The following is a 50,876-nucleotide window of genomic DNA, read 5'->3' on the forward strand; positions in this document are numbered from 1 at the left end:
AGAAGCCGATAAGTTAGGCGTGAAAGTAAAAGGAAGTGAAATAGTAGGATTAGTGCCTTTACAAGCTATCCTTCAAGCCGGCAGATTTTATACTAATTGTAAAGAAGAAAATGAAAATCTATTAATAAATGCTGCAATAGAAAACTTGGGTTTAAACAGCCTTCATGAGTTCAAACCCGAAGAAAAAATTATAGAATATATGATTTAGTAATTAAGTTAGCTTAACAATAGGAACTTACAACATAATAAAGGGAATATATGAATCACATGAAAACAATTGATGATTATCTGAAAGAACTGTCGTCCAGCTCACCAACGCCAGGGGGTGGAAATGTATCCGCTTTCTGCGGCGCATTAGCTTCAAGTCTTGCACTAATGGTTTGCAACCTAACAATAGGCAAAAAAAAATATGCCGAAGTTGAAAATACAATGCAAGAATTAAAACTAAAATTTGAGACCTACCAAAAAAAGTTTATAGAACTATCCGAAAAGGATAATGAAGCTTTCAACTCTGTAATGGAAGCATACAAACTACCAAAAGATACTGATGAGCAAAAAGAAACTCGGTCAAAAAAAATTGAAGAGGCAACTTTTAATTCTGCAGAAATTCCTTCTGAGGTAATTAAAACTTGCTATGAAATGATGCCTCTTATTAAAGATATATCAGAAAAAGGAAATGTAAATTCTATTTCTGACGCTGGTGTTGCTGCATTATTGATTTCTTTAGCTGCAGAAGGTGCTTATTTAAATGTTTTAATTAACTGCAATGCACTTACAAATCAAACCTTAGCAAATGAATTAAGAAAACAAGTTGGCATCCTTTTACAAGAAGTTACTTCAAATGCTCGTTTAATAAATCAAACAATTATTTCTAAATTAAGCTCAAAAGCTAATTAGCAAATACATGAAAAGATTAGTGTTGTACTTGTTTTTTGTCCCATTACTTTTTTTAAATGGCAAAGTACTATTAGGAATTGATGTACTGCAAAAAAGTAATTTCTCCTTATTGAAAGGTAAACGGGTAGGCTTAATTACAAATCAAACAGGTTATAACAGCAAATTAAAATCTACTATTGAAATTTTTACATCCCAAAAAGAATTTAAGTTAGTAGCCCTTTTTTCCCCTGAGCATGGGATTGATGGTATATTTTCTGCCGGACAACCATATAATAATCATATTGATAAAAAAACAGGCTTAATGGTTTATTCATTATACGGTAATTTTAAAAAACCAGAAAAATATATGCTGAAAGGAATAGATGTACTTGTCTACGATATCCAAGATACAGGCATAAGAGCATACACTTACATCACTACACTTGGCTTGTGCATGGAAGCCGCTGCAGAAAATAATATTGAATTTGTTGTATTAGATCGACCTAATCCACTTGGCGGTGTAAGGGTGGAAGGAAACATTGTTGAAGATAATTTTATTTCTTTTGTCTCACCTTATAAAATTCCTTATGTATACGGATTAACATGTGGAGAATTGGCTAGATTGATTAATGATGAGGGAATGTTATCAAGTAAAGTTAAATGTAAATTAACAGTAGTACCCATGCGAGGATGGCAAAGGAAAATGCAGTTTAACGATACAGGCTTAATTTGGCTGCCAACTTCTACTCATGTGCCCTATCCATTTACCCCATATTATCAAGTTGCAACTGGAATTGTTGGCGAGTTACAAACAATGTCGATAGGTATTGGAAATACACTGCCATTTCAAACTTTTGGAGCTACTTGGATTAACGGAGATTCTTTAGCAACAGCTATGAATAAACTTGGCTTGCCGGGATTACTATTCACGCCAATTTCTTATATCCCATATTATGGTACCTTTAAAGACTCAGTTATTTCTGGTGTATTGATTCATATCACTGATATAAATCGCGTAAACTTGATGAAAATACAATTTTATTTATTGGAAATTATACATAAAATGTACCCTGCTAAAGATATTTTTAAGCAAGCTAAAGATTCAAGAATAAAAATGTTCGATAATGTGTTAGGTACTGATAAGTTAAGGAAAATATTTACTAATAGATGGCGTACATCTGATATAAGCTCACTTCTTATACAAGATATAGAAAATTTTAAAAAGCTTTCAAAAAAATATTACCTATACGAATGATGCCTTTCCTAATAACTACTCAAAAGCTAATAGTTTTTACCCCAACTATTCATTAGAAAATTATATACTCGCACTTACTTGTCACTTTCCTACATGATATCCATATTTACCCCTATTATTCACAGATTATCCTTCTTACTTTATTCTTGTCCCTTTTATTTTGATTATAATTGCTTTTAATATCTCTTAGATTAATTATCATTTCATAAGGTAATAAGGTTAATTTAATCTTGTTAGTGCTTTGTTATTAAGGTTTACTTCAGCTATTAGCATACCCTCTTTCTAAGCTTATGCAATGTTTTTACCCTGCTAAATCATATTAATAAAATATCTTCGTTCATAAAAACATTAGTCAGTTTTCCCTAACCTTAGTAACATGTCTTCAATCTCAAGAACTTAAACTTATTACCTTATTTTTTAAGAACTCATTTTTATAAGCTAATAAGGTTAATCTCAATTAGGAAATGCTTTGTTACTAAGGTTATCTTTGTTAACAACTTAATTTTCTTTTAAGGTTATGCAATGTTTTTTTCACTTACTCATTCTTAGCAAAATATTTCTTTTCATAAAAATCTTAGTTCTTTTCCCTAACCTTAGTAACATACCCTATGCTTCACAGGAGCTCAACCTTTGAGAATTTACCACATTGTGGATTACCTTATTACCCAAACTTCTTTCTATACATTAGCTAATAATATTAACCCACTTTGGTTACGGCTTATCGGCCCGAAGGGCAAATCACGAAGTGATGGATTCCCATTTTCCTAACCTGTTAGAAGCTGTTGGAAAATTTGGGGTTAATTTTAAAGAGCGTGCTTTGAGAGTAAAAAATTGTTATTAAAAAAACAGCAAATAAATATATGGATTTTTACTGTATCACCACATCACCAATTGGCCACCGTGCTCGTACGTTTAACGTATCAGCATAGTAGCTAAATTTTTCTGATGGTTCAAATGGATAAACTTTTCCATTATCGTATTTCCCATTATTATTTTTATCAATAAAATACCATAATAAATATTTACCGGGTAAAATCTTATTAAATTCAAACGCTCCGTTTGCCTGCACCTTACTTTTATATTTAATTCCTTCGCTGCCAGTATTATCCAGTACTGCATAAGCATCAACTCCAACTGATAAATTTTTTATCGAACCAGTTACAGCTGAATAGTCTAATTCACTATCAGTAACAAAATTCAATGTAATAACAGTATCAAGCTTATTACCGGAAATATCGGTCAACTCACTCATGTCAACTTTCAATTGATAATTAGTATTTGGTTTTAATTTTTTGTCGATTTCAATTAGAAAATTAGCGTCATCTATTCGGTTTATTTTAATTGGGTAACTTTCATTTTTAGAGCCAAAAAATGAAAGCGCCTTTAAGAAGCTGGCGGAATCTATTGCATCGTTAAACACCAAATTTACAATTGGTTTGGTAAAAGATAGTTTTTCTTTAATTGGTATTCCTTCCTTTTTGATTAATCTTACAGGCATTGTATCCGGTTTTGTTACAACATAAACTTGCAGGGAATCTAATTTAGAATGATTATTTTGTAGGTCAGGTATATTTCTCGAGAACAAAAACACCCTATCATTCTCACTAAAATCATTTTCGAAAGCAATTGAGTATTGATTTTTTCTGGCTTGTCCCTTAAAAAAATATTTAGGTATAATTTTTAAATTAATTGTTGAGTCGAACAAATAAAAATTACTTGCACGTGTATTAACGCTATCAATACTTTTATTAAATTCAACGAGGATATGATTTTTGTCGGTCATTCTTGCAAAAGTAATTTTTGGCAATGTGGTATCAGTCATAGAAAGTTGAAAATCAATCCCTGTTTTTTGATTGTCTTTTTCATTTAGGAGAATATCTGAGGAGTAACATCCGAACATATCATCTTGCGGGTTATATTTTAAGTCGCGGTATTTATCCAAAATTGCAAAAACACGATAAACACCGTCGGAAATTCCTACCAATTTATAGAAGCCGTTATTTCCAACTTGCGAAATAAAATCTGGTTTTTGCACTAAAGGATTTACAGATGAATCTTTCAATATTTTGTATGCAAAAATCATAGTTCCCGAAATATTGTTGCCATAGACTTTACCAGAAATAGTGCCGTTATAGATTTTATCGCCAGTCGAAAATGCAAATGTTACAGCTTCTGCCATTTTATTTCCATTATTAATATCTTTTACATCAGTACCAATTGTTATGGTGTAAGTAGTATTTTTCTTTAGTGAATCTCGGAAACTTACTCTTAAAGTTCTGCCGCTCCAATCATATTCTTTTTGTCCTTCAACTGAAGGTGAAATAAAAATAGATTCTATCACAGATCTTTTGTCTACATATTCAGAAAAAGTAATTTCGAAGTAATTTTCATGATAATTTATAGTGCCGTCTGCAGGGAAAATTTCTATTATTTTAGGAGGGGTTTTGTCAATTGGTCCTCCGCCTGGCGGCAATTGATTAGCACATTTAAGCATAACAATAGAGCAGATAATTGCAAAAATTATTTTGAAGTTTGCAGCTTTCGCCATTCTCTGTATTTTCTCACATTAATGAGATGTTCTTTTTCATTTTTAGCAAAAAGATGGCCCCCATTGCCGTCGGCCACAAAATAGTAATAATTATGTTTCTCAGGGTACAACGCTGCATAAATAGCATCTTTGCCGGGATTATTAATTGGTGACGGAGGCAAACCGTTATAAAGATAAGTATTGTATTTAGAATCAATAAGTAAATTTTTGTAGTAGATTTTGTTTTTATGTTTATCTCTAATTAAATATTGAATTGTTGGGTCTGCTTGTAAAAGCATCCCCTTTTTCAATCTATTGTGGTAAACGCCAGATATACGTCTAAATTCAGAAACTTTATTTGATTCAGCATCAATTATCGATGCTAAAGTGAGAACTTGATTCATGGTCATGTTCAGTTCTTTCATCCGCTCTTTTATCGTGTCTGTAAAAATTCTATACATTGCATTTTTTAGTCTCAATATTACATCAACAGCAGTCGAATTCCTAAAAAAATAATAAGTATCAGGCAAAAGATACCCCTCTAACTTTTCTGAATGCACCCCGATTTGGTTTAAGAAATTTTTATCATTACTTAACCTCATAAATTCAGTTGAGTCAATTCCAAGCGAATCTTTAAGCAGTTTTGCGAGATTGTTTTGCCAAATTCCCTCTGGGATTGTAATTCGAATTTCTTTTTCGGGCTCACCTTTTAGTAAAAGTTCAATCAGTTGAAGATAGCTAAGCCCATTTGGAATTTGATATCGTCCTGCTTTAATTTTTCTTTCAGCACCATACAAAACAGCAGCTATCTTCATGTTAGTTTTATTTGGTATAACATTTTTTTTATATAAAGAATCAACAACTTGAGATAAAGTTAACCCTTTTGGAATATCAACAGAAACTGGTTCTTTTTCATTATAATAGTTAGGAGAAAAAAACGTAAATAGAAGTAACCCTAACACAAAACCAAAGAAAATAGAAACTAAGTATATATCGTTGTTACTTAAAAGCGATTTTGAATTTGAGAAATAAAATTTCATTTGAATTGCAGAATGATTTTAAATAATCTAAAGTTCGGGTACAATTAATTTATTTTCTTTCAAGCTTGGATAGGCATTATACTCATAATTAAACTTTCTGCCTGCTAAATGCAATCTCCATGCCCGATAAGCAATCATAGCCCCATTATCGCCACAGAATTCCAGACTGGGAACAACAAACTTAATTCCGTATTTCTTTGTAAGCTCTGCAAGTTCATCTCTTAAAAATTTATTTGCAGCTACACCACCGACAAGAGCAAATGAATCTACCTTATAATTCGATAAAGCTTTCTCTACATTTTTAGTAAGTGCTTTTACTACCGCATTTTGAAAAGAGGCAGCAATTTTTGGTTTATCTTCCTCTTTTATTTTTTCTCTGCTACCATATTCTTTCAATACATATCTTAATACGGCAGTTTTTAAACCACTAAAAGAAAAGTCATAATCATTTTGAGTTTTCGATACAGGAAAACTTATTAAATTTGATTCAGTGTAATTATAAGCTAAACTTTGTATTTTTGGTCCACCAGGATAACCGAGACCAATCATTTTAGCCACCTTATCAAAAGCTTCACCAGCAGCGTCATCAACTGTAGTTCCCAATTTAATAATTTCAAGGTCGCTTTTAACAAGCAGTAATAAAGTATGACCTCCAGATACAACTAAACATAAATATGGGAAATTTGGTTTGATTAGTTCTGAATTCCCATATTGTAAAAATGCCGAAAATATATGTCCCTCTATATGATCTACAGGAACAAAAGGTTTATTTAGCGAAAAAGCCAATCCTTTAGCAAAAGTTAAACCGACCAATAATGCACCTATTAAACCGGGACCTGCAGTAGCTGAAATTAAGTCTATTTCTTCTATGCTTAACTTAAGTTTTTCTAATGCTTGTCTTAACAGCGGGATAATAATTTGAAGATGGGCTCTACTGGAAAGCTCAGGTACAACCCCGCCATAATTAATGTGAAAATCCTGTGACGAGACTAAATTAACTTTTACTTCATCATTGACTAAAATTGCAACTGATGTCTCATCACATGACGTCTCTATACCAAGTATGTTCATCAAGCATCCTGAAAAAATTAGTGACGAAGGATTTAATTCAAAGAGAAAATACTTTTTGTAATTTCCCAAGCTAAATGAGGATTCTCCTTTAGCCTACGAACTGAATAAGCATACCAATGCTTACCGAAAGGAACATAGATTCTAATTTTGTAGCCATCAGAATTAATCTTATCCCTTAAATTTTCTTTAACACCATACAACATTTGGAATTCAAATTTATCCTTTGGTATATTTTTTTCTTTTATCATCTTATATGCTTGCTCTATCAAATAATCATCATGGGTTGCAATGCCAACATAGTTGCCATCATCAAGCATTTTATTTAAGAGTAATAAATAATTGTCACGAATTTTCTGCTTATCTTTATAAGCAATTTTTTCTGACTCAATGTAAATACCTTTGCATAAGCGATAGTTAGCTTTAGAAGGATTTAATTTTTCTACATCATTAATAGTTCTTTTTAAATAAGCTTGAACTACAATGCCAACATTATCATACTTCTCTCTCAAACGATTATACAATTCTATAGTAGCATCTGTAACAGTTGAGTCCTCCATATCAATCCTTACAAAATTATTATACTTTTTTGCTCGTTCTAATAATTCGGAGACTTGTTGAAAACAAAAATCCTTGTCTATTGATAATCCTAATTGAGTGGGTTTAATAGAGAGGTTGGCATTTAACTTATTCATTTCAATTGCATCTAAAACTTTAAGGCATTCATTTTTAGCCTCTTGAGATTCACTTTTGTTCTTAACCGATTCACCAAGTACGTCTATCGTTGCTAAAATCCCTTTTTTGTTTAATTCTTTCACAACTTTAATAGCATCTTCTAATTCTTCTCCAGCAATATACTTCTTCGCAAAAATGTGAATGGTAGACTTTGGCAAAATTTGTACAATTGACACAATAAGATTATTAATGAGTTCCAAAACACCACCTTTAATCAATAATAGGTTGTTTCAAAATTAGCTCAAGCTATGCTATTTATCAAGAAATGTAAAAACAGTATTTGTCTTGATAAATATCTAATGTTTTAGATTGGCTCTTAGATAAGTTTAACCCAAATTTCCCACCAGCCTGCTAACAGGTTATAAAATGGATTAAACAAGTTTAATAAATAATAACTACTTTGATGACACACCACAAAGTGGTGAATTCTCATGATTTTTTTGGGTTTAAGTTAAGGTGAAAAAATATCTAAACGAGTGATAAATTAATTTTACTAAATTATTTAATCATTTTCTCAAGAAACAAAAAACTATTGCAAGCTTTTAATGATGTTCAAAAGCATATCAACTTTTAGCCTAAGCTCTTCAAGTGTAGAGTTATTTTCAATAACAAAATCAGCTTTTTTTTTCTTTTGCTCATCTGGTATTTGAAACTTCATTCTTTGCTTAACTTGTTTTACATCCATTTTATTTTTGGATGTAACTCGTTTAATTCTTTCTTCTTTATTAGTGTAAATTAACACAACATAACTAAACATATCACTAAAATTTGCCTCATAGATTAAAGCAGATTCAACAAATACGAGAGAGAATTTTTTAAACAATTTGACAGCTTCTTGTTCAATTTTTGTAAGTGTAGGTGGATGAACTATAGAGTTGATTTCTTCCAATTTATTAGAATTGTTAAAGACAGTATTTGCAAGGTAAATGGTATTGGGTTTATTATTAATGTAAGCTTCTTCGCCAAATTTACTTATTATTTTCTTTTTTACAACTGGGTCACTGGTTAACAAGCTTTTCGCAATATCATCTGCTCTTAATACCGGATAACCTTTAGATTCAATATAATCACTAACATAAGATTTACCGGCTCCAATACCGCCTGTTATTCCAATAAGCAATTTTTTTTTATTCATAATAAAAAAGCTGCCAGTTAAAAAGTTATTTTTTTAAGACATAGCAAAAAACTTTCTGGCAGCACTAAAAATGCAAATAAAACTTTATTTAGCGTAAGCTATTTTTCTTACTTCTCTAATTACTGTTACTTTTATTTGTCCAGGATATTCCATTTCTTCTTGTATTTTTTGGGCAATATCTGCAGCGAGTCTATCTGAAAATTCGTCATCTACCTTATCTGGTTCAACTATAACTCTAACTTCTCTGCCGGCTTGAATAGCATAAGTTTTTGCAACTCCTTCAAAGGTTTTAGCAATTGCCTCTAAATTTTCCAGGCGTTTAACGTAACTTTCGAGTGGTTCTCTGCGTGCACCAGGTCTTGCCCCGCTAATTGCATCAGCAGCTTGTACTAAGGCTGCAATCGGGTGCTCCATTTCAATATCTTCATGATGACTTCCAATTGCATTAATAACAATTGGATGTTCATTATATTTTTTCGCCAGGTCATAACCTAATAATGCATGTGGACCTTCGGTGCTCTTGTCAATAGTTTTACCAATGTCGTGCAAAAGTCCAGCACGTTTAGCAAGATTAGCATCCAAGCGCAGTTCCGCTGCCATTATACCAGTTAAATAAGCCACCTCAATGCTGTGCTGCAATAAATTTTGTCCATAGCTCGAACGATATTTCATTTTGCCCACATGCTTAATCAGTTCCGGATGCATACCATGAATACCGAGTTGAATAACAGTACTTTCACCTTCCTTTTGGATTTCTTCATCCAACTCTTGTTCAACTTTAGCAACAACTTCCTCAATTCTTGCTGGGTGAATTCTGCCATCAGCAATAAGTCTCTCCAACGAAATTCTAGCTATTTCTCTACGATATTGGTCAAATGCAGAAAGGATAACGGCTTCGGGTGTGTCATCAACAATAACGTCAACACCAGTTACTGCCTCAAAAGAGCGAATATTTCTGCCCTCACGACCAATAATTCTGCCTTTCATCTCATCGTTTTGGATTTGAACAACTGAGACAGTAGATTCTACTGAATGGTCTACTGCTGTTCGTTGGATTGCTTGTACAATAATCTTTTGTGCTTCTTTTTTTGCATCTATTTTTGCCTGTTCGCGAATTTCTTTAATTGCTTGAGCTGCATCTGATTTTGCCTTATTAATCATATTTTCCATGAGCATTTTTTTAGCTTCTTCAGCAGTTAACGCAGCCGTTTTTTCTAAGCGTAAGTTTTGTTCGGCAATTAATTGGTCAAGTTCTAACTTTTTCTTCTCTAACTCAACTTTTAATGAATCTACGTATTTTTCTTTTTCCTTTACTTCTTTTTCTTTTTGAAGTACAACATCAAATTTTTTCTCAAGGTTTTCTTCGCGTGTTTCAAGTTGTTTTTCATGATTCTGCAGCTTTTGGCGTTTAGTATTTACTTCGTTATCAAATTCTTGCTTTTTCCTAAGCCATTCATCTTTAACTTCGAGTAATTTCTCTCGTTTAATTTGTTTTGCTTCTTTTTCTGCATCTTCAAGAATTTTTTTTGCTTCTTCTTTTGCGACAAAAATACTGTTTTTACCAAATTTAGAATTTATATACCAGCCTAGAAAAAACGACAGGGCTATAATTACAATAGCACTAAGAGCAATAAGATATACTTCAAGGAACATGTATCCTCCATAAAATACAATAAGAAATAAAATAATGCGCGCCTGTCGATTTTATGTGTAGAAGAACCCTTCTTACACAATGCGGGAAATTGCCCGACGCTTTTTACTTCCACTGTCCTGCCGAAGCAGAATCCCCAAAAAATTGGGGTGAGGCCTGTAATACACGCCGCGAGTCAATAACCCTGTTAGTTTTACTATAGTTCTTCATATATATAAGTCGACAGGGCGCAAAAATTATGATGGGGTTGAAATTAACCTGGAGTCGTTAAGAAGAAGCTTAATCTTTTTTATTTTATCAGTAGCTTGTATGCTGAATTCACGATACTTATTTTTCTCTACAAACAATTCATATGCTATGTTTAATGCAGCAATAATTGCAATAGTATCTTTTGGCTGATCCGGCAATTCTTCTTTTGTTTCTTCCATTATATTATTCACATACTGAGCCAATTCAGCAGCTATTTCTTGATTTTCTACTAAAAGTGAGTATTCTTTATCAAATATTTTTACTTTAAGCTTCTTTTTTTCCATGTTAATTCCTGCCCATCTACATTTTTTTAAGAACGTAAATGAAAATCTAAACGGGCAATTAATTCATCAATCTTTTTTTTTAGTTTTTCTTTCCCCTCCGCTTTAACAAATTCATCTCCTAATGAGCTTGATTCGTCAAAAAAAGGTTTACTTAATTTCTCTTCTATTTCATTTAATTTCTTTTTTAAACTGGTATTTTCAGCTTCAAGTTTAGCAATTTTTTTTTCTAAGGCCTCATTGAACTCTGAAAGCTCTATCCCCTTTTGAATAAAGTAATATACCTGCTTTTCTAAGGCATTTAGTTCTTCTAAAAATAAATCGTACTTAGAGTTTTCTGACAAGTTATTTGCCTCGTAATTTCCCATTCAATTTTTTCTCTACAGCTTTAATTGCTTCCCAAAAATCTTTGTCTACTTCTTCTTCTGTTAAAGTTCTGTTTTCACTGTAATACTCTAACTGAAAAGCCAAGCTTTTTTTACCTTTACCTAAACTGTCACTTTGAAAGATATCAAATAACTTTATATTATGCAACAAGTTAGAACTAGATTCTTTTATAACTTTCACTACTTCCTCAAACGTTACAGTTCTGTCTAATATAAAAGCAAAATCTCTATATACTTTCGGGAATTTTAATAATTCTTTAAATTTGCGACTGCTTGCTTCTATTTTTCTTAATTTATCTAAATCTGCAACAAAAGAAAATACATTTTGAGTTATATCAAAAAGCTTTGCAAATTCTTTATTCAACTTGCCGCCATAACCAATAGTCTCTCCATTCAACTCATACTCAAATCGGTAGTTAAATAAATCGTCTTTCTTACAAAAGTTTATTCTCCCATTAGAGTTAGGAAATAATTTGGTGAAAAATTCTGTGGCAAATCCTTTCAAATCATAGAAATCAAACTCTCTGTCTTTTTCATACCACTCTGTGTTTATTGCTTTCCCAGTTATTGTTATAATTAATTGCTCAGTTTCCTCGAAATCTTCAAACGTTCTAATTTCCTTAGCAATCTGATTGAAAACCTTTCCTATCTCAAAAAACATTAAATCATTTTCTTTTACTTTTATATTCTTGCTTATTGTTAAAAGCGTTCCGGGAATTAAGGAAGTTCTTAAATGCGTCATTTCACTGCTTTGTGGATTTAATATTCTAATCGGAACTCCAAATCTTTCAGCAATTTCTCCTTTTAATAAAGAATTAGTAATTATTTCATAGAATCCAAGTCCGGTTAAAATATCACGTATCTTATTGGCAAATTCGGATTGGTCAATTTTTTTATCTAATGTTACATTAATTTTAGAGACTTCTGGAATTTTATCATAGCCATATATTCTTGCTACTTCTTCAATTAAGTCAATTTCTCTTTCTACATCGTGTCTTCTTAAAGGAACTTTAACTGTGATTTTATCATTGTTTCTAAAAATGATTTCGAAGCCTAGTTTCTCTAAAATTTTATTAACAGTGCTAATATCTATCTTATAGCCCAAAATCTTCTCAAGTCGAAAATAACGCAGCTCTAAAATTTTATTAGGCATTTTGTTGGGATAAACATCAATCTCACCTTTGGAAATTTTGCCGCCTGCAGTTTCCAAAATTAACTGTGCTGCTCTTCTTGCTGCCCATAAAGTTATATCTGGATCAGTTCCTCTTTCAAAACGATAGGATGCTTCAGTTGACAATCCAAGACGCTTAGATGTTTTTCTTATTGAAGATGGGTTAAAAAAGGCGCTCTCAATTAATATGTTTTTAGTATCAAAGGTTACTTCAGAATTTTCACCGCCCATAATGCCGGCAATAGCAACACTTTTTTCTCCATCGCAAATCATTAAGTCGTCTTTACTCAGCTGACGTTCTTTAGAATCAAGCGTGACAAACTTTTCTCGTTCATTTGCAGTCTTAACAATAATTTTCTTTCCAGCTAATTTATTAAGGTCGAATGCATGCAGCGGCTGCCCAATTTCATATAACACAAAGTTAGTTACATCTACAACATTATTGATTGGTCTTAATCCAATATTTTTTAATAATGTTTTCAGCCATTCTGGAGATTCTTTAATTGTCACACCTGTAACAACTTTACCAACGTAACGAGGACATTTAACCGAGTCAATAACTTCTATAGAAACAAGCTTATCCGAGCTCTCGCCCTCTTCGTTAATTTTAATTTCAGGCAATATTAATTCCCTATCGAAAATAGCTGCTAAATCTCTGGCAATACCGATATGACTCAAAGCATCTTGTCTATTTGGGGTAATTGCAACTTCCAAAATTATATCATTCATGCCAAGTGCAATGGATAAAGGCATTCCTACTTCTAAATTAGAATTAAGAACCATAATACCTTCGTGGTTATCACTTAGTCCAAGTTCTTTTTCAGAACAAATCATACCATAAGAAACTTCGCCTCTAATTTTTACTTTTGATAGGACTTGACCGCTATCGGGTATTACGGCACCAATTTTAGCAAAAGCTACTTTTTGATTTACGGCTACATTTGGAGCACCGCAAATTACGTTAAAGTCAGATTTACCATCAGAAACCACGCACAATTTTAGTTTGTCTGCATTCGGATGTTTCTTAACATCTTTAACAAATCCAACTACAATATTTTTAAAAATTTCAGATTGATTATAAACCTCTTCAACTTCTAAACCTGCAAGAGTAAGCTTATCAATAATTTCTTGAAGTGGAATACCTGAAAGATCAACATAATTTTTCAGCCAATTAATAGAAACTTTCACTTTTTAGTCTCCAAGCTAAAACGAGTTAATACACATGAAATAATTAAAATTGGATTAGAAATCTTTTATCGTTATCGAAGAAAATTCTAATATCATCTATACCATATTTAAGTAAGGTCATTCTTTCAACGCCCATACCAAAAGCATAACCTGTATAATGTTCAGGGTCAATTCCAACATTAGTTAAAACATTAGGGTCGACCATGCCGCAGCCAAGAATTTCAAGCCATCTACCTTCTTTTCCAGTTGGCTGCCACCAAATATCCATTTCAGCGCTAGGCTCTGTAAAAGGGAAAAAGCTTGCTCTAAATCTATATTTTAAATTGTCCCCAAAGAGTTGTTTGGCGAAGGAAACCAGAGTTCCTTTTAGTTCGCTGAAAGTAACATCTGTATCTACATACAATCCTTCAACTTGATGGAATAAGCAGTAACTTTTAGCACTTATAGCCTCGTTTCGATAGACTTTACCCGGAACTATCACTCTTATTGGCGGCTTTAATTGTTGCATAACACGAATTTGAACTGGAGAGGTATGAGTTCTCAATAAAAAAGAATTGTTAATAAAAAAAGTATCCTGCATATCTCTGGCTGGGTGGTCAGAAGGAAAATTTAATGCTTCAAAATTATTATAATCTGATTCTAACTCTGGGCCTTCGTAAACTGAAAAACCAATCGATTTAAAAACTGACTTAATTTCATCTAAAGTCTGGATTAAAATGTGTTTGCTCCCCAGATTTCTTTTTCTTCCAGGTAAAGACCAATCGATAAAATCTTCAACTTTAGTTTCAGTCTGCTCAAGATTAGCCTTAAGTTTCTCGTAATTTTCTTGGAAAAAATTTTTCAGTTCATTTAGCGATTTACCATATTTTTGTTTTTCAGCAGAAGGCAGGTTCTTAAATTCATCAAAAAGCTGGTTTAGTGTTCCCTTACGACTTAAATATTTTATTCGCAATTCTTCAAGTTTAGAGAGGTTATCAATTTTTTTTAACTCATTTTCGAAGCTGTTTTTTGCATCTAAAATTTTATTTTCCATTTTTTCCATCCATAAAGCTGCACTATCAGATTAAAATTCTACACAAAAAAATTTAAAAAAAAACCCTCCGAAAATGTAATAAAGAAAATTCGGAGGGGAAAAATTAGTTCATTACAAATTTTACTACATCAGCAAAAGCTTGGGGATTTTCCACAGCAAGATTAGCTAACAGCTTTCTATTTATAGCAACACCTTTTTCATCCATAGCATGAATTAACTTAGAATAAGTAGTCCCATTTAATCTGGCGGCAGCATTAATACGAACAATCCATAACTGTCTATAAGTTCTCTTTTTTAATTTTCTATCTCTGTAAGCATGTAAAAGTCCTTTTTCAATATGGTGCTTTGCTACTGTCCACACATTTTTGCGTGCACCCCAATATCCTTTTGCAAGACGTAACATTTTTTTTCTTCTTCTGCGAGAAGCTACATTATTTTTTGCTCTTGGCATATTCTCACCTTTTAGTTATTGAATCATTAAAGAGATTCGTTTAGAATCAGCTTTAGAAACTAAAGTAGATTTTCTCAATCTTCTTTTTCTTTTAGTTGATTTAGATGTTAAAATGTGCGATTTATAAGCACGATATCTTTTAATTTTACCGGAGCCGGTTCTTTTGAAAGTTTTTGCGGCTCCACGATTGCTTTTCATTTTAGGCATGGTTTTTCCTTATTCTATTTTTTCTTTTTACTTTTAAGCGGTGTTAAAATTGTATGCATTGTTCTTCCTTCAAATTTTATTTCTTGTTCTACTTTAGCGACCTCAGACATTCTTTCAATAAATTTCTTCAGTAAATTTTCACCCAACTCTGTATAAGCTAATTCCCTTCCTTTAAACAAAACCGATACTTTTACTTTATTGCCTTCTTCAATAAAATTAATTGCATGGCGAACCTTAAAATCGAAATCGTGTGTATCAGTATTTGGATGAAGTCTTATTTCTTTTAATATGCTTACTTGTTGTTTTTTCCTTTGCAGTTTTTCTTTTTTCTGAAGTTCATAAACGAACTTACCATAATCAATAATTTTGCATACAGGCGGATTTGCTTGTGGTGCAATTTCTACTAAATCCAATTCCTGTTCTTGTGCTCTTTTAAGAGCCTCTTTAATACTAACAATACCAACTTGTTCTCCGTTAGAATCAATTAACCTTACCTGCGGTATTTTGATTTCTTGATTAACTCGATAATTAATTTGAGCGATAAACTACCTCTCTAGTTATGATTTATTTTGTTATTTATTTCATATAAAATTTGTTGTAAAAAATTTTCTAAGGGGAAATTCCCTTTATCTCCAACTTTATGCTGTCTTACAGACACAGAATTAGTTTCTTTTTCTTTTTCTCCCACTATTAGCATGTATGGCACCTTTTGTGTTTCCCAGTCGCGTATTTTATAGCCTACTTTTTCACTTCTTAAATCCAGTTCAGCTCTAACATTATTTTCTTTCAGCAGATTATGAACCTTTGAGGCATAATCGAAGAAATTTTGTGAAACAGGAATAACAGCTACTTGTACTGGAGCTAACCATGTAGGGAAATAACCTGCATAGTGTTCAATAAGAACGCCGATAAACCTTTCAAGTGAACCAAAAGGTGCACGATGAATTACAACAGGTCTGTGCTTTTGTCCATCCGAACCAATATATTCTAAATCAAATCGCTCAGGCATAACATAATCGACTTGTACAGTACCCAGCTGCCATTTTCTGCCTAAAGCGTCTTTAACCATAAAATCAATCTTCGGGCCATAAAAAGCTGCCTCACCTTCTGCAACTACATAATTCAGTTTCATTAAATCAGCAGCTTCTTGAATTTCTTTCTGTGCTTTCTCCCACAAAGAAATATCGCCGCCATATTTTTCAACATTATCATCACGAAATGAAAGTTGGGTGGTAAAATCCTTAAAGCCCATAACAGAAAAAACAACTTGAATTAATTCAATTACATTGCATACTTCTTCTTTTAATTGGTCCTGCCTTACAAAAATATGAGAATCGTCAACTGCAAAGCATCTAACTCTTGTCAAGCCATTTAATTCACCGGATTGTTCGTATCTGTAAACCGTGCCAAATTCAGCAATTCTTATGGGTAAATCTCTGTAACTTCTCGGTTTTGAAGCATAAATTTGAAAATGATGTGGACAATTCATTGGTTTTAGTAAATACTCTTCATGCCCATCTTCTAATTTCAATGTAGGGAATTGACTATCTTTATAATAAGGGTAGTGACCACTTGTTTTGTAAAGTTCGATATTTCCAATATGTGGAGTAACAACAGGCAGATAGCCGCGCTTAAGTTGTTCTTCACGTAAGAATTTTTCTAAAGTATCTCTTAAAATTGTACCTTTAGGAAGCCATATTGGCAGCCCTACTCCAACTTTAGGTGATATCATAAACAGCTCTAATTCTTTCCCAAGCTTGCGGTGATCTCGTTTTTTTGCTTCTTCAAGTAATGTTAAATAATCATCGAGCATTTTTTTCTTGGGAAATGAAATACCATAAATTCTTTGCAGTTGTTTATTTTTTTCGTCTCCTCTCCAATATGAACCAGAAACACTTAGTAACTTAATGTACTTAATTTTACTTGTATCCGGAATATGTGGACCGGTACACAAATCAATAAAATCACCTTCTTGATAAATGCTAATTATATCTTTGTCTTCATCAAGTTCACTAATAATTTCTTGTTTGTAAGGGTCACCTTTCTTTTTAAAGAATTCATAAGCCTCTTGCTTTGAAACTTCGGACCTTTTGAATTGATTACCTAACTTTGCGATTTCCAGCATTCGTTGTTCTATTTTAGGAAGGTCTTCCTCGGAAATTTTAGTATCAATATCAACATCATAATAAAAGCCATTTTCTATTGCAGGTCCAACTCCAAATTTTGCTTCGGGATAAATTGATTGAATTGCATGAGCCATCAAATGCGATGTTGAATGCCAATAAGTATGTTGACCTTCAGCATCGTTAAAAGTAAGAATTTGTAAGGAAGCATCATTATTTATTTTTGAATAAAGGTCTTTCAGTTCACCATTAATTTTAGCAACAAGAGCCTCTTCAGCTAAGCGGTCTGAAATTAATTTTGCAACTTCAAAAGCTGTAATACCTTTATCAAATTCTTTTTCAGAGCCGTCAGGAAATTTTATTTTTATTTTATTATTCATATCTCTATTTAAAAAAAAACGGAACTCTTCCGATTTGTGTGGGTTCTATAGGATTCGAACCTATGACCTACTGCACGTCAAGCAGTCGCTCTAACCAAACTGAGCTAAGAACCCGGGTTAAGTATTAAGTACAAAGTAAAAAGTACAAAGTAAAAAGTACAAAGTAAAAAGTAGCACTATACTTTTTCCTTTTACCTTTTTCCTTTTACCTTTTTCCTTTTACCTTTTTCCTTTTATCTTTTTCCTTAAACAAGTACCGAGGGCCGGACTCGAACCGGCACGGGTGTAAACACCCACAGGATTTTAAGTCCTGTGCGTCTACCAATTCCGCCACCCCGGCAAAAAACTAAAACAATCTTAAAAGAACTTACCTAAAATTACATTTTATACTTAAATTGGAAAACAAATATAGTTTTTAATTAGATTTCGTGCAATAATTATGAGTCGGAATCAACTGATTAGCTGTCGAAGTGATCTGTCCAATATATTTTTTATTTCGTCCCTAAATGGACTTAATCTATTTCTTTGTTCTTTATCCTATAAATATTTTGTCCTGAGGGGACAATAAAGCTTTGATTATCCTTAAACCAATCTAATCCCTTTAGGGATTATATAGTTATAGAATAAATAAATATCAAACTAAAGTTAAAAGTCCCGTAGGGACGAGATAGGGATTGATTTACAAGACAAGTAGAATAGTCCAAAAAATCTTGAAGTTTTCTAAATTTATTTGGTAATTCATCCCTTCGGGATTTGACTTCAAAATTATTTTGGACAGCACTGATTCTGACGAGTTTTTAATTCTAGTTTTAGAATGGATACTCAAGACAAAGTAAGAATATTCAAGTGTATGAATAAAAAAATTTTTTTTAACCCACTTGGTTGAAAGTTTATAATGTGTTAAATTTGTGCCGCTTTAAAAATAATTAGGGCCCATAGCTCAGTTGGTTAGAGCAGCTGACTCATAATCAGCGGGTCGGAGGTTCAAGTCCTTCTGGGCCCACAAAAACCCCATTTTTAATCCAAAAATGGGGTTTTTTGTTGTACTAATTTGTGATTCTTGCCAATTCTTTGCATACTTTACACAAATTGTACTTCAGTTCTATGTTATTCTTCCTTACTTAGTCTCCTTCTCAGCTCATCTATCATCGGGTATTTCTTTAACTCCTCGTTCATCTGTTCTATGTCTATCTTGTTGTAAAATCTGTCTGTCGTTGATGTAGCTGTAGAGTGTAATAGAACAGCTTTAACTAACTAAAAAGATCATTAAATGATTAACCATTTAATAAGGAGATTCACAAATGGACTTAAACGAAGAAATATTTGAGCAGTTAAAAGCTGATATATAGAAAATAAAACTCGTGAAGATTTGATGAAAAAAAATGGACTGTACAAACCACGAAATGGTGAATACTCATACAGAACTGGGCAGTTGTTATTTCTCATTTATCTATTATTTTTCAGGAGCAACTAAAAAATGTTCTTTAATCTAAAATTCCATTTACACAAGTTATTTTACAGACTCAGCTAATTACTAAGGGGGTGAGCTCGCAGTGAAAAGTCTTACCTCCCCTATCACTATTAGAACGCCCGATACTGGTAGGCTGTCTTATTAGGATTTAAGCGCTAAGTTTAAGTTTTGACTTTTTCGAGGGCATTAGTTAGGTTACAATTGCATCGGCTCACACCTTCTGCCGACGCTAAACGCCTCGTTTTTATACTTCTTTACTTTTAGCCCCGGTTACCCTCGCCGGGGCTTTTTATTGGCATAAGACAGTAGAAAAATCCATTTGCTGAATAAACGCAATCAGGACAAATATCAAAATTCTATTATTGTAGTTTATTTTAAATTGATGCTTTTTATGGCACAAAACGGTTAAGTGTATAAGTAGTTAGGGGGTTTTCATGCACTTACTTTCACTCTATTGCTGCCGTTTAGTCTATGTATAATTCTTTCATTTTAAGCACCTTACCTGCCATTGGTTATGCACATTGTTGTCGGTTGGATTTTTTATGTTTATCATTTATGCCATATATTTTACTAACGGCGTTGCAACTAAAGCGCCGCCCATAACAGCGATGCTACATTTGCCAACAACTTTTATTTATAAATCAGTTTCGTTATGTAAATCAACTTTGAACAACAAACTTACTCTGAAATACAAAACCCAATAACCACATCAAACGACTGCGTCATAGACGCGGTCGCTTTGAGTTGCAGGTTAGGTGTTTACGAATTACCTATGTCTTCTCTCATTGCTTTTTCTAAATCTAGTTTTATTTTTTGCAACTCTTCATACTTTTTTGTTGAATTCAACATAGAATCAAGACTAAAATTACCGGGGCCCATAAATGCAACTTCGAATGTAAATCCAGCAGTAGCTTCCAAACTTTCTTTTGTAATTTTTTGATAATTTTCAAGAATATCAAATACCTTTTTGCTACTAACTAGTTTAACTGCATTTATTTCATCTAAGAGTTTATTGTTTTCTTTAATCCATTCAACAATCAATTCAAATTGTTCTTTCATCACTTCAGCATATTTATCCAAATTATTCGGATTCGATTTTACTTGTTCAAATACTTCAACAACCTTTTGCCTCATCTTCTCACAGTTCTGGCTTAAGTAAAGTGTTGAATTAATCGTATCCAATTTTGTCAGATATTCTTTATAAACAGAATACCTTTTTTCACGAAGACCTTTTTCATCTTCATATTTATGCTTAATTTTAACAAGTTCTTTATCAGATTTGTCTTTCAAATAATAGAGAACAAGATTTACCAATAAACTAACAGCAGCGATTAAATAGCCAATCATCTTTCTCCTTTATTAAAACACCTAACTATTATTTAACCCGCCAAAATTCCGCATAGTATGCATGCCGGTTCTGCATACTATATTCTTTTCTATTCTTATAAAATTCTTTGTTTTCAAACATTTTCTTCTTAAAATTCCACATAGTCTGCACGCTATTAAAGAATATTATCAAGCGGACTCTTTACTCCCTTAAATTTATTCATAACCTGAGTATAAACCATAGTTTTTCTTATAGATAGATATATGTCCGGACAATTCCTGTTAGTTCTAGTATTATAAAGACTTAATTTAATATAAAAATAATGGTATTTATATATTTTTGTAATAGACTAACCACTTAAACGATGATATATTCATTAGATGAGAGTGGGTAACTCAAAGTGAAGATCAAATTGATCAAAAAGATTTTATAGACCAGCTTAATAGAAAGGTCTCAGAGAGTCAACCGAGTGGGCTCCTTGTTAGAACTGGCTATAATGGAACCCAGGCGTGAGTTTTACGCATAACGTGCTTTTATTCAAGTCTATCTAGAGCGGTCTTTAAGCGCCAGGTTTGCTAAAAACAGCCGAAGAAGATCCTTCCAAACTACTTCAGTTTCTACTTCAGTCGATTTCCCTTTAAACCAAAAAAGCCTTGTAATTTATTGAATTACAAGGCATTATAGTTGTGGGCGCTGAAGGATTCTGCCGCCAGGCATTCCTTCGGAAGAACCTACGACCCTCCCGACTTTAAGTCGGGATGCTCTGAACCAGCTTCACTATCTAACTTTAATTTCCTCAAATATTCAATTGCCTTTTCTACATTTTTCATCTTCTTTAATCTCCTCTCCAATCTCACAGCTTCCGAACGGCTATTAACCTCACAACTAATTATCAATCTCCAACAACCCTTGTTTTTCGTATATGCGGAACGGTTATGAGAATGACGGGATAATCGGTCTTCCAGGTTTGATGTTTGCCCTGTATAACTATAATTCTTATCTGATTTTAATACGTAGACTTGATAGCCCATAAATTAAAAAGACCTCTTTACTTAGCGAGGTCTTATTTGTGGGCGCTGAAGGATTCGAACCTACGACCCCCTGCTTGTAAGGCAGGTGCTCTGAACCAGCTGAGCTAAGCGCCCATTATGGAGTTAACTATTTTTCAAAAAACGGTTACAAGTATAGAGTTTTTAGACATTTATTTCAACAAAAGTGAGAAGATATTTTTTGAGCGGGCGACGGGACTCGAACCCGCGACAACCGGCTTGGGAAGCCGATACTCTACCAACTGAGTTACACCCGCACTCTATACACAAAATTATCCAACCATTTTCTCTAATTCAAGTTTTTGTCTATCTTTTCAAATCATTTTTTGAAAATTCGTATTGAATACAAAACAAAAAAAATATCTCGAACTAGTTATTTTGACTAGTTCAGCTTTAATTTCATTAATTCTTTGGGATACATTTATTCTTTTCCCAATCAAATTGTTTGTCGTGCTTTTACATGAAATTAGCCATGGACTCGCGGCCATTTTAACTGGAGGCACTGTTACTTTACTAAAAATAAACAAAGAACTTGGAGGAATTTGCAGCACAAGTGGTGGTATCGATTTTGTTATTGCTTCTTCTGGTTATTTAGGTAGTTTTATTTTTGGCGCATTAATTTTTTATTCAGGCTATGAAATTAAAGTCGGTTATTGGCTTAATATTCTAATTGCAATAATACTGATATTGTTCGCAGTAAATTTAATTGAAGGTGCCTTAGGTGTTGCTACTGCTTTTATGTATGCCTCAGCCTTAATTTTTCTTCCCATGCTACCATTTAAAAATCTTTACTTTTACATGCTCAAAATTATTGGTTTGCTAAGTTGTATTTATGTATTATTTGATATACGAGAAGACCTTTTTTCTTCAGGTAATTTTGAAAATGATGCACAAGCTTTATCCAACCTTACAAATATTTCCTCTACTGTCTGGGCTTCGCTTTGGTTCATATTTTCTCTAATTGGGATTTACTTACTATTTAGATATAGCTATAAAAAGGGGTACAAAAGTTTAAGATGAAAAATATGTTCTGCTGTACTTATCAGTATCTTTCACAAAAGAAAGCACAAAGAGGCCAGCAATAAAAAACAAACAAATTGTTAGAATTGCTGCTTTTTGGCTGCCTGTTATATAGCTTACATAACCAAAAAACAAAGGACCCACCACCGCAGAACTTTTACCAAAGAAAGAGTAAAAACCGAAAAACTCTGTTTTCTTATCCTCCGGTGTAAGTTTAGACATTAAACTTCTGCTTGTAGCTTGTGTAGCACCCATTACACTTCCTGCTAATAAACCCACAATATAAAAGGCATATTTGCCAATTAATTCTCCGTTAACATTTAAGATATTTGATAAGTACTTCATCCAAGGAAAATTATAATCACTTGTAAGAAAAGCCAGTATAATGGTAAATATCCAAATTAGAATTGAAAACACAAGGGATCTTTTTTGTCCAATTGAATCAGATAAAATGCCAAAAATAGTAGAACCTAATATTGCTGTTGTTTGCACAATAAGAAAGAATAATATTAACTGTTCGATAGAAAAATTTAATGTTGTGCTGGCGTAATTGCCGGAAAAAAATATTACAGTATTAACCCCTTCTATGTAAAAGAAAAAAGACAGCAAAAAAATTGCTAAGTTTTTATAATACTTAAGATGTTTTATCGTAGATAAAACTCTTTCAAAGCCAATTTTTATGTATGAATAATTTGCTTGTTTTTTCTTTCTATTATCCTTAATGAAAATAAAAATAGGTAATGCAAATATTAAGAAAAAAAGAGCAGAGACTGGAAATGTTTCTCGAATTAATTTATGCTGTATAAAAGGATACAAAATGGCTAATGTAGCTAATGAACCAAAATAACCCATAGCAAATCCATAACCACTAACCCTACCATAATTTTTAGATTGAGCAATTTCAGGTAGAAATGCATCATAAAAAACTAATCCAGCTTCAAAACCTATATTAGCAACAATAAAAAGAAATAAACCTGAGAGAACATCACCAGAGCCAACAAAATACAACAAAGATGTAGACGTTATGCAGAGCAAAGTAAAAAAAAGGAGGAATCTTTTTTTGCCTGCAGAGTAATCTGCAATCGCACCTAATACTGGAGAAATTAAAGCAGTAATGACCATAGATACACTTGTACCAATACTCCAGTAAAAATCTCCTATAGGTTTGTTTGAATTAACAACTTGTTTAAAATAAACTGCATATAAAAAAGTAACTACAACAATCGAATAAGAGGTATTGGCAAAATCGAACAAGGACCAGATAAAAACTATAAATTTGTTATTTAGCTTCTCTTTTCGATTTAGTTGGAAGGGATTCTTCAATAAGTCCTCTGCCAGTTTTATTTAATTTGCCGCTATTTTTAAGCTCAGAAAGGATAGCATCTAAAATACCGTTAATAAATTTACTGCTGTTAGATGTAGAATAATCTTTTGCTATCTCTATCACTTCATTGATAGAAACTTTAGGTGGAATATCAGGTGCAAAAAGCAATTCACTAATGCCTATTCTTAACAAAATTCTATCAATTAATGCGATTCGCTCCATCTCCCAGTTATTTACTCTTTCTTTTATTTTATTGTCTAACAATTCTCTATTTGCTATTACATTATTTACCAACTTCGCTGTAAACTCTCTATCAGCTTTTGATTTAACATCTGAAGTTAACCCTTCTACTAAATCAGTTAAGCCTTCTCCATTTAATTCGTATGCGTAAAGTATTTGGAGCGCTTTTTCTCTTAATATCCTTCGATAAAATTTTTTCACTTCTTACTATATTCTTAAAAAAATTAGAGTTGTTAATGTAAAATATCCATTTCAAAAATTAAATTGCAAAGAACCAAAAAAATAATAGTGCTACACTCTCCTTTAGCCTGTAGTTGAACGAATTCTTTTCAGTTAAAATATGTCCCGAGTAAACCGCATCTGCTTGTACATTAAAAAAACTACAAATATCCATAACTCTGCTTAAATGAAATTTATCAGAAATCAACAACAACGATTTAATTTTAAGTTCAGGAATAACCTCACTTTTCAAATATTTAACTTGTTCAATCGTAGTTTTAGTTTTGTTCTCCAGCAAGATTTTGGTTGTATCAATGCCTCTTTTTTTAAGAAACAACAGTGCTGTTTCGGATTCACTTAACTCACCCGGAGCACTTCCGCCAGTAAGTAATATTTTATTAATTCTACCAGACTCTAAAAGTTCCTTTGCTTTTAAGATTCTACCTTCAAAGATGGGACTTGGTTTATCCTTATTCCAGACAGCTGCTCCAAATACAACACCAAGATCATAATTTTTCTCCTTAATATTTTCTCTTTTATCAAGCAATGTATAGCCATAGGCAAAAATCAACATAAGACTAACTGCTACTGGCAGCCCAGCCAACGACCTTAAAAAATAAATTTGTCCTTCTTCTAAAAATGCAATCCAGATTAAAAAGACTAAAAGCAAAAGAAAAGTTTCATGTAAAGCGAACAATATACCAATTAATGCCTTTTTTAACGGAAAATTGATAATAAAGGTATTTTTGAAGGTAAAAAAATTTTCCGTAATCATTAATATAAAAATAAGCGGAACTAAAGCTAATGCATTAAGCAATATTGTGCTTCTAAAAAACTTATTTTCTATTACCTTGTATCTTAAAAGATAGACAATACTGCCTATAATAATTAACAACACTATAATTAAATTAAAAATATTTCCTATGTAGTTTATTCTAATCTCTTTGAATGTTAAGTTATTAATGAAGTACTTTGTAAAAATAAGTGCAGTAAAGTTTATTATCCCTGATAAGAAGATATAACTAAGCCTCTTAATATTTATTTTAGATTTTTTCAAAAAATTGCTTTCTAATAAGGAATGACCTAATAACAGAGAATATATTTTTTTTGAAATTACTAAGTAAATGTAGAAATTTTTTATAAAATAATTAATAACCGATGAAAACTTTGTTTTTGCAATTGGATAAACAAAAAATGAGGGGCCGACTAAAAAGTAAGATTTTTTTAGAAAATAGAACACGGACAACACAGATTCTAACGGATTTTCACAGACTTAATAATTGAAAAATTACTTTTTAGTCAGCCCCACATCATTGAAGTTTAAATACGATTGGTATAGAAACTTGTACTTTTACTGGTTTCCCTCTTTGTTTACCTGGTTTAAATTTAGTTTTCAAGACAGCATCAACAGCAGCTTCATCGCAGCCAGCGCCAATTCCTTTTATTACTTCAGCTTTTACCACGTTGCCATTTTCATCAACGTAAGCTTTAACAAAGACTCTGCCCTGAACGCCTGCCCTTTTAGCAATTTCTGGATAAACAATTTTTTGTTGAATAGCTTCAATACCACCAATTGGTTCAGGTTGCTCTTCAACAGCAACAAAGAATACGGGCTCTTCTTCAGTCTTCTCTTCTTTTGGTGGTGGAGGTGGAGCTGAAACTTGTTGATTAACATCAAGCTCTGTAGTACCAATTTCTATATCTTCAAGAACATTATCAGATGGAGCTTCAATTGGGATTGGTGGTTTTGGTGGTGGAGGTGGTGCACTTTCTTGTTTAGTATGTACAATATCCTCCACATTAACTAATTCTTGTGGAGCTACAATTTTTGCTTCTGTTTTTTTAAACTTTGGGAAATACTTAAACGCTACAATTAGAAAGGCCAAAGCAATAATTAAACTTATCTCAAATACCTTTCTGTACTTCAGCTTTAAATCATATTTTGGATTTTTAGATAAAGCCACTTTTTTCCTCCTAAAATCACTTTCTTGCGGTGTTAACTTAAAAAATGATTTTTGCTTTGTCAATGAATTTTATCTTTTTTACAAATGTTGAGCCTAATGGTTCCATATATTTTTTCATTCATTTTTATTTAATTCATAATTTTTTATAAATAAAAAAACAACTGTTACGCCTAATATTATTCCTATAAAATCAGCTAATAAATCTAATATGTCATAATATCTATTTGGTATAAAAATTTGATGAAGCTCATCAATAACAGCATAAAATAACAAAATGAAAATCGTACTTAATGAGGAATTTTTTGACAGCTTTTCTACTTTGGTCTGAAAGTGTAACATTAAATTAAATAATATTGCTAAGATAAAATAAGCAACTAAATGTTCAATTTTATCACTCAGTTTTAATACTAAAAAAGGTAAATACTCTCCAGGTAAACTAGTAGCAATAAAAAGAACAATCCAGTAAAGGGTTAAAGGAAAATATATTAAGAGAAACTTTTTTTCTTTAATATGATTGTATAAATGAGTTCCTAATAAATTTAATCGCATTGGGGAAATTTTCCATAATATCATTTGGAGTAATACCAAGTTCAGTTTTTTCTTCCAATAATATATCTGCTGATAGACTATGCAAGTAAACAGCAGAAATCAAGGCATCCTCAAGATTATTTGCCTGAGCAAGAAAGCCTGCAATTATGCCTACTAATACATCGCCACTACCAAATTTTGCCATGCCAGGATTACCTGTAGTATTTATCAAAGCATCGCCTTCTGGAGTAAATATTATAGTTGGGGCTCCTTTTAGTACTAAATAGCAACCTGTCTCAATTGCAAAATTTTTACCAATTGACATCTGTTCTTTGTTCAGTTTAGTTAAATCAACTCCTAACATACTTGCGAACTCTTTATGATGAGGAGTTAACACTTTTCCTTTTAAGGATATTTCCTTAAAATTGTTATTACCAAGAGCATAGATAGCATCTGCGTCAATTATAAAAGTTGTGTTTTTGTTTTCCGATAATATTTTTAGCACCGCCTCCTGCGTTTCTTTTTCTCTGCCAAGACCGGGACCAATTGCAGTAACATCAGACCAAATTATTTTTTCTCTAATTTCATCACAATTGTCAATTGACAAATAACCTTTAGAGTTATCGTTGTAAGGCAATACAATTGCACCTTCCAATTTTTCTTGGGCAAGTACTTTAATAGAATTAGGGAATGCTAAAAAACAAGCACCGGCACCAGCTTTTAACGCTGAATTAGCAGTAAAAAAAGAAGCCCCAGGCAAATTTGCAGAGCCTGCAATTACAAAGACTTTGCCCGCAGAGTATTTGTAATCATCTAATTCACGTTGAGGTATTCCAAAATATGCATCCTCAGGTTCTATTAAATATTCCGAAACAGACAATTGTTCAAAATATTTCTTACCAATACCGATACTACCTTTTACAATCTCGCCGGAATGTTTATATCCTTTAGAGTAAAATAAACCATTTTTTAGCTCAGCTAAGGTTATGGTTAAATCAGCGTTAAAAATTGTTTCTCCCCAAGCATATTCTAAATCTAATCCTGTGGGTAAATCTACTGCAATCTTATAACAATCAATCTCATTAACCTTATCAACAATAGATTTGTATGGTTCAGATAATTCACCTCTTGAGCCAGTACCTAACATTGCATCTATAATTAAATCACAAGTATATAAATCTGAAAGGTCTTTAACGCTTTCATAAAAAATAATTTTCGATTCAGGATAGAACGAAATTATGTTAGATAGTATTCTAAAATTAACTAATGCATCTCCCTTTAATTCTTCTTCGGTGCCCAAAGAGACAATAATTACTCTATACCCATTATTTAAGAAATGCCGTGCAGTGGCAAAACCATCACCACCATTATTTCCTTTGCCACAAAGAATACCCACATTCTTAAACTCAATTTTTTCTGATAAATTTAAAATCACATTTTCATAAATACTCCGCGCAGCATTCTCCATTAAAATTATACTAGGCATTCCTAAAGAATTAATGGCAAAATTATCAGCATCTCTAATTTGTTGTGCTGAGTATAATGGTATCATTTCTTACCTCATAGAGATTTACAAAAACAAAGGCAAGATATAAAAGAAAATATCTATTTTAAATTAACTAAAGAGTAATTACCGAAATGATTAAATTAAGCAGCGTATCAGGGAATAAACCAAAAATCAGAACAAGAAGCCCACAAATGGTAATTGTTGTTAGACCAAAGCTATCATAATTAAATTTAATTGTTTCTATAGGTTCACGAAAATACATATAAACTACTATTCTTAAGTAAAAGTAAACGCTAATTATACTCGAAATAACCCCAATTATTGCAAGCCAGGTTAAATTACTCTCGATTGCCCCAATAAAAACGTAATATTTACCAAAAAACCCGGCTAAGGGAGGAATACCAGCTAAAGCAAACATAAACAGAGCCATAAAAGCTGCCAAGACAGGATTTTTATTGCCCAAGCCGGCATATGATTTAATTCCTAATTGTGAATCATTTTCTCCTTCTATCATAGCTACTACTTCAAAAGCACCAACATTCATAAACGTATAAGCTGCTAAATAAAATATTATTCCAGCTTCGCTAGAAACATTGCCAGCTGCTAAACCTATAGACATGTAACCAGCATGAGCAATTGAAGAATAGGCCAACATTCTCTTAATGTTATCTTGTGCAATTGCTACAATGCTTCCATATAACATTGAAAAAGTAGCAATTGCGGCAAAATATGGTCTAAACTTATTAACAATTTGTGCATTAAAAATTGCTGAAAGAACAATAATCAAAACACTAAAAGCTGCGGCCTTTCCTGCTGTAGACATTATTCCAGTTACTGTGGTAGCCGAACCCTGATAAACATCTGGCACCCACATGTGAAACGGGAAAGCAGCAATTTTAAAACTGAAACCTATCAAAAACAGAACAAAGCCAACAATAAATAAAGGATTGTTAATTAATATGCTGAAACTAGAAAGAATATTATCAATTTTTGTTGTACTAGCAGTACCATAAATCAAAGCAATACCATAAACAATAAAACCAGTAGCAAAAGCACCTAAAAGAAAATACTTCATTGATGCTTCATTAGCCGAAGCTTTTTTTCTGTTTATGCCGGCTAAAACATAAAAACAAATTGACATTAGTTCTAATCCCAAAAAAATCATTAAAATATCTTTTGCACCAGCCATCATCATCATGCCTAAGACTGCAGATTGTATAAGGATGTAGTATTCACCATAGTAAGTGCCATACTTTATCAAGTAATTCATCGAACCCAGCACTATTAAAGCAGCAGCCATATTAAATATAAAATTAAATATTGAAGCACTGCCGCCTACTTTCAACATTCCATTAAATAAAGTACTTTGTTGATTAATGTTAATTATAGAAAGAACAGTGGTAACTGCGAACAAAATTATAGAAAACCAAGGAAGTATCAGTTCGCTTTTTTTACTAGAAATCTCGATAACAATTGAAATTAAAATTCCGCCTCCTATAATTAAAAAAGGAAGCAACTGATATAGTTCTGTTGAATTCTGATACATAATTACTCTATGAATAAAATATTGTCGTCAATTTCTTCTATGGTTAATTTATGGTTTTCTTTCAAATGTAATGCTAATTTTTTGTGATTATTTATGTTAAACAAGTCTTTCCCCTTTTCCACCACCACTAATTTTATTGCTTCGTATTTAGTAACAACTTCTTTTAGATTCTTGTAAGCATGGAAATAAATTTCTGTGTAATCTTCTTTAACTGAGTAATTAGCAGAAGCTTTGGGTGTATTAAACTCCATTATTATTTCATCTTCTATAATTGCCTTTAATATTTCAGCAGTAAAAGGTAACAAGACCCTATTACCGTAGTATAGCCCATCTATTTTATTTTCTAATACCTCATCAATTGTCCTCATAAGTCTACCTTAAGCATATAACACATACCAGATTAATAAAAATACTGGCAATAAAATCGGAATTGAATACTTAACCATGTACCCAAAGAAACTTGGCATTTCAATGCCAGCACGTTCAGAAATCGATTTAACCATAAAGTTCGGCCCATTACCTATGTAAGTCATTGCACCAAAGAAAACAGCAGCTATTGATATTGATTGCAAATAAACAGGGTAAAGGTGCTGAAATAATTGAACATCGCTTTTCAGATTTACATTTAGTCCGTACTTGCCAAGTTCGGCACTAAGAAAATTTAAATAAGTTGGTGCATTATCTAATAAAGCAGAAAGAATACCCGTTGCCCAATAAAATGACCCTGGATTTAATTTATCACCTAATATTTTTGCTTCGTAAGCAATTAACTGCAGGGCTGGTATCATTGTAGCAAAAATTCCTGCAAATAAGTAAGCCACCTCTTTAATAGGTTCAAAATCGAATTCATTAGCCATTAATATATTTTTATCAGCATTTTTATAAGATAAATAAACTACAGTGAACATGATTATCTCTCTTACTCCAAACGGTAAAGGTGATAAGTTAGGCACCCAGCTGAAAATGTTTGGATCAATAAATACTGAAATTAATATAACTAGTAAATACAAAAGATTTTTTGTACCCTTAAGTTCAAACTTACCAGTGAAGTAACTTTCTTTATTATTAATGAATATATTTTTTGCATCAATAAAAAAGAAAATAGCTAAAAGTAGCAGAATAGCAGGCAGCCATATATACCATATATGAATTGAAAACCAGAAAAAATCAATTCCACGCAAAAAGCCCAAAAAAAGTGGTGGATCACCAATTGGAGTTAAAGCGCCACCAATGTTGCTTACAATGAAAATAAAAAATATTATATGGTAAGCTTTAATCCTGTTCTTGTTTATTTTTATAAATGGGCGGATTAGCAGCATAGAAGCGCCGGTAGTACCAATTATGTTTGCTAATATTGCACCAATGAACAATATTATTGAATTCAATAAAGGAGTTGATTTACGATCTATTTTTATAAGAATACCGCCTGAGGCAACAAATAAAGAGGATAACAATGCAATAAAAGAAATATATTCAGCTAAAGTGTGTAAAAGGCTATGTGTATCTTTCAAAAAAAATAAATAATAAATAACAGTAATTGAACCGAGTAGGATTGCAATCTTAGGATAATGATGTTCCCAAAAATGTCTATAAAACAAAGGACCAGTAGCAATCATTAATAACAGAAGAAAAAAAGGAATTACCATTAAAGCTTCTGGCAAATTAGAAGTGTTTTCTAAAACAGAACTATCTACGGCAAGTGTAAGTCCACTACTCAACACCAGTAAAATTGCTATATATTTTACTTTCTTTAATAATCTCATGAATTATTTTAATAAGTTAAAAGTAAAAGAGCCGACGCTTTTTAATATTGACTCAGAAGATAATTTTGTTACTTCAAGAAATGTACTAGGATAAATACCAATCCACACAATAAAAATTAGTATCGGTATCAATACAATCAGCTCTCTTGCTGTCATATCATATAATTTATTGTTCAGTTCGGAATTTTTAACTTCGCCAAATACAACTCGTTGATACATCCATAATAAATAGACAGCTGCAAAAATAACCCCACTAGTAGCAAATATAGTAAACCACCAACTGTTTAATACAGTCGATTTAAATGAGCCGAGCAGAATTAGAAATTCACCTACAAAGCCATTCAGTCCCGGCAATCCAATAGAAGAAAGTGAAACAATCATTAAGACGGCAGAATAAATTGGTATTATTTTAGCAATTCCGCCGTAATAAGAAATTTCACGCGAATGGGTTCTTTCATAAATTATTCCGACTAAAAGGAACAATGCCCCAGTTGATAGTCCGTGATTTATCATTTGGATTACAGCGCCTTGGACAGCTTCTTCAGTCATTGCAAAAATACCAAGCACTACGAATCCCAAGTGAGAAACTGAAGAATAAGCCACAAGTTTTTTCATATCAGGCTGTACCATTGCCACTAAAGCTCCGTAAATTATTCCAACAACTGCTAATATAGAAATAAACGGAGCAAAATTAACGGAAGACTGAGGAAAGAGGGGCAAACAAAATCTTAGGATTCCATAAGTGCCCATTTTAAGCAGAACACCTGCTAAAATTACAGAGCCTGCTGTTGGAGCTTGAACGTGAGCATCAGGCAACCACGTATGAAGTGGAAATATCGGGACCTTAATTGCAAAACTTAGCAAGAACGCGAAGAACATCCATTTTTGGATTTGCTGCGGAACATTAGGCCCAACTTTATACAAATCAAGTAAATTTGTTGTAAACGAACCGAGTGAATTTGATGCATAGACTGCCAGCCAAATAATTGCAACTAACATCAGCAAACTGCCAAACATGGTATAAATAAAAAACTTTACCGAGGCATAAATTCTTTGCTCCCCGCCCCAAATTCCAATAATAAAATACATTGGAATCAGCATTGCTTCCCAAAAAACATAGAATAAAAACATATCTAAAGACATAAAGACGCCAACCATGCCCGTCTCTAAAAACAGCATCATGAAACTGAACATCTTCACTTTTCTGTCGATAGCTTTCCAGCTTGAGAGTAGTGTTAAAGGAGTTAAAAAAGTAGTTAACAAAATTAATAACAAAGAAACACCGTCAATGCCAACAAAATAACTAATATTAAGGCTCTTTACCCAAACAATTTTGTCTTGAAACTGGAAACCTGAAACCGATTTGTCAAATTTAGAATAAATCACCAGTGAGATAACAAACGTCAATAACGAGACTGCAAAGGTAAACCAGCGAATTGCTTTAGGTTTTTCTTCTTTTAATAAAAGTACAATTAAACTCCCTGCAACAGGAGTTAAAAGCAAATATGTAAGCAAATGATTTTGTTCCATAAGTGATTTATAAACTAAAAATTATCCACAGTAAAACAGCAGCTATTCCGATCATCATAACGACAGCATAAAACTGGGCAACTCCGGTCTGCATCTTCCTGATTATTTTGGAAGTTTTTTCAACTAATTCAGCTGTGCCGTTTACGATCCCATCAATTAAGAAGGCATCAGTAAATTTCCAAAGTATTTTTTCAGAGCTTTTTTGTATTGGCTGGACTACTGCTGCTTCATAAAATTCGTCAACAAAATATTTATTGAGCAATAAGTTGTAAATGTTCTTAAATTTTCTTTTAACTGTTTCAGCAATAGCAGGCTTTTTAGTGTAAACGTAATAGGCAAAATAAATTCCTGTTAATGCCAAAGCAATAGAGATAATCATTAAAAGAATTTCTTCAGAGGGAGTATGCATACTGTAGAATGAGAGTTTTTCTTCAGCAGGTTTAAATACAGGTTCAAGCCATAGTTCAAATTTATTTCCTCCCTCGCCGGAAAATACAGATGGTATGCCAATGTAACCTCCTATTGCAGATAATATCCCAAGAATTATTAATGGTATGGTCATTACTTTAGGTGACTCATGAGGTAACCGCCCATCATCACCTTTTTCTTCAAGAGAGGAGGTCTTTAAAAATCTTTCTTTGCCTAAAAAGGTTAAAGAAAATAAACGGAATATATAAAATGCTGTTAGTAATGCTGTAATTGCCCCTATTATCCAATAGAAAAAGCTGCCTTGGCTAAAAGAATACCACAAAATTTCATCTTTACTAAAAAAGCCTGAAAAACCTGGGAAGCCTGATATCGCTAAAGCAGCAATTAAGAAAGTAAAGTATGTTATAGGCATATATTTTTTTAGTCCACCATAGTATTGAATATCCTGTTGTTCGTGCATAGCATGAATAATAGAACCAGCTCCAAGAAATAATAATGCTTTAAAAAATGCATGAGTCATAACATGAAATATAGATGCTGAAAACGCGCCAACGCCTGCAGCAAGAAACATGTAGCCTAATTGGCTTATTGTAGAATATGCAAGAATTTTTTTAATATCATTTTGTACCAATCCTATAGTTGCTGCAAATAAAGCGGTCAATAAACCAATGACTGCTACTAATGTCATAACTATGGGTGCCGAAACAAAAATAATCGAAGTTCTTGCAACCATATAAACTCCTGCAGTAACCATCGTAGCAGCATGAATTAATGCAGAAACAGGTGTAGGACCTGCCATTGCATCGGGTAACCAAACATAAAGTGGAATTTGGGCTGATTTACCCGTAGCACCAATGAATAAGAAAAGTGCTATTAAATTAAAAATTGAAGATGGGAATGAAGAATTTTGTGCAATTGAAAATACCTCATTAAAATTAAGGGAGCTGAAGGTAGAATAGATTAAGAACATGCCCAACAAAAAGCCAAAATCTCCAATACGATTTACAATAAAAGCTTTCTTAGCCGCTTGGGCTACTGTTCCCTTTTCAAATTTCTTATCATACCAAAAACCAATTAATAAATAAGAACAAAGACCAACACCTTCCCATCCTAAAAACAATACAACAAAATTATCGGCAAGAACTAAATTCATCATAGCGAAAATGAACAGATTAAGATAAGCAAAGAATCTCCAAAAGCCTTTATCGCCATGCATGTAACCTATAGAATAGACATGAATTAAAAAGCCCACACCAGTAACAATCAAAGACATTACAAGTGAAAGTTGGTCAACTAAATAGCCAAATTTAATATTAAGTCCACCAGCGTTCAGCCAACTAAACAATTCGATTGTATTACTCCTTTGTTCAATTGGCAAGCTTAAGGTCTCAAAAAAAGCAAATAATGAAATTAAAAATGACAATCCTATAGTAGCACTACCAATAGTTCCAATTATCTTTTCATTTTTAATTTTAGGACCGAGCAAGCCATTAATTAAAAAACCTATTAAAGGAAAAATTATAGCTAATGGCATGTAATTAATCATCTTTTAACTACCATTTAAATATGTTTATTTTATCAATATCTACAGTTAATTTATTTCTAAATATTGCAATTATGATTGCCAGTCCAACAGCTGCTTCTGCTGCGGCTACTGTCATAACAAAAAAAACGAAAACCTGTCCAATTGCATTTCCCAAATAAGAAGAAAAAGCAACTAAAGTTAGATTTGCAGAATTAAGCATTAGTTCGATGCACATAAAAACGATAATTGCATTTCTTCTGATTAACACTCCAGCAACTCCCACTGAAAACATAAATCCGCTTAGTATCAGATAGTATTCTATAGGTATTGTTGCCATTTAAGATTTTCCCTATTGATTAATTGAATAAACACTATATTAATTAAATTTCTTTTTTGCCAAAATAATTGCACCTATAGTTGCTGCAAGTAGTAAAAAGCCAGCTGCTTCAAAAGGTATTATATAATTCGTATATAATTCTTTTCCAATATTTTGAATTGTACCTATTTGTGCACTCAAATTTGGGTTACTCTGAATAGAATTTGACGGTTTTGCGAGAAAAATTAAATATGCTATTTGAGCAAACACAAAGATAGTAATTAATATTGCAAAAAATTTTATGAATCTTTTATCAGTTAAGAATTTGTATTCGCTCGAAGTATTTAGCAACATTAATACAAAAAGGAAGAGAACCATTATTGCGCCGGCATAAACGATTACCTGCACTACTGCAATAAATTGAGCATTAAGAAGCAAGTATAAGCCAGCTAAAGCAAAAAAATTTAATATCAAAAAAACAGCACTAATTACAGGGTGAGAGCGAGTTATCATCATTACTGCTGAGAGTGCAGCTACTAAAGCAAAAACAATGAATAAAATTAGTTCAAAGTTCATATTTAGGGTGTATTCCTATATATCATTCTTGGAAAAGGAATTGCTTCTCTTAAATGTTCTAAACCGCAAATCCAGCTTACTGTTCTCTCTAATCCAAGCCCAAATCCTGAATGAGGCACAGAGCCGTAACGCCTTAAATCCAGGTACCATTCAAAATATTCTTGAGGAAGGTTATTTTCTTTAATTCTTGTGATTAAAGTTTCCAAATCATCTTCTCTTTGGCTTCCTCCGATAATCTCACCATAACCTTCAGGTGCCAAGACATCAACAGCAAGTGCCAGCTTTGGATTATTAGGGTCACGCTTCATATAAAAAGCTTTGACTTCTGCTGGGTATCTGTGTACCATGACAGGTTTATCAAATTCTTCTGAGATTAATGTTTCGTCAGTACCTCCAAAATCATTACCCCACTGAAAATCTATACCTTTCTTTTTTAATATTTCAACTGCATCATCATAACTTATCCTTGGAAATGGTCTTTTCACATTTTCTAATTTTGATGTATCTCTTTCAAGTTCTTTTAATTCTTCTCTTCTATCTTCCAACACTGTTTGGACAACATATTCAAGGAACTCTTCTGCGAGGTCCATATTATCATCTAAATCATAAAAAGCCATTTCTGGTTCTACCATCCAAAATTCTGTTAAATGTCGGCGTGTTTTAGATTTTTCTGCTCTAAAGGTTGGTCCAAAAGTATAAATTTTACCAAAAGCCATTGCGCCAGATTCACCGTACAATTGTCCAGATTGTGTAAGATACGCTTTGCCTAAATCGAAATATTCCATTTCAAATAAAGTTGAGGTTCCTTCGCAAGCATTTGGAGTAATAATTGGCGGGTCGAACAGTACAAAACCATGTTCATCAAAAAAATCTCTAATAGCTTTAACTATTCTATGCCGTATTTTAAGAATAGCGACTTGTCTTTTTGATCTAATCCACAAATGTCTATGGTCGATAAGGAATTCAATTCCATGTTCTTTTGGAGTAATTGGATATTCTTTTGCGATGGAAATTATTGATAAATTTTTGACGTCTAACTCGTAGCCCCCAATTGCCCGTGGTTCTTCTTTAACAGTTCCCGTAACTTCAAAAGACGATTCTTGTGTAATCTTATCGGCGTTATCAAAAACCTCGTCAGTAACATTGCCTTTAAAAACAACGCATTGAGTATAACCAGTACCGTCGCGTAAAATTAAAAATTTTATTTTCCCACTTGACCTTTTATTGTAAAGCCATCCTTTTAGTGTAACTTCTTTGCTTACATAATTTTTTAGATCTTTGATATAGACTGTGGGCTTCATTATCAGTATTAAGTTAAAAAAATGACTTTCAAATATAAGCAAGGCTTTCATAATAATGCAAAAAAATGAAATAACAGGTGTTAAATAAAAAATTGCTGTCCAGAGTAATTTTGAAATCAAATTTCGAAGGGATGAATTACCAAATAAATTTTGAAAACTTCATGATTTTGGACTATTCTACTTGTCTTGTAAATCAATCCCTATCTCGTCCATACGGGACTTTTAACTTCAGTTTGATATTTATTTATTCTATAACTATATAATCCCTAAAGGGATTACATTGGTTTAAGCATAATCTAAGCTTTATTGTCCCCTCAGAACAAAATATTTTTAGGATAAAGAACAAAGAAATAGATTAAGTCCATTTAGGGACGAAATAAAAAATATATTGGACAGATATGGAAATAATAGGTGTTAAATAAAGAGCATCATAGAGATGGAAAAAGCCAAATTAAACGCTCAAGGGTTGGACTCGTTTTCAGTACTATTTTCTATATCCATATTGTTATTTTGTTCTTGATTGCGATTGACATTATTAATATTGAGTTTAATATTCAGCATTACCATTGGCGATTCTCTTGTGTATTGTCTATTTAAATAAAAATCGCTGCTCCATGTTGTATTTTTATATTTCGCTGTTTTGAACAAATCCCTCACTTGCAATGTAACACTTAGTAATTTGTTAAATAACTCATGCTTAATAGCAAGGTCGGTTCTGAAATAACCATCTATTTTACCTTGTGAGAAAACCGTTGGACTGTTATAAGAAAAATTGAATTGTAGGTTAGTCCCATCAAAAATTTTAAGTGTATTATTTAATCTTGCGTTCCAGTTAAAACTTTTCCTTTCAAAAGGTTGGCCGAGTATATTCCCATTAATTCTGTAATCATAAAAATTACCCATTAAATCAACGGTCCAATATTTTACAGGAGCCAAATTCATCATTATTTCAGATCCTAAAGAATAATCGGTTCCAACATTATCGAAAGTTGTAAGAGTAACATTTTCTGAATATGCAGACCGGATATCATCAATTTTATTTCTATTAATTCTGTAGTAGAAATCAGTTGAAAAAACAATGTCACCAAAAATATTTTTATAACTTAACTCGTAAGAATCGATTAATTCCGGCAGTAAGGACGGGTTACCCTGTCGAACATTATTTGCATCTATCCACGTTACAAAAGGTTCAAGATGCCATCCGTGTGGTCTATCTATTCTTTTAGTGTAACTTGCCATTATTTTTTGTTCACTTGAGAAGTCAAAAGACATGTGTATTCCTGGGAAATAATCCCAACGGTCAATTTTAAAAGAATTATTATCGTCAACATTAATTAATCTGTAAGTATATTCCGTTCTAAAGCCAAGTTGTAAGCCTAAGTTTCCTAGTTGTTTCGAGAAAATAGAATAAAGCGAATGCTGCGTTGTTTTATAGTCATTAATATGAGAGAATTGATTAAGAAATTCATATTGACCAGTATCAAAATTATAATTTAAAAGATCAGTATAATCTCTCGAATTATTTATTTCGTTCTGATAGCCTGCTTCAAATTTAGTGTTATTATCCAAAGGCAATGTATAATCAATTTTTGTTTCTAAATCATTACTTGGTCCTTTTTCTGTGGTGCGTTTACCATCATTAATTAACCCTTCTGAAAATAATTCGGTCAATGAATATTCATCAGAATTGTGAAAGCGATAATAGAGGTTAAGTGAGATTTCATGTCCTTCTGAATTGAACTTATGATTAAATGTAGTGCCTAGTGCAAGTCCAGGTCCTGACCTACCAGTTGTACTCTTGTTCAAATTAAAAATCATACCTAAGTTTTCTGTTGACCACTGCTGGTGATTTGCATTTGAACTCATTAAAAAATCTCTGTAGTGATATCTAGTATTGAAACTAAGCACATCGTAATTACTTATTTTAAAATCGATATTCCCTCTAAATCCATAATTAGTGAACCCTCTGGTAGAAGTCCCAGAGGTCAACAAATAGTAGGTGGTTCCATTAATTGTAGTACGATTATCTTCTGAACTTGTACCTGGAAAATTAAATTTTCTATAATCAGCTCCAAGATCTATGGTAGCAAGTGAGTTTTTATATTCAAACAATACATTTCCACCCAACTTGTCGTTTAGCCCAGCATTTAAATTTGATAAAACACTAGCACCTACATCCTTTTGCTTTTTCAGAATAATATTTATTATACCAGCTGTTCCTTCTGGATCATATTTTGCTGAAGGGTTTGTAATTATCTCTATACTTTCAATGGAACCAGCGTCAATTTGCTGTAATGCATCCTGTGGTTCAAGAACTGAAGGACGACCATCAATATAAACTGTAAAATTTGTGCTACCTCTTAGACTAACATTGCCGTCAATGTCAACGGTAACTGAGGGAACGTTTTCCAGTATGTCAACTGCAGTGCCTGATAGTGAAGTCCCCATTTTTGAAACATCAATTACTTTCTTATCTATCTGATACGAAATAGCGGATTTGTCACCTTCAACCACTACCTCGTTAAGTTTTATTGAGCTTGATACTAAAGCCAATTCACCTAAATCAAGTTTTGTCCCATTAGTCTTTATTGAAATACTATTTATCCTTTTTGTCTCATAACCAATAAACTTAATTTCAAGGTAATATTGACCATTTGGAACATTCTCTATTGAAAAGTATCCATTTTCATCAGAAGCAGTTCCCCTAATCTGAGAACCATCCGTCTCCGAATACAGTAAAATGTTTGCATATGGTATAGCAACTTTTGCCTTAAAATCATATACTCTTCCCTTTATTACACTATTTGATTTTTGATTTATTTGCTGTGCATTTACACTGAAGGAAAATACCAATAAAATAATAGCCAGAATAATTTTTCTCATCTACCAACCTAAACTAAATTAAAAGATAGATTTATTATTAAGACAACTTGGAATTAAAATAAGTTTAAAGACTAACAAACTTCATGGAAAAAAAGTTATAGATTTGGTAATACTGACGCCAAATTTAGATAAAAAAGACTTGGGTTAAAATAAATTTTTTGTTTTGTTGCATTTTTTCTGCAAGAAGAATTTTTACTTTTATGGTATACTATTATGAATGAGTTATTTTTGATGATTTTAAAAACATTTCTATGGTTGACGGATAATTTATTATAAAGGGAACCCAATATTTAATTGTACCACTGCCGAAAAGCCACCTTGTTCAATAAATTTATTTGTAACTTGACTAACAGGAATTGCAAAAGTTCCATTATCCATCTTATCAATCTGATAGAAAGAATAAGCAGCTGTACCCTCCACACTAATATAGTCTGGCACCAAATGTAAGATAATGCCACCTCCTATATAATAACCAATTTTCGTTTTATCGGTATTAATTTTATAATTTGATTCTGTATTACCATTAATTGAAGTTTCACTAACAAATTCTGGATTAAAGAATGTGATACCTCCTTCTAACAATTTAATATCTAAAATAGTTATAATAGGTATGCCGATATCTAATCCAATTCCCCAGTGATTTAGTGATAATCTATAAGTATTCTTTTCAATTCCGTTAACTGTGCTTTGAGAATAACTGTGTTCTTCTTTAAGAAATTGAAAGTATCCTTTAGCGGAGAAAAAAACACTCGTAAACTTTGCACGGAATATGTTAGCTCCAATTCTATAACCCGTCGCCTGCTCAAATTTTAAATTTTCATCTGAAGAGATTTTACCCACATTTAAAATTTTTAACGAATTGTTCAAGCCATCTGCCTTATAATTATATTGTGCAATACCGCCATAAACTCCACTTAAACCTAAGCAACCGAAGCCAAAAGTTTGAGAGTAATTGTTTGAAGTAAGCGAGAGAAAAAAAAGTAAAGCAAGAATTATTTTTAGTCCCAAAGCTTTCATTGATTTTAAACTATTGTTAAACAGAACTTACAAAAATTATTACAATTAGACCAAAGAAGGCAAATTTATTCTAACAATTAAAGCAGCAAACAATTATTAACATTAAAGAGAAAATTTTTAAGCGCCGCTTTCGAGTCCATGACCAGAAGAGCTCAACTCACTTTTTCGAAGCAAAAATGCAAATAACAATCCAAAGAAACCAAGGGAAGAAAAAATCCACATGCCTGTATTATAGCCTGAAGGATTTTGTGCACTCGCATGAGAAATATCGTTAACAAAGCCAATGATAATATTAAATGCAAAAAGTCCAATATTTTGTATCATTGTCATTAATCCATAAGCAGTGCCTAATTTAGTATTATCAACAATTAAGGCAACAGAAGGCCACATAACAGCAGGTACCAACGAAAAAGCAATTCCCATCATCGACATTGGAATTAAAAGGTAAATTGGAATTGATGCATGGATATCAAAAAAACTAATATTAATATTCACAAAGCTGCTTGCATCCATTACTTCAGGTCTGCCGAACTTATATGCCATCATTAAGTAAACTGGAATAATTAACAAAGAGCCAAACATCATCAGCAAAGACCTTTTCCCAATTTTGTCAGCCAACAATCCAAAAAGAGGTGTAAATATCATTGCAGCCAAAGTAAGCATGCTTGATAAATTTCCGCCGACTTCTCTTGTTGTATTGTGTGCGTCTTGAAAAAATTTTATGGCAAAAGTTTGAAATGGGAACATAGCTGAGTAGAAGGTAACACAAAGAGCTGTTATATACCAAAAAGATTTATGAAATGTAAATACTTCTTTAAGAACAACTTTTTCCTGCTCACCTTCTTTTGGCAGCGAATATTTTTTCGTCCCAATTAAATCAAGAAAGTAGTAAATAAGAATTGTAACCAAAGCAAAAACACCAGCTCCTACTGTAATCCACAATGGCGATTGCCAATAATTATAAAGATTTTTACCCCAAGTTGGAGAGTTTAATGCCAAAAATGAACCTAATCGAGCAACTGTTAAGTTTAGTCCGAATGCAAACGACAATTCTTTCCCTTTAAAATACCTTGCTATTATTGTAGTTATTGCTACAATCATTGACTCTGCACCCAACCCAAAAATCAACCGCCCGGCTGCCATTACATATATTTGTCCAGTTACAGCGGTCACAAGTGAACCAATCATTATTAAGGTAGTAAATATTAAAACTGAGAGTCTTGTACCGATTCTATCAATTATAATTCCGCCAATTAGAACCATTATTATGTTAGGAAAACTATATATGCCTTGCAGCAATCCAATATCTGCATCGGTAAAGTTGAGTTGTTTTACTAATAAATCAGCGAGTGGACTAATGCTATCATAAATATAGTAATTGCCAAACATTGCCAAGCTTACAAAGAGCAAAATACCCCATCTAAAAAGGGCTGATGGCTGAGGCTTAGGACCAAGATTATTTTGCATATTAGTCTTAATTTTTTAAAAAATTTTGCTCTTGACCCGCATAGTTCTAGTTAAATTACTAAGGTCAAGAGCAGTAATAAATTAATTAGCAGGAACACTTTTCAACACGTTTAACAAAAGTTCCCAAAATCTTGCAACTGTACTAATCTGAACTCTCTCATCAGGTGAATGGGCACCAATAATAGTTGGGCCAAAAGAAATCATATCCATTTGAGGATATTTTTCTTTTATAATTCCGCATTCTAATCCAGCATGTATAGCTTTAACCTCGGGCTCTTTTCCATAAAGAGAATTAAATACACTTTTCATTATTCCAAGTATTGGAGAATGAATATCGGGTTTCCAGCCCGGGTAGCCATCACCATGTTTAACTTCTGCTTTTGCCAGTTTAAATATTGTAGCAACCACAGATGAAATATCATTTTTTTCTGAATCCACTGAACTTCTTTGGCTAGTTATAATGTTAACATTTTTACCTTTTGTTTCAACCACAGCTAAGTTTGTTGATGTCTCTACCAGACCAGGAATATCTGCGCTCATTTTAATTACACCATGAGGAACTGCATAAAGAGCAGCTAATAAATTATAAGTTGAAGCTTTATCCATTATTTTGCTGCGAGATTTAATCTGCGATGCAGAAACATTTAATTCAGGTTCAACGGATGACAATTCACTTTGAATAATTTTGTTATAATCTTCCACAAAATTAGTAACGTCATTAAAGAACTTAGAATTAACCCTAATATCAGCGAAGCATTCGCGTGGTATTGCGTTATGTTTACTTCCGCCGTTAATACTAATAAGTCTAATATCAAATTTTTCAAAAAGCTGAATTAACAAACGGGCCATAATTTTTATAGCATTTCCTTTGCCTGCTGAAATATCTAACCCTGAATGCCCACCTTTAAGACCTTTAACACTAATATTAAGCGGAGTTGAGTTTTTGGGCGGTTCTGTCAACTTAGAAACAAATTTTGCAAAAGTGTTTTGACCCCCTGCACAACCGATATACAAAGCACTATCTTCTTCAGAATCCATATTAAGTAAAATTTTTCCCTCAGCAAAACCTGGTTGAAGAGCCTGTGCACCAAACAGGCCAGTCTCTTCATCTAATGTAAATAATGCTTCAATTGGCCCATGTTCAATTTCTTTTGATTCTAATACAGCTAACGCAGCAGCGACGCCAATTCCGTTATCGGCTCCAAGAGTAGTACCTTTTGCTTTTACCCAGTCTCCATCAACATAAGGTTGTATCGGGTCTTTTTCAAAATCATGTTGTACATCGCTGTTTTTTTCAGCCACCATATCAAGATGACACTGGAGCGTAACAGTCTGTAAATTTTCTTTTCCTTCAGTAGCTTTCTTTTTAACAAGAATGTTGCCAAACTTATCTACTTTATACTCAAGATTATTTTTTTTAGCAAATGAAATAATATATTGTGAAATTTTCTCTTCTTTGCGAGAAGGACGCGGAATCTTACAGATTTCTTCAAAATGATTCCATAATATTTGTGGTTGTAAACGACCAAGTTTTTCACCCATCTTGGTTCTCCTTTTTTTGAATTTCTTTGAAAGTTATTAATCTTTGTTCATATAGCTGAGTTATATACTTAGAAATTCTGTATTCTGCTTGATAAAATCCATCACCAAATTTTTCTTTCATTTTTTTAGCAATACTGCCAACAGTAGTAAGACCATCCATATTTAACCAGACAAACGAACCATACTCGTCGAGGTTTAATTTTATATTAGGTGACTTTAATAGAGGCAAAAGATATTTTACAGCTAACTTCCTTTTAAATTTTGGAATTAAAATAGTCACTTGTGACTGAGCATCTGATTCAAAAGAACATAACCTAATTGGAGTAAGTTCTAAAGCATTTTTCCCTTTAAGAATTTTTCTACGCTCGAGAAACTCACTTAGCATAAAAATTTCCTTTTTACATAGAAATATGTGGTGCTGCTGGTTCGTCTGGCTTGCCAGCATGTTTAACAGGGATTCTAATCAAATACCAAGCTATAAAAGCAAAGACGATTAGGCTAATCCAAAATGATGGTTCTTTAAAGAAACTAAAGATTGGAATTTCCCAGAATGCAAAAGCTGCAAACAAAAGTCCAATTAACGCCTCCCCTGCTATTAACCCCGCTGCTAAGAGTATACCGGTATTTTCCACTCTGGTTTTTTGGGCATCATTAAATTGTTTTTTTTCATTAATTATATCCACTACTCCTTTAATTAAACCGCCTACAAAAATTGCGAAAGTTGTGCCAAGAGGTAAATACATGCCAACTGAAACGAGCATAGGACTTTTAACGTTCATCATTATAAAGCCTACACCCATTAACATACCCACCAAGATGAGAATCCATTCCATTTTACCTTCAACAATGCCCTTAGACAAAATTGCCATCAAACTTGCTTGAGGTGCTGGCAATTGTTCCCCGCCAAATCCTGTGCCGCCAGCTTTAATATTTCCTTCATGTAAAATAAATAAAGGGATAAACATTACTGATGCTGATATTAATATGCCAAGTATATCACCTACTTGCATTTTCCATGGTGTACCTCCAAGAATATGACCAGCCTTTAAGTCTTGCAGCATTTCACCTGCTACTGCAGCTGCAACACATACTACCGCAGCCACACCAAGGACAGCTGCAACGCCGTCAATTCCCTTCATACCCAAAGCAACCATTAAAAGTGCTGCTACTACCAAAGTTGAAAGGGTTAAACCACTTACTGGGTTATTGCTAGAACCAATTATTCCAACTAAATAGCCTGAAACTGCGGCAAAGAAAAATCCTGCTATAATCATTACTATCGTAGCAACTAAAGCAGCTGCTATATCGTGAGCAAAATAATTATAGATAAAGAATGTAGCAATCCCCACCAAAAATATCCCAATCATTATCCATTTAAATGGAATATCTTTTTCTGTCCTAATTTCAGTTGATTCCCCCAAAGCAGCTTTTTTAGCGTCGCTTATTGACCTTGCGATTCCTGTAGCTAAACTTTTTCTCATTCGCCATAAGGTATACGCTGCACCTACAAGCATACCGCCAATAGCTATCGGTCTAACATAATCTTTCCACACTTGAACAATGGTTGCCGACATATCCATACCGTTTATTGGTGTGTCACCAAATTTAAAGTAAGCAATGATTGGTGCTAAAAGTCCCCATGCCAATACACCACCGCTGAAATTTAATGCCGCCAACCGTGGTCCAATTATATATCCAACACCCATGTATGCAGGGCTAACGTCAGGTGAACGAAATAGTATACTTCCTTTGGTTAAGGAAATTAATTTATCAGCAGAAGTAGCAAACAATTTGAATTGGCCTAGTGCTTGAATTAGTGCACCAACTCCCATAGCACCAAATAAAAATTTTGAACCTGTACCTCCTCGTTGGCCAGCTTTATGGATTTCTGCTGCTGCCACAGACTCAGGGAAAGGCAGTTCAACATCTTCAACCATAACTCTTCTAAGCAAAGCAACGAACATAATTCCTAAGACGCCACCAGCGAACATTATTGCAGCGGAAATCATATAATTGCCAGGACTAAAGAATGGATTCCATATACCAGCTATAAAAAAAGCAGGAATAGTAAATATAGCTCCTGCTGCTATCGATTCTCCAATTGAACCAACTGTACGAGCAAAATTTTCTTCCAATACACTACCTTTAAATAATTTGATTATAGCCATACCAATTACTGCGGCGGGATATGTTGCAGCAATTGTCATCCCAGCTTTTAATCCTAAATATGCATTTGCTGCACCTAAAATAACTGCTAAAATAAGACCGATAATTAATGCGCGTATGGTAAATTCTGCCATGTTGGTTTCAGATGAAACGAAAGGGACAAATTTCTGTTGTTCGGCCATATGTTTCTCCTTTTAGGTGTGAGAAAGTTAAATTAAGAACTATTTAATAATCGTTTGTGTAATATATGAAGCTATTATTAGCTGAGCAAATATTAAACTCCCTGAAATTATTACTAAGGGAGAAATTGTCATTGTTCATAAAAGTCTATTTTGTATACTTTATTTATTGGCAACAACAGTATTTCAATTATGCTTCGTTTACCAAAAATCTAATTTTCGCATTCCCAAGTGACAAATTGCAAAATCGTATTTTACAGGGTCTTTAGCATCAATTTTTTTTAGATTGTCCGTAATTTCCTCTGCCATTTCCCACGATACTACCTTCTTTTTTGTCAGCTTTAATTTTTTACAAATCTTAGCTACGTGGGTATCAACAGGAATTACAAGTTTGGACTTAGGAATTTCATGCCATAAGCCAAAATCCAATTCATCTTTTCTAACCATCCACCGCAAAAAAAGATTCATTCTTTTGCAAGCACTGCCTTTAAATGGGTCGGGGAACATAAATTTTAATCCAACGCTGAGTTCATTTTCTTTTGAAATTATCTTTAAGAAGTTTTGCGAAAAAAAAGAAATTGTTTCTTTCAAATTTTTTCCTTTTTCAAAATAATATAGAAGGAAAAAGTACTTTAACGAACCATAGCTATTATAAATTTTATTAAGTGTAGAAAATAAAATCAAAATATCTTTAGAAGTGTAAAATCGATGTTTTAACCCATTAAATGGATTATTATTCTTTTTCTCATGAAAATTCATAACAAACTTATAAGGCTCATAATTCATTATGGAATGAATTTTTTCAAGTGTGTTAATTATTTGTTTTACGTTTCCGTAAGCAAACACTGAAGATATTATCCCAGAGATTTCAATATCATGATAATTTTTGTATCGATGTAAAAATTCTAACGGGTCAGGTGAAATTTGTGAGAAATCAAAATATTTATAATGGTAGTCTAATTTTTGCTTGAGGTTTATAATGTAAGGCTCCCTTTTCAATTCATTTTCACCCAATAAGCGGCAAGTTAAAATTAATTTTGGGTTTACTCAAAGTAAAATTTTTTAATTGTATACACAACGTGTTTAATTTGTTCATCGTTTAACTCTGGATAAATAGGCAATGCTAATGAGTGTTCAGCAGCAAAGTTCGCATTAGGAAATTCCCCATCATTATTCTTTAAGTAAGAAAAACACGCTTGGCGATGAAATGGAACTGGATAATAAATTTCACAACCAATGTCATTCTTCTTCAGATATTCAACGAGCTGATCCCTTTTTTCAACACGAATTATGTATTGGTTGTAGATGTGATAATTTAGGATGGATTCTAAATGGCTATAAACAGCCTTTGGCAAAAGGACTTTATTTTTAGAATCAAATTTGAGAACGCCTACTTTTTCAGAAAGACCGCTTTCAATAAAATAGTTATTGTATTTTATTGCATTTTGCCGACGTTTCTCGGACCATGAGTTAAGATGAGGCAATTTCACCCTTAGCACTGCAGCCTGCAAAGTGTCCAATCTAAAATTACCTCCAACAATTTTATGATAATATTTTGGTTCTGCACCATGATTACGCATTATTTTCATAATATGATATAGCTTTTCATTATTTGTAGTAATTAACCCACCATCACCAAACCCACCTAAATTTTTTGTTGGGAAAAAAGAAAAGCAACCTATATCACCAATAGTACCAACGCATCTCCCATCTTTGTACTGAGCACCAATTGCTTGAGCCGCATCTTCAATCACTGCTAAATTATATTTTGAAGCAAGCTCAACAATTTTTCCCATTTCTGCAGATTGACCATACAAATGGACTGGTATAATTGCTTTAGTCCTTGATGAAATTTTCTCTTCAATCAAATCTGCGCTTATATTAAAAGTTACAGGGTCTATATCGACGAAAACGGGTTTTGCATTCAATCTTGCAACCACACCAGCAGTAGCAAAAAAAGAATAAGTAGGAACAATTACTTCATCGCCTGGCTGAATACCTAAAGCCATCAACGAAAGTAGTAAGGCATCAGTTCCAGATGATACTCCAAGTGCAAATTTTACTTTTAAATATTCTGCAATTTCTTCTTCTAATTTGGTTACATCTGACCCCAAAATGAAATACTGTGAATCAACAACCCGTTGAACAGCATCATCAATTTCTTTTTTTAATGACAAATACTGCGGCTTCAAATCAAGTAATGGTACTTTCATAATTTTACCTGTTGATAAATTAAAGGATTAAGAAGACAAACTATTTTTTATTTATAAATTCCATTTTACAAAATGTTTTGTCATATAAAAACTTGTTATAATAGATATGTTAAATTACTTCAAAAAAATTCTTCTTTGCGTATTTCAAAATTAGTTAATCAACTTATTATTAACCATACACAAAAATTATTTCTGTCATTTGATATAATAACTAACTATTTTTTGCCGAAAAAAATTATTCAGTAAAAATTGGAGATCATTTATGAATTTATCTGGCACATTTCAAAAGTTGAAAACTGATTTTCATTCATCTTTTTGGGTCGCAAACTTTATGGAATTATTTGAAAGACTTGCATATTATGGACAAGCTACAATTCTCAGTATTTTTTTGCGTGACCATTTAAAATTTACTGAAGTGCAGGCTGGGCAGTTATCTTCAATATTTGGAGGATTAATTTATTTGCTACCCATTTTTGCAGGTGCCTTAGCCGATAAGTTCGGTTTTAAAAAAGCATTCTCTTTTGCTTTTTTCGTTTTAGCAGTAGGTTATTTTTTTATTGGCTCAACTGGAATGAAATTATTTTCGGGATTATACTCCAATTTTAACATCTATTGGCTGCTCACAATAATTCTTATTTTAACGGCTATTGGCGGTTCATTTATAAAGCCCAGCGTTTTAGGGACAATAGCGCTTTCGTCAACAAATGAATCAAAATCATTTGGTTATGCAATATATTATTGGCTTGTAAACACAGGTGCTGCTATTGGTCCGCTATTGGCATTTTTAGTAAGGGATTCTATAGGAATCGAATTTGTTTACTTAATCTCTTCAATTAGCTGTGCATTAATGTTTATTTCAACGCTTATTTTTTATAAAGAGCCCCCGGCAAAAATCAATGAAAAAAGAGAAGACATTAAAACTGTAATAAAAAATCTTTTCCTCGTTATAAGAAATTTTCGATTTATGGCATTCTTATTAATCTTTGCACTCTATTGGATTTTGTTCTGGCAGTTTTTCATAATTATACCTTTTTATATATCAGATTATATTTCTCCAAACGCTCCAATTGAAATTATCATATCCACAGGAGCATGGACAATAATTTTATTCCAAATTCCTATTAATCGACTTACAAAAAACATATCTACACAAAAAGCAATTTTAATCGGATTCATTTTAGCTGCATTTGCATGGTTAGTATGGTTTATTGTTTTACCTTTAACTCAAAATACCAATATCAATTTATTTGGAAATAAAATAGCATTAGGAATACCACTTATTATGTTAGGAATATTTTTATTTTCTATTGGTGAACAAACACAAGCTCCACGTTTTTATGAATATGTAGCAGATTTAGCTCCAAAAGGACAGGCTGCTTTATTTCAAGGTTTTTCCTTTTTGCCAATTGCAATAGCATGGGGAATTGGCGGCACTTTTGGAGGATGGTTATACCATACTTTTACAAAAGAATTGCATAAACCCGAATTTATTTTTTTAATAATCTTTGTAATAGGAGTTATCTCAACTCTGCTTATGTGGGTGTACAATAAGTTTATTATCAAATAATTTGTGTTTTTTTCCACTAACGTAATATTTTCATGTTTCTTAAAATAATTTTAGAATCATAAATATTTATTCGATATTGAAAATTTCCAGTTACTTAGTTTATTTCTTAATCCAAGAGTTAGCTGGAAATAATCTTCTGCTGAAAAGCATCTTTTTAGCCCAAATCTCCCCAATGGAAAATTTGACTTTAATACAAATATGAGCAACTAAACAATTCTTTATTGGAGATTGCCTCACTTACCTTGAGGCTAAAATAGTAGTAATAAGTAGAAACTGGGATTACCTTGGTCGCTTTGATGAAAAACCAAAAGACTTCCTTGTAATGACAACTATTTTTTATCAAATCATTGATTTCTTTGTCATGCCAAAGGCACGATTACAAAGTTCTGCAACGCAAGCAAAATCCTGTTTTTTATGCATAAGGACACTATTACTTTTTCATATTTTACAC

At 32.6% G+C, this 50,876-nt stretch carries 42 protein-coding genes, 5 tRNA genes and 1 pseudogene (1 of these 48 running past the window's edge); 6 read left to right on the forward strand and 42 right to left on the reverse strand.

The window, feature by feature from the left end; translation table 11 throughout:
• The 3 genes in view from ftcD to ABRY23_03330 are tightly spaced (at most 50 nt apart) and all read left to right on the forward strand, a layout consistent with a single transcriptional unit that may run on beyond the window.
• Positions 1 to 208 carry the final stretch of a glutamate formimidoyltransferase gene (ftcD, locus tag ABRY23_03320; protein ID MFA3782078.1) on the forward strand. The gene continues 809 nt to the left of window position 1, outside the view, so only the last 208 of its 1,017 coding nucleotides appear in the window; its start codon lies beyond the left edge, outside the window; the stop codon is at positions 206 to 208.
• A 50-nt stretch (positions 209 to 258) separates the two neighbouring features.
• Positions 259 to 897: a cyclodeaminase/cyclohydrolase family protein gene (locus ABRY23_03325; protein MFA3782079.1), complete on the forward strand. Its 639-nt coding sequence runs from the start codon at positions 259 to 261 to the stop codon at positions 895 to 897.
• Between the two features lie 7 nt (positions 898 to 904).
• Entirely contained in the window at positions 905 to 2,131 is a 1,227-nt protein-coding gene (locus tag ABRY23_03330; GenBank protein MFA3782080.1) for an exo-beta-N-acetylmuramidase NamZ domain-containing protein, read from the forward strand.
• 868 nt (positions 2,132 to 2,999) lie between these two features.
• Here the strand turns inward: ABRY23_03330 and ABRY23_03335 are convergent.
• The 16 genes from ABRY23_03335 to ABRY23_03410 form a co-directional block, all read right to left on the reverse strand.
• A complete protein-coding gene (locus ABRY23_03335; protein MFA3782081.1) occupies positions 3,000 to 4,679 on the reverse strand; it encodes an Ig-like domain-containing protein in 1,680 nt (559 codons plus the stop codon).
• A complete protein-coding gene (gene mltG, locus ABRY23_03340) occupies positions 4,652 to 5,698 on the reverse strand; it encodes an endolytic transglycosylase MltG (protein ID MFA3782082.1) in 1,047 nt (348 codons plus the stop codon). Before mltG ends, ABRY23_03335 begins: the two co-directional genes overlap by 28 nt.
• Positions 5,699 to 5,725: 27 nt before the next feature.
• Positions 5,726 to 6,769, reverse strand: a complete 1,044-nt coding sequence (gene tsaD / locus ABRY23_03345) for a tRNA (adenosine(37)-N6)-threonylcarbamoyltransferase complex transferase subunit TsaD (GenBank protein MFA3782083.1) — start codon at positions 6,767 to 6,769, stop codon at positions 5,726 to 5,728.
• Between the two features lie 32 nt (positions 6,770 to 6,801).
• Positions 6,802 to 7,701 carry a proline dehydrogenase family protein gene (locus tag ABRY23_03350; protein ID MFA3782084.1) on the reverse strand — a complete coding sequence of 300 codons (900 nt, stop codon included), beginning with the start codon at positions 7,699 to 7,701 and terminating at the stop codon, positions 6,802 to 6,804.
• Between the two features lie 329 nt (positions 7,702 to 8,030).
• Complete coding sequence (gene coaE / locus ABRY23_03355; GenBank protein MFA3782085.1) at positions 8,031 to 8,636, reverse strand: dephospho-CoA kinase; 606 nt, start codon at positions 8,634 to 8,636, stop codon at positions 8,031 to 8,033.
• An 84-nt stretch (positions 8,637 to 8,720) separates the two neighbouring features.
• Positions 8,721 to 10,289, reverse strand: coding sequence for a ribonuclease Y (gene rny / locus ABRY23_03360; GenBank protein ID MFA3782086.1), 1,569 nt, complete (start codon positions 10,287 to 10,289; stop codon positions 8,721 to 8,723).
• A gap of 234 nt (positions 10,290 to 10,523) precedes the next feature.
• Complete coding sequence (zapA, locus tag ABRY23_03365; protein ID MFA3782087.1) at positions 10,524 to 10,820, reverse strand: cell division protein ZapA; 297 nt, start codon at positions 10,818 to 10,820, stop codon at positions 10,524 to 10,526.
• Between the two features lie 26 nt (positions 10,821 to 10,846).
• Positions 10,847 to 11,185: a hypothetical protein gene (locus ABRY23_03370; protein ID MFA3782088.1), complete on the reverse strand. Its 339-nt coding sequence runs from the start codon at positions 11,183 to 11,185 to the stop codon at positions 10,847 to 10,849.
• Positions 11,163 to 13,562 (reverse strand): phenylalanine--tRNA ligase subunit beta, encoded by a 2,400-nt coding sequence (gene pheT, locus ABRY23_03375; GenBank protein MFA3782089.1) that lies wholly within the window; start codon positions 13,560 to 13,562, stop codon positions 11,163 to 11,165. The genes ABRY23_03370 and pheT overlap by 23 nt, the downstream gene beginning before the upstream one ends.
• 43 nt (positions 13,563 to 13,605) lie before the next feature.
• Complete coding sequence (gene pheS, locus ABRY23_03380) at positions 13,606 to 14,595, reverse strand: phenylalanine--tRNA ligase subunit alpha (GenBank protein ID MFA3782090.1); 990 nt, start codon at positions 14,593 to 14,595, stop codon at positions 13,606 to 13,608.
• A 103-nt stretch (positions 14,596 to 14,698) separates the two neighbouring features.
• A complete protein-coding gene (rplT, locus tag ABRY23_03385; GenBank protein ID MFA3782091.1) occupies positions 14,699 to 15,046 on the reverse strand; it encodes a 50S ribosomal protein L20 in 348 nt (115 codons plus the stop codon).
• Between the two features lie 15 nt (positions 15,047 to 15,061).
• Positions 15,062 to 15,253 carry a 50S ribosomal protein L35 gene (rpmI, locus tag ABRY23_03390; protein MFA3782092.1) on the reverse strand — a complete coding sequence of 64 codons (192 nt, stop codon included), beginning with the start codon at positions 15,251 to 15,253 and terminating at the stop codon, positions 15,062 to 15,064.
• Between the two features lie 14 nt (positions 15,254 to 15,267).
• Entirely contained in the window at positions 15,268 to 15,795 is a 528-nt protein-coding gene (gene infC, locus ABRY23_03395) for a translation initiation factor IF-3 (protein MFA3782093.1), read from the reverse strand.
• A gap of 11 nt (positions 15,796 to 15,806) precedes the next feature.
• Positions 15,807 to 17,756: a threonine--tRNA ligase gene (thrS, locus tag ABRY23_03400; GenBank protein ID MFA3782094.1), complete on the reverse strand. Its 1,950-nt coding sequence runs from the start codon at positions 17,754 to 17,756 to the stop codon at positions 15,807 to 15,809.
• A 39-nt stretch (positions 17,757 to 17,795) separates the two neighbouring features.
• Positions 17,796 to 17,870 (reverse strand) — tRNA-Val (locus tag ABRY23_03405).
• 140 nt (positions 17,871 to 18,010) lie between these two features.
• A tRNA-Leu gene (locus ABRY23_03410) sits at positions 18,011 to 18,096 on the reverse strand.
• A 589-nt stretch (positions 18,097 to 18,685) separates the two neighbouring features.
• Here ABRY23_03410 and ABRY23_03415 point away from each other — a divergent pair.
• Positions 18,686 to 18,759: transfer RNA gene (locus ABRY23_03415), tRNA-Ile, on the forward strand.
• 1,227 nt (positions 18,760 to 19,986) lie between these two features.
• On the opposite strand, the gene ABRY23_03420 is transcribed toward ABRY23_03415, so the two are convergent.
• The 4 genes and pseudogenes from ABRY23_03420 to ABRY23_03435 all read right to left on the reverse strand — a co-directional run bounded on the left by ABRY23_03420 (position 19,987) and on the right by ABRY23_03435 (position 21,860).
• Positions 19,987 to 20,574 (reverse strand): hypothetical protein, encoded by a 588-nt coding sequence (locus tag ABRY23_03420; protein ID MFA3782095.1) that lies wholly within the window; start codon positions 20,572 to 20,574, stop codon positions 19,987 to 19,989.
• Between the two features lie 813 nt (positions 20,575 to 21,387).
• A pseudogene (locus tag ABRY23_03425) lies at positions 21,388 to 21,585 on the reverse strand (GIY-YIG nuclease family protein).
• Positions 21,586 to 21,624: 39 nt separating this feature from the next.
• Positions 21,625 to 21,699: transfer RNA gene (locus tag ABRY23_03430), tRNA-Val, on the reverse strand.
• Positions 21,700 to 21,787: 88 nt separating this feature from the next.
• Positions 21,788 to 21,860, reverse strand: a tRNA-Gly gene (locus tag ABRY23_03435).
• An 82-nt stretch (positions 21,861 to 21,942) separates the two neighbouring features.
• Between ABRY23_03435 and ABRY23_03440 the strand changes: the two genes are divergently transcribed.
• The gene (locus ABRY23_03440) at positions 21,943 to 22,623 is read left to right on the forward strand and encodes a M50 family metallopeptidase (protein ID MFA3782096.1); all 681 of its coding nucleotides are present in this window, start codon (positions 21,943 to 21,945) and stop codon (positions 22,621 to 22,623) included.
• Here ABRY23_03440 and ABRY23_03445 read toward each other — a convergent pair.
• The 22 genes from ABRY23_03445 to ABRY23_03550 all read right to left on the reverse strand — a co-directional run bounded on the left by ABRY23_03445 (position 22,615) and on the right by ABRY23_03550 (position 48,858).
• A complete protein-coding gene (locus ABRY23_03445) occupies positions 22,615 to 23,946 on the reverse strand; it encodes an MFS transporter (protein ID MFA3782097.1) in 1,332 nt (443 codons plus the stop codon). The genes ABRY23_03440 and ABRY23_03445 overlap by 9 nt on opposite strands.
• On the reverse strand, positions 23,903 to 24,388 hold the full coding sequence (nusB, locus tag ABRY23_03450) for a transcription antitermination factor NusB (protein MFA3782098.1): 486 nt from the start codon (positions 24,386 to 24,388) through the stop codon (positions 23,903 to 23,905). Before nusB ends, ABRY23_03445 begins: the two co-directional genes overlap by 44 nt.
• A 58-nt stretch (positions 24,389 to 24,446) precedes the next feature.
• Positions 24,447 to 25,463: a YdcF family protein gene (locus ABRY23_03455; GenBank protein MFA3782099.1), complete on the reverse strand. Its 1,017-nt coding sequence runs from the start codon at positions 25,461 to 25,463 to the stop codon at positions 24,447 to 24,449.
• A gap of 253 nt (positions 25,464 to 25,716) precedes the next feature.
• A complete protein-coding gene (locus ABRY23_03460) occupies positions 25,717 to 26,370 on the reverse strand; it encodes an energy transducer TonB (GenBank protein ID MFA3782100.1) in 654 nt (217 codons plus the stop codon).
• A 114-nt stretch (positions 26,371 to 26,484) separates the two neighbouring features.
• The gene (locus tag ABRY23_03465) at positions 26,485 to 26,919 is read right to left on the reverse strand and encodes a VanZ family protein (GenBank protein MFA3782101.1); all 435 of its coding nucleotides are present in this window, start codon (positions 26,917 to 26,919) and stop codon (positions 26,485 to 26,487) included.
• Positions 26,876 to 28,450: an NAD(P)H-hydrate dehydratase gene (locus ABRY23_03470; protein ID MFA3782102.1), complete on the reverse strand. Its 1,575-nt coding sequence runs from the start codon at positions 28,448 to 28,450 to the stop codon at positions 26,876 to 26,878. The genes ABRY23_03465 and ABRY23_03470 overlap by 44 nt, the downstream gene beginning before the upstream one ends.
• A gap of 67 nt (positions 28,451 to 28,517) precedes the next feature.
• Positions 28,518 to 29,951: an NADH-quinone oxidoreductase subunit N gene (locus ABRY23_03475; protein ID MFA3782103.1), complete on the reverse strand. Its 1,434-nt coding sequence runs from the start codon at positions 29,949 to 29,951 to the stop codon at positions 28,518 to 28,520.
• A 2-nt stretch (positions 29,952 to 29,953) separates the two neighbouring features.
• Complete coding sequence (locus tag ABRY23_03480) at positions 29,954 to 30,319, reverse strand: hypothetical protein (protein ID MFA3782104.1); 366 nt, start codon at positions 30,317 to 30,319, stop codon at positions 29,954 to 29,956.
• A gap of 9 nt (positions 30,320 to 30,328) precedes the next feature.
• Positions 30,329 to 31,714 carry a sodium:proton antiporter gene (locus tag ABRY23_03485; protein MFA3782105.1) on the reverse strand — a complete coding sequence of 462 codons (1,386 nt, stop codon included), beginning with the start codon at positions 31,712 to 31,714 and terminating at the stop codon, positions 30,329 to 30,331.
• Between the two features lie 3 nt (positions 31,715 to 31,717).
• Positions 31,718 to 33,244 carry an NADH-quinone oxidoreductase subunit M gene (locus ABRY23_03490; GenBank protein ID MFA3782106.1) on the reverse strand — a complete coding sequence of 509 codons (1,527 nt, stop codon included), beginning with the start codon at positions 33,242 to 33,244 and terminating at the stop codon, positions 31,718 to 31,720.
• 7 nt (positions 33,245 to 33,251) lie between these two features.
• Positions 33,252 to 35,219 (reverse strand): NADH-quinone oxidoreductase subunit L, encoded by a 1,968-nt coding sequence (nuoL, locus tag ABRY23_03495; protein MFA3782107.1) that lies wholly within the window; start codon positions 35,217 to 35,219, stop codon positions 33,252 to 33,254.
• A gap of 7 nt (positions 35,220 to 35,226) precedes the next feature.
• Positions 35,227 to 35,535, reverse strand: a complete 309-nt coding sequence (gene nuoK, locus ABRY23_03500) for an NADH-quinone oxidoreductase subunit NuoK (protein ID MFA3782108.1) — start codon at positions 35,533 to 35,535, stop codon at positions 35,227 to 35,229.
• 39 nt (positions 35,536 to 35,574) lie between these two features.
• On the reverse strand, positions 35,575 to 36,090 hold the full coding sequence (locus tag ABRY23_03505; protein ID MFA3782109.1) for an NADH-quinone oxidoreductase subunit J: 516 nt from the start codon (positions 36,088 to 36,090) through the stop codon (positions 35,575 to 35,577).
• A 2-nt stretch (positions 36,091 to 36,092) separates the two neighbouring features.
• Positions 36,093 to 37,391 (reverse strand): asparagine--tRNA ligase, encoded by a 1,299-nt coding sequence (asnS, locus tag ABRY23_03510; protein MFA3782110.1) that lies wholly within the window; start codon positions 37,389 to 37,391, stop codon positions 36,093 to 36,095.
• A gap of 459 nt (positions 37,392 to 37,850) precedes the next feature.
• The gene (locus ABRY23_03515; protein MFA3782111.1) at positions 37,851 to 40,274 is read right to left on the reverse strand and encodes a TonB-dependent receptor domain-containing protein; all 2,424 of its coding nucleotides are present in this window, start codon (positions 40,272 to 40,274) and stop codon (positions 37,851 to 37,853) included.
• A 270-nt stretch (positions 40,275 to 40,544) separates the two neighbouring features.
• Positions 40,545 to 41,291 carry a hypothetical protein gene (locus ABRY23_03520; GenBank protein MFA3782112.1) on the reverse strand — a complete coding sequence of 249 codons (747 nt, stop codon included), beginning with the start codon at positions 41,289 to 41,291 and terminating at the stop codon, positions 40,545 to 40,547.
• A gap of 117 nt (positions 41,292 to 41,408) precedes the next feature.
• Complete coding sequence (locus tag ABRY23_03525; protein ID MFA3782113.1) at positions 41,409 to 42,758, reverse strand: MFS transporter; 1,350 nt, start codon at positions 42,756 to 42,758, stop codon at positions 41,409 to 41,411.
• An 81-nt stretch (positions 42,759 to 42,839) separates the two neighbouring features.
• Positions 42,840 to 44,300 (reverse strand): aminoacyl-histidine dipeptidase, encoded by a 1,461-nt coding sequence (locus tag ABRY23_03530; protein MFA3782114.1) that lies wholly within the window; start codon positions 44,298 to 44,300, stop codon positions 42,840 to 42,842.
• Positions 44,293 to 44,685, reverse strand: coding sequence for a PqqD family protein (locus tag ABRY23_03535; GenBank protein MFA3782115.1), 393 nt, complete (start codon positions 44,683 to 44,685; stop codon positions 44,293 to 44,295). The genes ABRY23_03530 and ABRY23_03535 overlap by 8 nt, the downstream gene beginning before the upstream one ends.
• 13 nt (positions 44,686 to 44,698) lie before the next feature.
• Positions 44,699 to 46,648 (reverse strand): OPT family oligopeptide transporter, encoded by a 1,950-nt coding sequence (locus ABRY23_03540; protein ID MFA3782116.1) that lies wholly within the window; start codon positions 46,646 to 46,648, stop codon positions 44,699 to 44,701.
• A gap of 198 nt (positions 46,649 to 46,846) precedes the next feature.
• Complete coding sequence (locus ABRY23_03545; GenBank protein MFA3782117.1) at positions 46,847 to 47,644, reverse strand: TIGR02757 family protein; 798 nt, start codon at positions 47,642 to 47,644, stop codon at positions 46,847 to 46,849.
• A gap of 44 nt (positions 47,645 to 47,688) precedes the next feature.
• Positions 47,689 to 48,858, reverse strand: coding sequence for a DegT/DnrJ/EryC1/StrS family aminotransferase (locus ABRY23_03550; GenBank protein ID MFA3782118.1), 1,170 nt, complete (start codon positions 48,856 to 48,858; stop codon positions 47,689 to 47,691).
• A 262-nt stretch (positions 48,859 to 49,120) separates the two neighbouring features.
• Here ABRY23_03550 and ABRY23_03555 point away from each other — a divergent pair, with 262 nt between their 5' ends.
• Entirely contained in the window at positions 49,121 to 50,425 is a 1,305-nt protein-coding gene (locus ABRY23_03555) for an MFS transporter (GenBank protein MFA3782119.1), read from the forward strand.
• Positions 50,426 to 50,876: the final 451 nt, after the last annotated feature.

The sequence above is a fragment of the Melioribacteraceae bacterium 4301-Me genome (genome assembly GCA_041538185.1).
GTDB classification, from domain to species: domain Bacteria; phylum Bacteroidota; class Ignavibacteria; order Ignavibacteriales; family Melioribacteraceae; genus Pyranulibacter; species Pyranulibacter aquaticus.

What these genes read in the sequence shown, in the direction of transcription:
- ABRY23_03325 (MFA3782079.1), top strand. Translation starts at nt 259, where the DNA reads ATGAATCACATGAAAACAATTGATGATTATCTGAAAGAACTGTCGTCC.
- ABRY23_03330 (MFA3782080.1), top strand. Translation starts at nt 905, where the DNA reads ATGAAAAGATTAGTGTTGTACTTGTTTTTTGTCCCATTACTTTTTTTA.
- ABRY23_03335 (MFA3782081.1), bottom strand. Translation starts at nt 4,679, where the DNA reads ATGGCGAAAGCTGCAAACTTCAAAATAATTTTTGCAATTATCTGCTCT.
- mltG (MFA3782082.1), bottom strand. Translation starts at nt 5,698, where the DNA reads ATGAAATTTTATTTCTCAAATTCAAAATCGCTTTTAAGTAACAACGAT.
- tsaD (MFA3782083.1), bottom strand. Translation starts at nt 6,769, where the DNA reads ATGAACATACTTGGTATAGAGACGTCATGTGATGAGACATCAGTTGCA.
- coaE (MFA3782085.1), bottom strand. Translation starts at nt 8,636, where the DNA reads ATGAATAAAAAAAAATTGCTTATTGGAATAACAGGCGGTATTGGAGCC.
- rny (MFA3782086.1), bottom strand. Translation starts at nt 10,289, where the DNA reads ATGTTCCTTGAAGTATATCTTATTGCTCTTAGTGCTATTGTAATTATA.
- zapA (MFA3782087.1), bottom strand. Translation starts at nt 10,820, where the DNA reads ATGGAAAAAAAGAAGCTTAAAGTAAAAATATTTGATAAAGAATACTCA.
- ABRY23_03370 (MFA3782088.1), bottom strand. Translation starts at nt 11,185, where the DNA reads ATGGGAAATTACGAGGCAAATAACTTGTCAGAAAACTCTAAGTACGAT.
- pheS (MFA3782090.1), bottom strand. Translation starts at nt 14,595, where the DNA reads ATGGAAAATAAAATTTTAGATGCAAAAAACAGCTTCGAAAATGAGTTA.
- rplT (MFA3782091.1), bottom strand. Translation starts at nt 15,046, where the DNA reads ATGCCAAGAGCAAAAAATAATGTAGCTTCTCGCAGAAGAAGAAAAAAA.
- rpmI (MFA3782092.1), bottom strand. Translation starts at nt 15,253, where the DNA reads ATGCCTAAAATGAAAAGCAATCGTGGAGCCGCAAAAACTTTCAAAAGA.
- thrS (MFA3782094.1), bottom strand. Translation starts at nt 17,756, where the DNA reads ATGAATAATAAAATAAAAATAAAATTTCCTGACGGCTCTGAAAAAGAA.
- ABRY23_03420 (MFA3782095.1), bottom strand. Translation starts at nt 20,574, where the DNA reads ATGATTGGCTATTTAATCGCTGCTGTTAGTTTATTGGTAAATCTTGTT.
- ABRY23_03465 (MFA3782101.1), bottom strand. Translation starts at nt 26,919, where the DNA reads ATGCGATTAAATTTATTAGGAACTCATTTATACAATCATATTAAAGAA.
- ABRY23_03470 (MFA3782102.1), bottom strand. Translation starts at nt 28,450, where the DNA reads ATGATACCATTATACTCAGCACAACAAATTAGAGATGCTGATAATTTT.
- ABRY23_03475 (MFA3782103.1), bottom strand. Translation starts at nt 29,951, where the DNA reads ATGTATCAGAATTCAACAGAACTATATCAGTTGCTTCCTTTTTTAATT.
- ABRY23_03480 (MFA3782104.1), bottom strand. Translation starts at nt 30,319, where the DNA reads ATGAGGACAATTGATGAGGTATTAGAAAATAAAATAGATGGGCTATAC.
- ABRY23_03485 (MFA3782105.1), bottom strand. Translation starts at nt 31,714, where the DNA reads ATGAGATTATTAAAGAAAGTAAAATATATAGCAATTTTACTGGTGTTG.
- ABRY23_03490 (MFA3782106.1), bottom strand. Translation starts at nt 33,244, where the DNA reads ATGGAACAAAATCATTTGCTTACATATTTGCTTTTAACTCCTGTTGCA.
- nuoL (MFA3782107.1), bottom strand. Translation starts at nt 35,219, where the DNA reads ATGATTAATTACATGCCATTAGCTATAATTTTTCCTTTAATAGGTTTT.
- nuoK (MFA3782108.1), bottom strand. Translation starts at nt 35,535, where the DNA reads ATGGCAACAATACCTATAGAATACTATCTGATACTAAGCGGATTTATG.
- ABRY23_03505 (MFA3782109.1), bottom strand. Translation starts at nt 36,090, where the DNA reads ATGAACTTTGAACTAATTTTATTCATTGTTTTTGCTTTAGTAGCTGCA.
- asnS (MFA3782110.1), bottom strand. Translation starts at nt 37,391, where the DNA reads ATGAAGCCCACAGTCTATATCAAAGATCTAAAAAATTATGTAAGCAAA.
- ABRY23_03515 (MFA3782111.1), bottom strand. Translation starts at nt 40,274, where the DNA reads ATGAGAAAAATTATTCTGGCTATTATTTTATTGGTATTTTCCTTCAGT.
- ABRY23_03520 (MFA3782112.1), bottom strand. Translation starts at nt 41,291, where the DNA reads ATGAAAGCTTTGGGACTAAAAATAATTCTTGCTTTACTTTTTTTTCTC.
- ABRY23_03525 (MFA3782113.1), bottom strand. Translation starts at nt 42,758, where the DNA reads ATGCAAAATAATCTTGGTCCTAAGCCTCAGCCATCAGCCCTTTTTAGA.
- ABRY23_03530 (MFA3782114.1), bottom strand. Translation starts at nt 44,300, where the DNA reads ATGGGTGAAAAACTTGGTCGTTTACAACCACAAATATTATGGAATCAT.
- ABRY23_03535 (MFA3782115.1), bottom strand. Translation starts at nt 44,685, where the DNA reads ATGCTAAGTGAGTTTCTCGAGCGTAGAAAAATTCTTAAAGGGAAAAAT.
- ABRY23_03540 (MFA3782116.1), bottom strand. Translation starts at nt 46,648, where the DNA reads ATGGCCGAACAACAGAAATTTGTCCCTTTCGTTTCATCTGAAACCAAC.
- ABRY23_03550 (MFA3782118.1), bottom strand. Translation starts at nt 48,858, where the DNA reads ATGAAAGTACCATTACTTGATTTGAAGCCGCAGTATTTGTCATTAAAA.
- ABRY23_03555 (MFA3782119.1), top strand. Translation starts at nt 49,121, where the DNA reads ATGAATTTATCTGGCACATTTCAAAAGTTGAAAACTGATTTTCATTCA.